This is a genomic window from unidentified bacterial endosymbiont, from assembly GCF_918797525.1.
Lineage (GTDB): Bacteria > Pseudomonadota > Gammaproteobacteria > Enterobacterales > Enterobacteriaceae > Enterobacter.
Window position 1 is genome coordinate 1,722,495 of sequence record NZ_OU963893.1, and the last position, 57,671, is coordinate 1,780,165.

The window sequence follows — 57,671 nt, forward strand, 5'->3', positions numbered from 1 at the left end:
AGAGCATGCTGAAGTAACGCTCGTGCAGCGGTTTATCAAAGCCGTAGCGATGGGTGATCTCGGCGATCACCTCCGGATCCAGCCCGCGTCCGCCGCGATAATGGCTTTCGCTGATGTTCCCCACGCCGGTTCTGGCATGGCTCGCGCCCATCCCTTCACCGCCGCCGCCCGGCATGCCGCCGGCGTGGCCAAATTCTATTGCCGCAATTGCCTGGTCGACCGGGCCGCCAGGCGCAATTTGTACGATAAAAAAGTTAATGGTGATGATCGCCCACAGGGTCGGGATCACCAGCAGCAGACGGCGGATCAGATAAGTGCCCATGACATCCCCTAGCGCCGCTCGGCGGGCAGCCTGGCGGCTTTGTTGACGTCATACCACCAGGTATCGAAGCCCAGCGTGTAGATGGGGCGCACAGAAGGTTGCGAGAATTTATCCCAACGCGCAACGCGGTCTTCCCCCATGTACCACATCGGCAGCATGTAATAGTTCCAGGTCAATACCCTGTCGAGGGCGCGGCCCAACGGCAGAAGTTTTTCTTTATCGCCTTGCGCCGCCACAATGTGGGCAATCAGCGCGTCAACCGCCGGGCTTTTTACCCCCGGCGCATTGTAGGAGGAGTCGATATAACGGGACGCCCAGGAGATTTGCAGGTCGGAACTGGGCCAGGGCTGCGCAGGCCACAGGCTTTGCATCATATCGTAATCACGGCTGCGTTTGCGGTTGGTGAGCTGGGCAATATCCACCTGACGAATGTTCAGGGTGACTCCCAGCCGGGCGAGATTCTGCTTAAAGGGCAATACCCACTGATCGTTCGCCCCGGAGGCGATCAGTAATTCGAAGCTCAGGGGTTTTCCTGTTTGCGTATTAATCCGTTTTTGGTTTTTAAGGTGCCAGCCTGCTTCATCCAGCAGCGTGCTGGCTTTCAACAGATTATCCCGATCAAAGCCGTTACCGTCGGAGGTGGGCGGCTCAAAAATGGTGGTGAACACTTCCGCGGGTAGTTCGGCTTTCAGCGGCGCCAGCAGCACCAGCTCGTCGGCGTTGGGATAATGGCGCGCCGCGTATTCGGTATTCTGGAAATAGCTATTGGCACGGCTGTAGGCACCGTAAAACAGTGCTTTGTTCATCCATTCGAAATCAAATGCCAGGGTAATGGCCTCGCGGACACGACGGTCGCTAAACACCGGGCGTGGAATATTAAACGCCAGCCAGCGCGTATCCTGCGCGGATGCATTTTTATGTTCGTCTTTGACGATGTAGCCACTGGCGAAGTTTTTTCCGATGTAGCGGGTTGCCCAGTTTTTGGCGCTGTTTTCTATTCGTAAATCAAAGGCGCCGGCTTTGAACGCTTCAAAGGCGACGTTATCGTCAAGGTAATAGTCGTAGCGAAGCGTGTCGAAGTTCCAGCGACCGCGGTTTACCGGCAGGTTTGCCGCCCAGTAATCTTTGACGCGGGAATAGATAACGTACTGCCCCATACGCCAGTCGGTGATGCGGTAGGGACCTCCCGCCAGCGGGGGAGTGGAAAGCGGATCGCTGAGCTTGTGATCTTTCCAGAATGATTCCGGCATGACCGGAAGTGAGAACAGGCTGAGCATATTCTCTTTATTTGGCTCGCTCAGTTCGATGCGCACGGTGAGCGGCGCAATGGCTTTAACCGTTGACCCTTTGTACACCAGGCGGAACTGCGGAACGCCTTCGGTCATAAATTTTTGGAACGTAAAGGCAACGTCGCGGGCGCGCACCGGCGTACCGTCGTGAAAACGTGCCTGGGGGTTAATGGAGATATCAGCCCAGGCAAAGTTGTCGGCATAGCGCACATTTTCGGCCACCAGCGGGTAGTAGCTGCCCGGCTCGTCATCAGCGGTGACGAACAGCGTATCGTACAGAGACTCCGTGCGCACGGCCGCCACGCCACGCAGGGCAAAGCGATTGAAGTTATCGAATGTCCCCGTGGCTGAAAGCGTCACGTACCCGCCCTTAGGGGCGGCCGGGTTAACGTAATCGAAGTGCGTGAAATTGACGGCATACTTCGGCTCGCCAATGACGGCAAAGGCGGCGTGCTCTTTGATCGTCTGCGCCTGGCTGGACAGGCTGGTTAATGCCAACAGCAACAACATGCAGCGTATAAACATCCGCGGCGGCTCCCTCGTGCTCGGTTACGCTGAATAATAAGTGACGGCGCAGGCATTGTGAAATTATTCGCTAAGGGACAGCCGATCGGGCTGCCATTTTCTGAATGCTTCCAGCCGCATCGGGCGGCTAATCCAGTAGCCCTGCAGGTAATTAACCCCATGTTCACGCAGCCATGCCGCCTGTTCCTGCGTTTCCACCCCTTCCGCGACGGTCAACATATTCAGCCGCCTTGCCAGCGTCAGTACGGCATCCAGTACCGGAGAGGTGACGGTTTCGGTACCGATGGCTTTAACAAAGCCCCGATCGATTTTGAGATAGTCCATCGTGAAGCGTTCTAAGTAGATGAGTGCGCTGTGCCCGGTACCAAAATCATCAATAGCCACTTCAAACCCTTCATGGTGAAGCCATGCAAACAGGCTATTCGCCTCATGCTGATGGATCATGTCGCGTTCGGTAATTTCCAGCACAATCTGGAAGTGGTGAGGCGGCAGTGAGGCGGCCAGCGCGCGCATGTCCTGTTTAAAACTGTTCGCATGCAGATGGCCTGGCGCGATATTAATGCCAAGTTTTGCGCCGGGGGGTAAGCACGTTTGCAGGACCGGCGCGTCGCGAACGATCAGCTCAAAGAGATGGTGCGTCAGCGGGACAATGAGCGTCTGCGCCTCGGCAAAGTTGATAAAGGCATCTGGCGGGATCTCACCCATTGTTGGGTGCTTCCAGCGCAGCAGCACTTCCGCCCCGGTCATGTTGAGTGATTTTGCATCCACCACGGGCTGATAGACCACATAGAACTGCCCGCGCTTGATGGCGTTTAACATTTCCTTTCCGGGATCCACACGAATAGTCAGGACGTAGTAATTAAGCGATCCGGCCGCAATCCCGCAGACCAGCCCAAAGAACAGCGCAAAAAGTATTTCATCGCTGGTCCAGGCGTCGGCATACAACTTAATAGTAAGAGGAACCTCTTTAAGCGCAGCGGCGCGGACGGGGGTTTTCTCTAATTCCTCAGCCTTGACGAGGGTACTGGACATCGTGGATAACGCATAGTCGCCAATAACAACGGCAATGCCCGCAAACTGGTCCTGACGGGCTGTAAACAGCAGGTAGGGCGTCAAGTTAATATTCACAGAGGTAAACACGCCGCCATCCTTCACCAATGGATTGCGGTACCAGATGGCGATTGCCGGTTTATCCGGCAGCATTGGCGTGCCGGGAAGCAGCGCCATATCAATCTCTTTATTGATATGAAGCGCGGGAATGAGCATCTCCATCGCGACATTCATAGGACCGGTGGCGGAAGAGCAATAGGCGTTTTTATCCCTGACCAGCAGAAACGCACGCACGTTAAGGCTAAAGGCGGCGCGTGAGGTCAGCTCGGCGCCAACGTCGTGGCAGTTGTTCAGGGTAAGCGGCTGAAGGATATCGACAGCGGTTTTTAACTCAGCGAAGTCGCGCTCCATATAAACCTGCAGATCGGTAATCAAGATATCGAATCTGACCTGTCGTTTGTGGTAACTCCAGAAAAATTGCATTGAGCCCAGAAGCAGGGCCATAAACAGACCAGTGAGCATACTGAGCATCAGTATCTTGCGATGGCTGGAGAAGTAGCGGGTAAGCATGGGCGTCGGGATTCCTGAATTGCCGCTGAGTGTATTCAGTGTAACGGGCAAAAAAAAACACTGCCGAAGCAGTGCTTTTTATTATATCGCCAGCCAAGGGATAACCCGCGATACAATCAACATATTAACTGCGGGTCAGTACGCGGCGCGCTTCGTTATAGCGCTTCTTCCAGTACGGCTCGTTCATGCTTGAGATGGTCACACCGCTGCTGGTGGAGGCATGTACAAACTGGTCATTACCAATGTAAATACCAACATGACGACCGGTCGAACCCGCTTTGAACAGGACTAAATCCCCTGTGCGCAGTTTAGTACGAGAAATCGACTTGCCCATCTCCTGCTGTTCGTAGGTTGAACGCGGAAGATCTAACCCAAATTGCTCACGGAAGGTACGCTGTACGAAAGCGGAACAATCAATGCCTCTTTTGGTGATACCGCCCAGGCGATAACGCACGCCTTTCCAGTCAGCATACTGGTCCATAATACGGGACTTCACGTCCAGATTACGTACCATATTTTCAAATTCATCCTGAGAGGCTTGCAGTGACGAGGAATCTTCAATTCCCACAACACGCGTCTCAGGATGCATATTCCTGGCGGTATTCGATGTGCTACATGCCGAAAGCAGAACCGCAACTGCAATCGCCGGGATCCCCCGCATGATATATCTCAAAATCGGTTGAGATGTGACCATTGTGTTTATTATCCCTTGAAGTCCTTAACGATAAATATCGTTATAAAAATGCCAACCGTGACGAGACTAGTTATCTGTTCACAATGAGACAATTTTCTATGGTCAATTTTGTGGCACAACGCACAAATTTATTCACCATGATAATAATTATCTCAATGGGGCAAAACGAGTTCGAGATTAACCGATTGCGTGGGCCATTGCGAGCGAAAAAATCCGATTTTTTATAAGAAAATGTGATACGCAAAGTCACAACGTAGAATTGGGTAAATTAGCGTCAGATCGGGTTAAAACCTTGCAACTCGTTCATTTCAAACATGAACAAAATGACAAAACGAAGACAATCAGGGGATGGCGTGTCGAAACATCATCAGGGAAACAAATGATCCCTGATGACTGGCGTTAAATTGAGTTAATTATTTGTGTTAGGAATGTTGCTTTTGCTGGGCAGATAACGGTCGAACAGCGCGATTATCTTGTCGCTCATCGGGGTCATCAGCACCCACGGCAATCCAATAAGCACCGCCGAGAGCGAACCTACGACAATATCTGTCAACCAGTGGGCGCCAATCATAACGCGCGGAAAAGCAAATATCACCACGATGAGCAGGGCAATACCGAAGGCTTTTTTGCCAAAATAGCGCAGCATGAATCCGGAAAAAATAAGCAACATCATGCCGTGATCTCCCGGGAAACTATCCTTCGACGCATCTTTGGTCGAAATATGCAGCAATTCACTCACACGATAAATATTCGGGAAAGATAACGACGGGCTGGCGCGTTTTACCGGCATCAGATGCTGCGCCAGCTGGTTAATCACCACCGCGGCCAGCAGCATCGTCAGGCCGATGATGATAATGCGCCGACGTCCTGTTTTGTCTTCTTTCAGCCAGAAAGAGAGCATCAGGCAGCCCATCGCCAGAAGCGAGCAGGCGTCAAAAGCGCGGTTATTGGTTAGCGCAACCAGCCACAGAAAGGCATCACTCTTTACCAACTGCTGGTTGAAGAAGTGAAAAATCGTGGCGTCCAGCGGAAACCAGAAACCATGATTCACCGGAAGATACCAGCAAAGAAAGAGCGCCAGTCCGGCTGCATTAAGCAGCAATATAAGGGGGAGTCGAGTCGTCATAACATTCAGCATAGAGTGAAATCAGGGGCAACGTTAGTCGCCCGAACTTAAACGAATCTTAAACAAGCTTGTCTGAAGCGTGTTCCAGTCGGCGTTAACCGCACTAATTAACTCTATTCGGCTATCCGGGGGCGCGACGTTCTGCGTCTCGATGAAGAAATCGCTGCCCTGACGGTTGATCCGCACCAGCCCGTCCGGCGTACGCATGATCCCCTTAACGCGATCGACCGGGGCAAGCCTGGCCCACTCCAGCACGCCGATAGTGTCGAAAACCGTATCCGCATCAAAAATCCATCCGCAGGCCTGATATCCCTGACCGCCAGTGAGATTACGACGCCAGCGCAGATGTTCCGGCAGGCTCAATGCCGCCAGACCTTGCTTTGACGATTGACTGTGTGAATGCGCCTGGCTTACCGGCAGTTCTGTCAGGTTAAGGCGGGGAAGATCCAGCAGGGCAGAGTCCATTTTGCCCTGAGTGGTTTTCACGCGTTGACGGTTGCCGCCAAAATGTTGCCACCAGGCCTCCAGCGCCGCCTGGCTTTCAGGCGTGGCGCGATCCTCTTTATTGGCGATGATGATATCTGCCGACGCAAGCTGATCGCGAAAGTTTTCATTGGCTACGGCTTTTTCATCCAGTAGCTGGCGCGGGTCGAGCAAGCACAGGGTGGCCCGCAGATCGATCCACGGTTCATAAACCGGCGCGGTCAGCAAATCGAGAATGTGCTTTGGATGTCCCAGCCCGGTGGGTTCAATCAGCAGTCGGTCGGGCTTGCCCTGGCGCAGCAGCGTATTTAGCCCAACCTGCATCGGCAGGCCATTCACGCAGCACATGCATCCACCCGGGATCTCTTTAATCATCGCCCCGCTGTCGGACAGCAATGCGCCATCGATACCGACCTCGCCAAATTCATTGACCAGTACGGCCCATTTTTCAGCCGGATCTTTCTTCGCCAGCAGGTGCAGAATTGACGTGGTTTTACCGCTGCCCAGAAAACCGGTGATGAGGTTGGTTTTGGTCACATGCGCTCCTGATGTGAAAACAAATACTCCCCATCCTGACGAAAAACAGGCGCAATGAGAAGGGGGAGGGCGAAGGGAGAGCTTTCCCGTTCGCCTTAAACGCAATAATCGCTAAATTTTTAACGTCTCGATAACAGCCTGACGCGCGCCGTGACGTGCGATGCGCTGCCAGGCCTGATGGACGGCTGCCACAAAGTCCGGGTTATGCGGCAGGTCATGACCAAAGACCTCGCTCAGCCCCAGCAGGGCGTCAACCCGGTTTGCGTCGCGACTGGACTCAACAAGCGCGCGTATTTTTTCGCTAAGCGGATCGCGGACGTCAATCGGGTTGCCCGTTTCATCCGTACCGCTGACATAGCGTATCCATCCCGCGATGCCGAGCGCCAGCAGCGGCCATGCGCTTTTACGCTCGAGATGAATGCGGATTCCCTCCAGCATCCGCTGCGGAAGCTTCTGGCTGCCGTCCATTGCAATTTGCCAGGTACGGTGCTGTAACGCCGGGTTGGCAAAGCGGTCGATCAGGCTGTCGGCATAGGCGGTAAGATCAACGCCGGTAACGCGCAGCGTAGGAGCCTGCTCATCCAGCATCAGCCGACGGGCGGCTTCGCGGTAGTACGCATCCTCCATGCATTCATTGATATACGCGTATCCGGCGAGATAACCGAGATACGCCAGGAAAGAGTGGCTACCGTTGAGCATCCGCAGCTTCATCTGTTCCCAGGGTAAAACGTCCTGCACCATCTGTACCCCGGCCACTTCCCACTCCGGGCGCCCGGCAACAAAGTTATCTTCGACAACCCACTGAATAAACGGCTCGCAGCTGATAGCGCAGGGATCTGCAACGCCGAGTTCCTCAGTGATTTGCGCCAGCGAAGCCTCGGTTGCGGCAGGAACAATTCTGTCGACCATCGTTCCCGGAAAACTCACGTGGGCGTCAATCCACCCGGCCAGCTCAGGAGAGCGCTTTTGGGCCATGCCGAGTACCGCGTTTTTCACCACGTGCCCGTTGTCAGGAATATTGTCACAGGAGAGGACGGTAAAGGCGGGTAAACCTCGCGCATGGCGGCGATGGAGCGCTTCAACCAGGATCCCTGGGGCAGAGTGTGGCTCAGACGGATTTTCCAGGTCGTGAAGAATGCGGGCGTTGTGTAGATCGAGCTTGCCGGTAGCGGGATCGATGCAATAGCCTTTTTCGGTGATGGTAAGCGAAACAATTGCCACCTGCGGCTCGCAAAATTTCTCGATGATGGCGGCCAGTGAATCAAGCCGGGCATTCAGGCATTCATGTACCGAGCCGACGATAACCGGCAGGTTGCCCTCAGCGCCTTTTTCCAGCACGGTGAAGAGATGATCCTGCTCGCGCAACTGGCTCATCAGCACATCGCCGCTGAAGAGGCTGATTTCACATATCCCCCAGTCGCCGCCTTTGGCATTCAGTACGCGGTGAGTTAACAACGCCTGATGTGCGCGGTGGAACGCGCCAAAGCCCAGATGGACAATGCGCGAGCGGAGTTGCTGGCGATCGTAGCGAGGCTGCTGGACACGGGCAGGAAGCGAGGTGGAGGCAATAGTCTTCATTAAATACACACCTGATTAACCATTAATTAACAACGGCAGTGTAAAGTTATATGACAACAAATAAAATTGGTAAGCCGTAAATATCGCTGTTCTGTGAGTTTGATCAATCAATTCGCGGCCGTATCTTGACCCTTATCAGTAAGCATGTATGGTAGTCGTCATTGGGCTTTTCTACATTGGTATAACAACTTGTGAGGGTGGGGCAATGGAACAAACCTGGCGTTGGTACGGGCCGAACGATCCGGTTTCTCTTGATGATGTGCGTCAGGCTGGCGCGACGGGTGTCGTGACGGCACTGCATCACATTCCTAACGGCCAGGTCTGGCCGGTAGATGAAATTCAAAAGCGTCAGGCGCTGCTGGCGGAAAAAGGGTTAACCTGGTCGGTAGTGGAAAGTATTCCGGTTCACGAAGAGATCAAAACCCACACCGGCGAGTATCAGACCTGGATTGCCAACTATCAGCAGAGCATCCGCAACCTGGCGACCTGCGGTATTGATACCGTCTGCTATAACTTTATGCCGATTCTTGACTGGACGCGTACCGACCTTGAGTATCAAATGGCGGACGGTTCAAAGGCGCTGCGTTTTGACCAGATAGCCTTTGCCGCTTTTGAGCTGCATATTCTTAAGCGCCCGGGTGCTGAAGTCGATTACACCGCAGAAGAGCAACAGCAGGCGCTTGTGTGGTTCAACGACGCCAGTGACGCTGACATCGAAAAGCTGACCCGCAACATCATTGCGGGCCTGCCGGGTGCGGAAGAGGGCTACACGCTGGATCAGTTCCGCGCGCGTCTGGCGGAATACGGTGATATCGATAAAAACCAGCTGCGCGAAAATATGGCCCACTTCCTGCGCGCCATCGTACCGGTGGCAGAAGAGTCAGGGGTACGCCTGGCGGTACATCCGGACGATCCTCCGCGTCCAATCCTCGGTCTGCCGCGAATTGTGTCTACCATTGAAGACATGCAGTGGCTTAAAGAGACCGTAGACAGTATCTACAACGGCTTTACCATGTGTACCGGCTCTTACGGCGTACGGGCCGATAACGACCTGGTGCGGATGATTGAAACCTTCGGCGATCGCATTCACTTCACGCACCTGCGTGCAACCTGCCGTGAAGATAACCCGAAATCTTTCCACGAAGCCGCGCACCTGGGCGGAGACGTGAATATGGTGGCGGTGGTGGACGCGATTCTGACAGAAGAGGTACGGCGTAAGCAGGCGGGCGATGTACGTCCTATTCCGTTCCGTCCCGATCACGGACACCAGATGCTGGATGATTTACGCAAGAAAACGAACCCAGGCTATTCGGCGATTGGTCGCCTGAAAGGGATGGCGGAAGTGCGCGGCATTGAGCTGGCGCTGAAGATGACGAAATATCCCGAATTACTGTAAAAGAAAACCCGGCGAAAGCCGGGTTGGATTTTAGTCAGCACGACCCATATAACGTTTTTCTTCAATATGGATGCGAATTTTCTCGCCAGCAGACAGGTATTCAGGAACCTGCACAACCAGACCGGTAGTCAGGGTCGCCGGTTTGTTACGCGCACTTGCCGACGCGCCTTTGATGCCCGGTGCGGTTTCAACAATTTCCAGATCCACAGTCTGCGGCAGTTCCAGCGCCAGCAGCACGCCATCCCAGGTCAGCACCTGCATATCTGGCATACCACCTTCAGGAATAAACAGCAGTTCTTCTTCTATCTGATCTTTAGTGAAGATATACGGGGTATAATCTTCTTTATCCATGAACACATACTCGTTGCCGTCAATGTAAGAGAAATCAACATAGCGACGGGTCAGGGTCACGGTATCAACGATATCGTCCCCTTTGAAACGTTCTTCAACCTTCAGGCCGGTACGCACATCGGCGAAACGCATTTTGTACAGCGTTGCTGCCCCACGGGCGCTAGGGGCCTGAATATCGATATCTTTCACAATCAGCAGTTTGCCGTTGTAATTCAGTACCATACCTTTCTTAATTTCGTTCGCTCTTGGCATTGCAGTAATCCTGTTTACGGGAGGTAAAAAATATCGCGTCAAATTACGCGTGCGCGGCCTTTCAGGCAAGAGGAATTCGTGGCTTTTGCTATCAATACGCAAAAGGTGCTACTGTGCGCGCGATGCCCGACTGCGCGGGTATTTGCCAGCTAAAGAGAACCTGTATGGATTGTCGTCCAGATTGCGGCGCGTGCTGTACTGCACCGTCCATTTCAAGCCCCATCCCGGGAATGCCACAAGGCAAGCCAGCAAATGTAAGATGTGTGCAGTTATCGGAAGATAATTTATGCAACATCTTTGGGTCAATCCACCGCCCCAAAGTGTGTAGTAGCCTGCGCCCTTCACTCGATATGTGCCATACAAATCGCGAAGAGGCTATAGCTTACTTGATTCATCTTGAAAAACTGACCTCATTATAAAGTTGTTGCCATATATAATTTAGTGGTGTGTGGTATTAAAAATTTGTTGCGGAAACTTTTCGGAGTTTCTATTTGTCGACTAACACCGCAATTATGCCAGTGGCTTTAGGGCTTGATCCTCCTTGTGAGCCTTTCTCTGTCGTTCAAAAAATAACCAATCATCGTGATAATGGCCGTTACTCTCTTATCCATAGTTCTGAATATGTGCTTGATGGGCTTGTCTACCGTGTGAACTATGATTCGATGAAGAAAGGTTATCATCCGATCAGTAAAGTAATCATTGATGCGTTGATTAAGCAGATCCATGCAATGCAATCGCATTACAGCAATGTCTTGGTAAGTGATCTTTTTGAGCGTCTTAGAGGGCGCTTTAAAATGAAGGCCTGGAATGGGCAACCAGCGGCGAACGGTCCCTGCATGTAGCTGGCATCCGGTTATCTCATTGATTTTTATTGCCAGAAGTTCTGTACTCCACCGTGAACATGTTTTACCAGCTCACGTAACCGCGTGCAGATAGGCTCAAAAGGCCAGCGACGGGCACGCCCGGCAGGTGACCTTCAACACCCGATTATTTCAGTCGGCTTTTTTCTTTATCCATTCTCTTTGCGTAGGGAGCAAGCGTTTACGTGTTTCAGGGCTAAGGTTTTTCCAGGCTCAATTAAGTTTCTCATCGCTTGCTTTATAACTTTGGCAGTCAGTATTTTCCTGAGCTCTGTCGTGTTGAAACTGTAATTGCGGATCTCGCCATTGAAATCCAGTTTCACGTTGACGAGTGCTGACTTCGAAATGCCAGTCAAGAAATCCCCAGCTTCTGAACCAAATGAACAATCTAATTCCTTCGTATCGTCGTTAGCTCGCCATTACGCCCCAGAGTGTGCTCCGGGCTTACGCCTTCAGCCGAAATGTGCGGGCAAACTCGCACGCAGGCAATGAGGTATCTTATTGAATGAGAAATTCTTACTGCGCCTTAAACGTCTTTAATCCGCGTCAGACAGCTCAGTGTCAGAACGCACATCACCAGCGCTATCCAGAACACGGTGTGATAGTTCCAGATCTCCGCCACCACGCCGGCCAATGAGCCTGCGATTATCCAGCCCACGCGGCTGGTATTCGTATAAAGGGTGGTGGCTGAACCCGCCTGGCCCGGCATCAAATCCTGAAAATAGAGCATGCCAATGCCCGCCAGAATGCCAATATAGATGGCGTTCAGGAACTGTAACGCGAGCAGCAACCCCGGCGTGTGCACCGTCAGCATACCCACATAGAACAGTAGCCCGGCGACGGCCGCGATGCGCATCAAAAAACGCTTGCCGAAGCGCTTTGCGTAATAACCCGCTATCAGCATGGTTGGGATTTCAAGCCCTGCCGCGGTACCCATCATTATGCCTGCCAGTTTCTCAGGCAGATGCAGCTCATTGATAATAAATAGCGGCATGTTAATGATGTAAAGGCTGTTGGTTCCCCACATCAGCGTACAGATAGTAAAGAGCAGCAGCGCATCACGGCGGTTACGGCGCGGCGCTTCAAGTACGCCAGTGGCTACTTTCGGTTCTTTGCGCATCGACGGCAAAAAGAGCCATACCATCGCGCCACACACCACAAACGCGACGGCAGCACTCAGATACATCACCGTAAAGCCAAAACCCATCGCCAGCGCGTAGGCCAGCGGCGGGCCAATGACCCACGCCAGCGAGACCTGCGCGCGAAGAATAGAGCTGAACATCACCGCTTCACGCCCGGTCCGGTCTGCATGCTCGCGGGCAAGGGCAAACATCTGCGGGTTAGCGGTAGAGCCAAAACTGCTCAGAAACACCCCGACAAACAGCAGAACGAAATAGTTGCGGTTCCAGGCAAAGAGGGCACAGGCGAAAACGCCCAGCAAACAGCAAAAGACAATCAAACTTTTACGATCGCCTTTGCGATCGGAACGGCCTGCCAGGAACTGGCTGACCAAAATGCCGATAATGGCGCTACCGGTAAAGAAGAAGCCGACCATTGCTGGACGGGCGTGGACTTCATTGGTCAGAAACAGGCTTAGCGTTGGGGTTTGTAACGCACCGGCGATCCCGGTGAGGAAAGCAACAATCAAAAACGCCGATGATGTCAGATCAAAGGGCTTTGGCGAGGCGGCAGCGGGGGTGTTATGCATGTTTCAGAATCGGCGAATGTCAGAGAGAGGCGGAGTTTACGCCGCCAGTCATTAAATAAACAGGGGGTGCGGTCAATTTCGCCACAAAAAATCAAAATGGCATTTCAACTTACACGCTCAGGCTGACCCTGGCTGAAACCGCCCTGGCTTAACGTCAGCACATTTCAGCTAAGAGCAGAAAAATGTGCTGCATCTCTAAATTCTGCAATGCGAAATGTAACTTTCCTTGCAACAACGTGTATTAACGGCAAGACTTCTTGAAACGTTTCAGCGCTATCTTGTTTGAACTGACGGAGCAGGTTAGCGTATTTTTCTCATTAAGGCTGAAACGATTCACTTTCAGCAGGAGAGGAGAACCATGTTCCAGTTATCTGTTCAGGATATCCACCCGGGCGCACAGGCCGGGAATAAAGAAGAGGCTATTCGTCTGGTTGCCGCCGCGCTGGTACAGGCGGGTAACGTGGCGGACGGCTACGTCAACGGCATGCTGGCGCGCGAGCAGCAAACCTCTACCTTCCTCGGTAACGGTATCGCCATTCCACACGGCACCACAGACACCCGCGACCAGGTGCTGAAAACCGGCGTTCAGGTTTACCAGTTCCCACAGGGCGTACTCTGGGGTGAGGGCCAGATGGCTTACGTGGCTATCGGCATAGCTGCCAGTAGCGATGAACACTTAGGCTTGCTGCGCCAACTGACCCACGTACTGAGTGATGACTCCGTTGCTGAACAGCTCAAATCCGCCCCTTCAGCTGAAGCGCTACGCGCCTTGCTGATGGGCGAAAAACAGAGTGAAGCGCTGAAACTGGATAATGAAACGCTGACGCTGGACGTTGCCGCAGCTGACCTGGTGACGCTGCAGGCGCTGAACGCCGGTCGTCTGAAAGAAGCCGGTGCAGTCGACGCTGCATTTGTGACCAGCGTTATTAACGATAAACCGTTGAATCTGGGTCAGGGGATCTGGCTGAACGACAGTGCGCAAGGCAATCTGCGCAGTGCGATTGCGGTGAGCCGTGCGGCAAACGCGTTTGACGTAGACGGCCATCCTGCCGCGATGCTGGTGACCGTGGCGATGACCGATGACCAACCGGTTGCCGTGCTAAAGCGTCTGGGCGATCTCCTGCTTATCAATAAAGCTGAAAAACTGCTGAACGCCGATGCCGCAACCGTGCTGGCATTGCTGACCCGTGATGATGCCCTGACCGACGATGTGCTGAGCGCTGAGTTCGTTATCCGTAACGAACACGGTTTGCACGCCCGTCCCGGCACCATGCTGGTGAACACCATCAAACAATTTGAAAGTGAGATAACCGTGACCAACCTGGAGGGTTCAGGCAAACCGGCCAACGGCCGTAGCCTGATGAAAGTGGTCGCGCTGGGGGTGAAAAAAGGCCACCGACTGCGTTTCACCGCGCAGGGCGCAGATGCTGAACAGGCGCTGAAAGCAATTGGCGAGGCCATTACTGCGGGACTGGGGGAGGGCGCATAATGAGCAGACGTGTTGCTACTATTACCCTCAACCCGGCCTATGACCTGGTAGGGTTCTGCCCGGAAATTGAGCGCGGCGAAGTTAACCTCGTGCGTACCACTGGCCTGCATGCTGCGGGCAAAGGGATCAACGTCGCAAAAGTGCTCAAAGATCTCGGTATCGACGTCACCGTCGGCGGATTCCTTGGCAAAGATAACCAGGACGGTTTCCAGCAGTTGTTCAGCGAACTGGGCATTGCTAACCGTTTCCAGGTTGTGCAGGGGCGTACCCGTATTAACGTGAAACTGACGGAGAAAGACGGTGAAGTTACCGATCTGAACTTCTCCGGTTTTGACGTCACGCCTTCAGACTGGGAGCGTTTTGTTAATGATTCCCTGAGCTGGCTTGGCCAGTTCGATATGGTATGCGTCAGCGGCAGCCTGCCCTCTGGCGTCAGCCCGGAAGCGTTCACCGACTGGATGACCCGTCTGCGCAGCCAGTGTCCGTGCATAATCTTTGACAGTAGCCGCGATGCGCTGGTTGCCGGTCTGAAGGCGTCACCCTGGCTGGTTAAACCGAATCGCCGGGAACTTGAGATCTGGGCTGCCCGAAAGCTGCCAGAATTAACCGATGTGATTGAAGCTGCGCATGCGCTGCGCGAGCAAGGTATCGCTCACGTGGTGATTTCTCTTGGTGCAGAGGGAGCGTTGTGGGTTAACGCGTCTGGCGAATGGATCGCCAAACCGCCGTCGGTTGACGTGGTCAGTACTGTGGGCGCCGGGGATTCAATGGTTGGCGGCCTGATTTACGGCCTGCTGATGCGTGAGTCCAGTGAACATACTTTACGTCTTGCCACCGCCGTTGCTGCCCTGGCCGTAAGCCAGAGCAATGTCGGGATTACCGATCGTACCCAGTTAGCCGCAATGATGGCGCGCGTTGACTTAAAACCTTTTAACTAACAGCAGGAGAGGAATAATGAAAACGCTGCTGATTATTGATTCCGGTCTCGGACAGGCTCGCGCCTATATGGCGAAGACCTTGCTGGGAGCGGCGGCGAACAAAGCGCATCTGGAGATTATCGATAATCCAGGTGACGCCGAACTGGCGATTGTTCTGGGCGATAAAATCCCGGCTGACGGCGCGCTGAACGGTAAAAAAGTGTGGCTGGGCGATATCAATCGCGCGGTGGCACATCCTGAACTGTTCCTGAGCGAAGCGAAAAGCCACGCCTCTGTGTTCACGGTTGCCGCGTCTGGTCCAAAGCGCGTTGTGGCGATAACGGCGTGCCCGACCGGCGTCGCGCATACCTTCATGGCGGCTGAAGCGATTGAAACTGAAGCCAAAAAGCGCGGCTGGTGGGTAAAAGTTGAAACGCGCGGCTCTGTCGGGGCGGGCAATGCCATCACGCCAGAAGAGGTGGCCGAAGCCGATCTGGTGATCGTGGCGGCCGACATTGAAGTGGACCTGGCAAAATTTGCCGGCAAACCGATGTACCGTACCTCTACCGGCCTGGCGCTGAAAAAGACCGCTCAGGAGTTTGATAAAGCGCTGGCGGAAGCTAAGCCCTATCAGGCGACGGGGGCAGCCAAAAGCGCTAATGAAGGGAAGAAAGAGTCTGCGGGAGCCTATCGCCATCTGCTGACCGGTGTTTCTTATATGCTGCCGATGGTGGTGGCGGGCGGTTTATGTATCGCGCTCTCCTTCGCATTTGGCATTGAAGCGTTTAAAGAAGAGGGCACGCTGGCGGCTGCGTTAATGCAGATTGGCGGTGGCTCAGCGTTCGCGCTGATGGTGCCTGTACTGGCTGGGTTTATCGCCTTCTCCATTGCTGACCGTCCGGGCCTGACGCCTGGGCTTATCGGCGGTATGCTGGCTGTGAGCACCGGTTCAGGCTTTATCGGCGGTATCATTGCCGGCTTCCTGGCCGGTTACGTTGCGAAGCTTATCAGCTCGAAGCTGAAGCTGCCGCAAAGTATGGAAGCGCTGAAGCCGATTCTGATCATCCCGCTGCTTTCCAGCCTGGTGGTTGGTCTGGCGATGATTTACCTGATTGGTAAGCCGGTTGCCGGTATCCTGGAAGGGCTTACCCACTGGCTGCAAACCATGGGAACGGCGAACGCGGTTCTGCTGGGTGCTATCCTCGGCGGCATGATGTGTACCGACATGGGCGGCCCGGTGAACAAAGCGGCGTACGCTTTCGGGGTCGGTCTGCTCAGTACACAAACCTATGCGCCGATGGCGGCGATTATGGCGGCAGGCATGGTGCCACCGCTGGCGCTGGGAATGGCGACCCTTATTGCGCGTCGTAAATTCGATAAAGCGCAGCAGGAAGGCGGTAAAGCGGCACTGGTGCTGGGCTTGTGCTTCATCACCGAAGGCGCAATTCCCTTCGCCGCGCGTGACCCAATGCGTGTACTGCCTTGCTGTATCGTCGGCGGCGCGGTAACCGGCGCTATCTCCATGGCTGTGGGGGCGAAACTGATGGCACCGCACGGTGGCCTGTTCGTCCTGCTGATCCCAGGCGCCATTACGCCAGTGCTGGGATACCTGCTGGCGATTATCGCCGGTACGCTGGTTGCGGGTCTGTCTTACGCAGTGCTCAAGCGCCCTGAGGCAGAAGTGATGGCGAAAACAGCCTAAGCGCTAAAACAACAAAAAGCCGGGTGCGTGAGCGACCCGGCTTTTTTTTATGCCACCGCGTCTGCGGTTTGCTGTGCTTTCAGCCAGGCAATTTCTTGCGCCCAGATATCCGGATTGATGGTTTCAAGCACCATCGGAATGCCGTCGAAACGCGCGTCCTGCATAATAAAGCGGAAAGCATCGTGACCAATGTTGCCTTCACCCAGGCTGTGGTGACGGTCAACGCGGCTGGCATACGCGCTTTTCGCATCGTTTAAGTGCATCCCGCGCAGATAGTTAAAGCCGACAATACGCTCGAATTCATCAAAGGTGTTTTTCGTGGCCTCGGTTGTGCGCAGGTCATACCCGGCAGCAAAGGCATGGCAGGTATCAATACATACGCCCACGCGGGTTTTGTCTTCCACGCCGTCGATAATCGCCGCCAGATGTTCGAACGTAAAGCCAAGGTTGCTGCCCTGCCCGGCGGTATTCTCAATAACCGCCGTAACGCCCCGGGTTTTATCCAGCGTGATGTTGATAGACTCAGCAATACGCGCCAGACAAGCGTCTTCGTCAATTTGCATCAGGTGGCTACCCGGGTGGAAGTTAAGCAGCGTCAGCCCGAGCTGCTCGCAGCGCTGCACTTCATCGAGAAACGCCTCACGAGATTTTTCCAGCGCGTCCTGAACCGGATGGCCGAGGTTAATCAGGTAGCTGTCGTGGGGAAGGATTTGCCCTGGCCCGTAGCGGTATTTCTCGCAGGCGGCGTTAAAATCATCAATCACTTTCGGGGTGAGCGGTGCAGCATGCCACTGGCGTTGGTTCTTGGTGAACAGGGCGAAGGCGGTCGCCTCGATTTCGGCGGCGCGAATGGCGGCATTAGCAAGGCCGCCTGCAGCGCTGACGTGCGCTCCAATGTATTTCATAAAGGGACTCCTGTTAACCCGAAAGGCTTATGATAACGGGTTAACAGGTGAAGGATGTAGTGGTTTATGCCATCAGGCTGTGAACCGCGAGGTTAATCGCGCCACCGCCGATAATCAGCCATATGAATAACATCAATGCCATTAGCAGCGGTTTAGCACCGGCTTTTTTCAGCGCGCTGACGTGAGTGGTCACGCCCAGAGCCGCCATCGCCATTGCGAGCAGGACGGTATCCAGCGTCACCAGCATGTCCACGACGGCTTTCGGCAGCAGGTGGAAGGAGTTGAAAATCGCCACCACGATAAACAGGATCGCAAACCACGGAATGGTGATTTTGCTCTTCTCATTGCCGCCAGCAGGAGCCAGCTGTTTGACACGCGCGGCCAGGATAATCAGGAACGGGGCCAGCATCATGACGCGCAGCATTTTGGCAATCACCGCCGCATTTTCCGCTTCCGGGTTAATGGCGTGGCCCGCCGCCACCACCTGCGCCACTTCATGCATAGTCGAGCCGATGTAAATACCGTAATTCTCCGGACTAAACCAGTGGGCCACCAGTGGATACATCGCCGGGTAGAGGAATATCGCCAGCGTGCCGAAAATCACCACGGTCGCCACCGCCACCGTCACTTTACTGGCTTCGGCTTTGATCACGGGTTCCGTTGCCAGCACCGCGGCGGCACCGCAGATACTGCTCCCGGCCCCGATTAGCCAACTGGTCTGTTTGTCCAGGCCAAACACGTTTTGACCAATAAAACAGGCCAGTAGAAAGGTGCTGGTCAGGGTCAGGATGTCGATAGCTATCCCGCTTACGCCGATATCGGCAATCTGCGAGAAGGTGAGGCGAAAGCCGTAAAGAATAATCCCCAGGCGCAGCAGATGTTGTTTAGCAAAGATCACGCCGCCGTCGCAGGCTTTCCAGATATGCGGGTAAAGGGTATTCCCGACGACCATGCCGAGCAAAATAGCCAGCGTTAAGGCGCTAAAACCGGCGCCCGCGACCGCCGGAACGCTGCCCCCCCATAATGCTATGCCGGTCACTGCGGCGCTAAGTGCAAGCCCCGGCACAAAATGCCTGACTGTACGATGATTTTGTAAGGTGAGTTCTGTCATAACCTTCTCCTGTGTCTGGCGCAAAGGTTACGGCGTGCTGGCTTAAAAATAAAATTGATTATATATTTATAATTAATCTTTATAAGTGGTAAGCGATTATGCACATTACATTGCGTCAGCTGGAGGTTTTTGCCGAAGTGCTGAAAAGCGGGTCAACGACTCAGGCATCACAGATGCTGGCTCTCTCCCAGTCGGCGGTGAGCGCCGCGTTGACCGATCTCGAAGGACAATTGGGCGTGCAGCTTTTCGACAGGGTAGGGAAGCGGCTGGTGGTCAACGAACATGGTCGGCTGCTTTACCCCCGTGCGCTGGCATTGCTGGAGCAGGCCATTGAAATTCAACATCTTTTTCGCGAAGGCAACGGCGCTCTCCGCGTGTATGCCAGCAGTACCATCGGCAACTATATTCTGCCGGAAGTGATTGCCCGCTATCGCCGGGATTTCCCGACATTGCCGCTGGAGATGAGCGTCGGCAATAGCCAGGACGTGATCAATGCGGTGATCGATTTCCGCGTGGATATCGGTCTTATAGAAGGGCCATGCCATAACGTGGATATCATTGCTGAACCCTGGCTGGAAGATGAACTGGTGGTATTTGCCTCGCCGGCTTCGTCTTTATTGCACGGCGAGGTGACGCTGGAGCGTCTGGCGCAGGCCCAGTGGATCCTGCGTGAACAAGGTTCCGGCACGCGCGAAATCGTCGATTATCTCCTGCTTTCACACCTGCCGCAGTTCCGGTTGGGTATGGAACTGGGCAATTCTGAAGCCATCAAACATGCGGTGCGCCATGGGCTTGGGATCAGCTGTCTCTCCCGACGGGTGATTGCGGAACAGCTCGAGGCCGGCTCGCTGGTTGAAATTCCCATTCCGCTGCCAAAACTGGTGCGAACCCTGTGGTGCATTCATCATCGGCAGAAACACCTTTCCAGCTCCCTGCAGCGTTTTTTGCGTTATTGCGAAATGTAGTAACTCCTCTCCCCGGAGGGGATCGCGCACAGCCGTCTTTTCTGGGGAGAGGGAAACAAATTATGCTTTACTTATAATTCTGGCCGAGTCATGAACCTCTCTTATAACTGGGCATTTCTGCCAGAAGGAACGCGTATCGTCTGCTACAATCGCGCCTCATTTAATAAATGGACAGCATTTTCACATGGTTTCAGAAACTAAAACCACAGAAGCGCCCGCGCTACGTCGCGAACTCAAGGCGCGTCACCTGACGATGATCGCCATTGGCGGTTCAATCGGTACAGGTCTTTTCGTTGCCTCCGGCGCAACGATTTCGGCGGCAGGCCCGGGCGGGGCACTCTTCTCTTATATTCTGATTGGCATGATGGTCTACTTCCTGATGACCAGTCTGGGCGAACTGGCTGCCTACATGCCAGTATCTGGCTCGTTTTCAACTTACGGTCAAAAATACGTAGAAGAGGGCTTTGGCTTCGCGCTGGGCTGGAACTACTGGTACAACTGGGCGGTCACCATCGCCGTTGACCTGGTTGCCGCACAGTTGGTGATGAACTGGTGGTTCCCGGATACCCCAGGCTGGATCTGGAGCGCACTGTTCCTCGCCGTCATTTTCCTGCTGAACTACATCTCCGTGCGTGGGTTTGGTGAAGCAGAATATTGGTTCTCTTTGATCAAAGTGGCTACCGTCATCATCTTTATCGTGGTCGGTGTGGCGATGATCGTGGGTATTTTCAAAGGCGCTCAACCGGCGGGATGGAGCAACTGGTCAATAGGCGACGCGCCCTTTGCCGGTGGTTTTTCCGCCATGATCGGCGTGGCGATGATCGTGGGTTTCTCCTTCCAGGGCACCGAGCTTATCGGTATTGCCGCCGGTGAGTCTGAAAACCCGGAGAAGAACATTCCGCGCGCGGTGCGCCAGGTGTTCTGGCGTATCCTGCTGTTTTATGTCTTCGCCATCCTGATAATCAGCCTGATCATTCCTTACACCGATCCAAGCCTGCTGCGTAACGACGTCAAAGACATCAGCGTTAGCCCGTTCACGCTGGTCTTCCAGCATGCCGGTCTGCTCTCTGCGGCGGCGGTGATGAATGCCGTTATTCTGACAGCCGTGCTCTCTGCGGGTAACTCCGGGATGTACGCTTCGACCCGTATGCTTTACACCCTGGCCTGCGACGGTAAAGCGCCGCGTATCTTCGCGAAGCTTTCTCGTGGCGGTGTACCGCGTAACGCACTCTATGCCACCACCGTTATTGCAGGCCTGTGCTTCCTGACCTCCATGTTCGGTAATCAAACGGTTTACCTGTGGTTGCTTAACACCTCGGGGATGACGGGCTTTATCGCCTGGCTGGGAATTGCGATTAGCCATTACCGTTTCCGTCGCGGATACGTGAAGCAGGGCCATGACCTGAATAACCTGCCGTATCGTTCCGGATTCTTCCCGCTGGGGCCAATTTTCGCCTTTATTCTGTGCCTGATCATTACGCTGGGTCAGAACTATGAAGCTTTCCTGGCGGACACCATTGACTGGGGCGCAGTCACGGCCACCTACATTGGTATTCCGCTGTTCCTGATAATCTGGTTTGGCTACAAACTGACGAAAGGAACGCAATTCGTTCGCTACAGTGAAATGGATTTCCCGGAACGATTTAAACAATAACCGCGCTTTCTCTCTTTAGCCCGCTCATTCGAGCGGGCTTGTTTCATTCAGGATCAGAAGCTATAGGTCATACCGACGGTGTAACGACGTCCGTCAAGGACGGTGTCATAGGTATCGTAGTCAATCTGCTTATCAAGCACGTTGTAAACCCCGGCGGTAACCAGCAGGTTTTTGTTCGCGTTATAGCGCAGACCCACATCAACCTGCGTATAAGATGGCGTGCCCTGGGACATTGACGTCCGGCTCAGATACTCAGACGTTTTGCCGCGCAGGTTGAGACGGCTCCAGAAGCCGACATCCGGCGTGGCTTGCCAGTCCAGCGTGGTGTTGAACATATGTTTCGGCATTTTGTTCAGCGGTTTTCCGGAGAACTGACCACTCTTCTGTTCAGATTCGGTATAGGTATAGTTAGCCGTCCAGTTTACATCCTGGGTGATTTTCCAGCCAAAGGTCGATTCCACACCGCGCATGTTGGCTTTGTCCACGTTGACGCGGTCGCTCACAAAATCATAGGTATGATTGCCAATGGTACAGGCGGGATCCGAACTGCTGTTGCAGCGGCGTACTTCTGTGATTTTATCCTTAAAGTCGGTGTTAAAAAGCGTAACCCCGGCGTTGAGGTTATCGCTGTTATCCCAGAGCAGGGCGATCTCTTCGCTCAGGCTCTTCTCTGGCTTCAGGTCCGGGTTACCGACGATGATGCCGTCAAGACGACCGCCGCCGGTCACCTGCCCCCAGCTTGCAGAAGACTGGCGCAGGTCCGGCGCACGATAACCTGCAGAAACGCCGCCTTTCAGCGTCCACTGGTCAGCAAGGTGCCACACGCCATAGCCACGCGGCGTCCAGTTGGTGCCGTAGTTTTGGTCTTTATCCATCCGCAGGCCGCCGGTCAGAGTAAAGCTGTCGGTCATCGACCATTCATCTTCAGCAAACAGCGCCCAACTCCAGCGCGTCAGCTTGTTCAGGCCATCCGCTGCTTCAAGCTGATTACCGTTATCGCGCAGTTTTTCGTAGCGATACTGCCCGCCGAGGGTCAGAGTGTGATCCCCGAGGAAGACCTGGTTCTGGTTGTTGAAGGTGGTGTTATACGCGCGCATTTCGCGACCCGGGTTGTTGGTCTCTTCCTGCTGGATATAGCTGGTGGTATTAAAATCGTTGTAATAGCCGCTGTGGGTTAACGAGTAGGTGGTATGCTCGTAGCGCGTTTCGCTTTTGGTGTTTGGCGTACAGATTGTACCGCGGCAGGTTTCGGCGGCTTTCGACATGCCCGGCGTGCTGTTTCTGTCCTGCAGCTCACGGGCGAAATCGAGGTCGAAATCGTTCATCTCGTCCGGGGTGAAGTTCAGCGTAATACTCCCGTTACGCATTTTCTGCTCGTTAAAACCGTTTTCAATTTTATCTTCCGCGCGCCGTGACAGCAGTCCCGTCACTTTTGCCCCCAGCAGGCCCTCAATCAACGGGCCAGAAGCCCAGGCGTTGGTCTGAAAGATATCCCCGGAATCATTATTTTCCTGGAACGTGGCATCGCCATGCAAAGAACCGGTCCAGGCTTTGGTGTTCGACACTTTTTTGGTAATGACGTTGATAACGCCACCCATGGCGTCTGAACCATACAGTGACGACATTGGCCCGCGGATCACTTCAATTCGCTCGATGGACTCCAGCGGCGGCAGCCAGCCTTGTTCAATCCCCGAGTTATCGCTGTTCGGGCGTGTACTGCGCGTTCTGACGCGTTTGCCGTTGACCAGGAACAGCGTGTATTGAGAAGCCATGCCACGAATGCTGATATCGCTGCTGCTTCCGCCGCCGGTAACGACGACCCCCGGCACGTCCCTAAGCGCATCGGTGACGTCGCGATACGCTTTGTCTTCAAGCTGCTGTTTAGAGATGACGGAGATGGAGGCGGGCGCGTTCTGGATTTTTTGTTCAAAACCCGTCGCGGTAACCACAACGGTATCCCGATCGGCTGCGTGAACGCATGGCGGCAGTGTGGCGACGCCAATGGCGGCGGCCAGCACCTTAACGTGAGGTATAGTCATTTGTACATTCCGTATAAAAATAAAAAAAAACTCCATCGGGATAACCCTGAGAACTGTATGTATTTGTCTTTTAAGAACTCTTTATGATGGAGATGAGCCTGGAATTGTACAAAATAATGCAAATTTGTAAACACAAATGATAATTGAAATCATTTGTGTTTGATTTGAGAGGGCGTCATTGAGTCTGGATGCAATCATCCTTAAATAAGTCATGGAGAGGGGAGTCTGTAGACCCGGTACGCAAAGCGTTACCGGGCGAGAGAGACGGGCTTAACTGAACAAATATTGGGCGTGGAAGCGGAGATGATCCTCAATAAACGAGGCCATAAAGTAATAGCTGTGATCATACCCCGGCTTAATACGCAGGGTCAGCGGCCAGCCTTTCTGGCGAGCGGCTTCTGCAAATACCGCAGGCTGTAACTGCCCGGCCAGAAACTGATCCGCATCGCCCTGATCGATAAGCGTTGGGATTGCATCTTCCACCCGGCTTGCCTGCATCAGCGCACAGCTGTCCCACTCCTGCCATGTGTGCGTATCATCCCCCAGATAATTCGCAAACGCTTTTTGCCCCCACGGAACCTCCGTTGGGTTCACAATCGGCGCAAACGCGGACACGCTGGTGTATTTTCCGGGGTTTTTCAGTGCCATGATCAACGCCCCGTGTCCACCCATTGAGTGCCCGCTAATGGCACAGCGATCGTTCACCGCTAATCTGGCCTGAATCAGGGCGGGAAGCTCGTCCCGAATGTAATCATACATACGATAATGGCTGGCCCAGGGCTCCTCGGTGGCGTTGAGATAGAACCCTGCGCCTTTCCCTAAATCGTACCCGGCATCGTCCGCGACACTCTCACCACGCGGGCTGGTATCAGGCATTACCAGCGCTACCCCCAGCTCCGCAGCCACGCGCTGCGCGCCCGCTTTGGTGGTGAAGTTCTCGTCGTTGCAGGTTAATCCTGACAGCCAGAACAGCACCGGGGGCTTTACACCCTCTTTAGTCGGAGGCAGAAAAATGCTGAACGTCATGGCACAGTTCAGCACAGTGGAGTCATGCCGCCAGCGCTGCTGTCGACCTTCAAAACAGTGATGCTCTTCGAGCAGTTCCATGCAGGGCCCCTTATGCAAATTACGTTTCATTGTGGATCATAATACAGCGTTTTCATTTACCTGTGATTACCTGGGAGCAACTTTCACTTTCGCTTAGCGATTAGATGTTGCATCATAAATTTACTTTTCTTTAACAACTGGAGCGGTCATGGCGCTGCGTATTGCGCTCAGCGGATTTGTCGTGCTGGTGGTGGCGATGGGAATAGGGCGCTTTGCCTTTACGCCGCAGGTTCCGCTGATGATTACAGCCGGTCAACTCACGCTGACCAGCGCGGGCCTGGTGGCGGCGATGAACTATCTGGGCTATCTGGCCGGGGCGTGGGATGCGATGCGTGCTCACCGTTTTGTGGAAACCCGTCTCTGGCTGGGAATTTCGGGCGCCGTGGCGCTGACGCTCCTCTCAGCCTTCGCCGAGAACGCTATCTTACACGCTTTGCTGCGCTTTACGATCGGCGCCATGAGCGGCTGGTCAATGGTATTAATTGCCGCGTGGACCAACGAACGGCTGGGGCAACTGGGCAAGCCGGGTCTGAGCGCCGCCGTGTTTGCCGGGCCTGGCGCCGGTATCGCGCTGAGCGGGCTGCTCGCCGTTTACATTCAGTCGAGATCGCTTTCTGCCACTGCGGCATGGCAAATTTATGGCGTCCTGGCGATGGTGCTTATTGCGCTGGTGGCGCGTTACCTGCCGCGTGCTGGTCAACTCCACCGGCCGGGCAGCGCGCCGGAACCGCTTATCCTGACGGCAGACTTAAAACGTCTGGTCTGGAGCTACAGCCTGGCGGGCTTTGGCTACATCCTCCCGGCGACCTTTTTATCGCAAATGGCGGCGGCGCGTTTTCCCGGCAGCGTATTCGCCCAGTTTGTCTGGCCGCTGTTTGGTGCGGCATCGGTGGTGGGTATTGCGTTAAGCATTGCGCTGCGCCACACCTCTACGTCTCACCGGAGGCTGGCAATGGTGCTCTGGCTCCAGGCCGTGGGCGTAGTGGCGGCCTGGCTGTTATCGGGCATTAGCGGCCTTGTCATCGGCGGGCTGCTGGTGGGCGGCGGGTTCCTGTGTGCCGTACAGCTCTCTCTTTTATACGGCCGCGAGCTGGCACCCAACCATACGCGCTATATGGCCGGATTGCTTACCACCGGTTACGCCGTTGGGCAGTTGATTGGTCCTGTAACCTCTGCGGTCTCGACCTGGCTCACGCATCGGCTGGAACCCGCGCTGGGACTGGCGGGTATCGCGCTGCTTATTGGCGGGGCGTTAGTCTGGAACCGCCATGCTGAAAGGTAACGGCAATCACAATAATAATCGTCGTGAATACTGGATTATGTGCGCCACCTCACGCACAATGAGCGCACACTTTTGCCACAACGAGGGCAAAAGATGCCACACCTGCAGGAGATAAAGAATGTCATCACTCAGTAAAGAAGCTGCCCTGGTTCATGAAGCCCTGGTTGCGCGTGGTCTTGAAACGCCACTGCGTCCACAGGTTCCAGAGCTGGATAATGAAACCCGTAAGCGTCTGATTTCAGGCCATATGACTGAAATCATGCAACTGCTGAACCTCGATCTGAGCGATGACAGTCTGATGGAGACGCCGCATCGCATCGCGAAAATGTACGTTGATGAGATTTTCTCCGGCCTCGATTACGCGAACTTCCCGAAAATTACCGTCATCGAAAATAAGATGAAGGTGGATGAAATGGTTACGGTGCGTGATATCACATTGACCAGCACCTGCGAGCACCATTTTGTAACCATCGATGGCAAAGCCACTGTGGCCTATATTCCGAAAGATACGGTGATTGGCCTGTCCAAGATTAACCGCATCGTGCAGTTCTTCTCGCAGCGTCCGCAGGTGCAGGAGCGTCTGACGCAACAGATCCTCACGGCGCTGCAAACCCTGCTGGGCACCAATAACGTGGCGGTCTCTATCGATGCTGTTCATTACTGCGTGAAAGCGCGCGGCGTGCGTGACGCCACCAGTGCGACGACGACCACATCGCTGGGGGGGGCTGTTCAAATCCAGCCAGAATACCCGCCAGGAGTTCCTGCGCGCCGTGCGTCACCACAATTAATCAGGCAGGGCAGGCCCATGGAGCGAAACGTCACGCTCGATTTTGTTCGCGGCGTCGCCATTCTTGGTATCCTGCTGCTGAACATTAGCGCCTTCGGTTTGCCGAAGGCCGCCTACCTTAATCCGGCCTGGTATGGCGACATCACCCGCCGCGATGCCTGGAGCTGGGCTATTCTCGATCTCTTCGCCCAGGTTAAATTTCTGACCCTGTTCGCACTGCTGTTTGGCGCGGGCCTGCAGCTTTTGCTCAGGCGCGGCACGCGCTGGATCCAGTCTCGATTAACGCTGCTGGCGATCCTCGGCTTACTCCACGGCCTGTTTTTCTGGGACGGCGACATTTTGCTCGCTTATGGGCTGGTGGGGCTGATCTGCTGGCGACTGATCCGTGATGCTCCCAGCGTGAAAAGCCTGTTTAATACCGGCGTAATGCTTTATGCCATGGGGCTTGGCGTGCTCCTGCTGCTGGGGCTTATTGCCGGTGATTCAACCAGTCGATCGTGGATCCCAGACGCGGCTAACCTGCAGTATGAGCACTTCTGGAAGCTGAAAGGCGGCACAGAAGCAATTAGCAACCGCGCGGATATGCTGGGCGATAGCCTGCTGGCGCTGGGGGCGCAGTATGGCTGGCAGCTGGCAGGGATGATGCTGATTGGCGCATCGCTAATGCGTACCGGCTGGCTGAAAGGAGAATTCAGTCTTCAGCACTACCGCAGGGTGGGGGTGGGGCTGGTGCTGCTGGGTGTCATTATCAATCTCCCGGCGGTGGTGATGCAGTGGCATCTGAACTGGAACTATCGATGGTGCGCTTTCCTGCTGCAGGTGCCCCGCGAACTCAGCGCACCCTTCCAGACTCTGGCCTACGCGGCGCTGATTTACGGCTTCTGGCCGCAGATATGCCGCCTGTGGATCGTCAGCGCTGTTGCCTGTGTGGGGCGTATGGCATTAAGCAATTACCTTTTGCAGACCTTAATCTGCACCACGATCTTCTATCGATTCGGCCTGTTTATGAAATTCGACCGGCTTACGCTGCTGGCGTTTGTTATTCCGGTGTGGGTTGTTAACCTGGCGTTTTCCGTTATCTGGCTACGCTATTTCCGTCAAGGCCCGCTGGAGTGGGTTTGGCGACACTTAACCGCACGTGCGTCGGGTGTATCATTGAATAATACATCTGGATAACGATCTGGATCACAATCATTAACAAAACGGATGTAAACGTTTTCATTGGTGTGAGCTTCTTCACGTAGTCCCCTCTCGCTCGCTGCCAGAATAGCCTCCTTGCTAAACACAGGGGGTGTCTGTGCGTTGCTGCAATCCTATTAAGGATGGTGAATATGATCACCATTCGTGACGTTGCCCGTCAGGCGGGCGTTTCTGTTGCTACCGTCTCCCGTGTGCTGAACAACAGCGCACTGGTCAGCTCTGAAACCCGTGAAACCGTAATGAAAGCCGTTACCCGGCTGGGGTACCGGCCAAATGCCAACGCCCAGGCGCTCGCGACTCAGGTCAGCGACACCATCGGTGTGGTGGTGATGGATGTCTCAGATGCGTTCTTTGGCGCGCTGGTCAAAGCGGTGGATGTTGTTGCCCAACAGCATCAGAAATATGTGCTAATTGGTAACAGCTACCATGAGGCTGAAAAAGAACGTCATGCCATTGAAGTGCTGATACGTCAGCGCTGTAATGCCTTGATTGTCCACTCAAAAGCGCTGAGCGATGAAGAACTGACCGGCTTTATGGCGCAGATCCCCGGCATGGTGCTGATCAACCGCATTGTGCCAGGCTACGCCCATCGCTGCGTGGGGCTGGATAACGTAAGCGGCGCGATGATGGCCACCAGAATGCTTATCAATCATGGTCATCAACGCATTGGTTTCCTGGCCTCCAACCACCCGATTGAAGATGACGTGCTGCGCCGGGAAGGGTGGCAAAATGCGCTGAAAGAACACGGCGTTGTGCCCCTTGATAGCTGGGTAGGAACCGGCACGCCGGACATGCAGGGCGGTGAAGCGGCTATGGTCGAACTGCTGGGGCGAAACCTCCAGCTTTCAGCGGTTTTTTCTTATAACGATAATATGGCCGCGGGGGCGCTGACTGCGCTAAAAGACAACGGTATTGCGGTGCCACAGCATTTATCCCTGATTGGCTTCGATGATATTCCGATAGCCCGTTACACTGATCCGCAGTTGACGACGGTGCGTTATCCCATTGCCTCGATGGCGAAACTGGCCACTGAACTGGCGTTACAGGGGGCCGCCGGGCGGTTAGATCCGCACGCAACGCACTGTTTCATGCCGACTTTAGTCCGTCGCCATTCTGTATCTATTCGACAAACTGTGGTTCCGATCACTAACTGATTATGTAGCGTGATGTAACCGTTTTCAATCTGTGAGTAAATTCACAGTATATTAACAAACCGCTGACTATGATGTCAGCGTTTTACGGGCTGAAACACTCTGTAACGGTGAGAACGCAGTTTCACTGCAGCCATCATGCCTTGAACGGCCAATAAAACGCATTTCTGGAGCGTTACCGAACACGGAAGAGTGGAATTTTATCAGTGAACTTCGGCGTTCAGTAACATTCTATTAACACCTGCCCGCCGACCGTTATTCACAATCACTACCCTGCATAATAAAAAAACCGGAGATACCATGAATAAGAAGGTGTTGACTCTGTCTGCTGTAATGGCAAGCATGCTTTTTGGTGCAGCAGCGCACGCGGCGGATACCCGCATTGGTGTGACTATCTATAAATACGACGATAACTTCATGTCCGTTGTACGTAAAGCTATCGAGAAAGAGGGTAAATCAGCGCCAGACGTTCAACTGCTGATGAATGACTCCCAGAACGACCAGTCCAAACAAAACGACCAGATTGACGTTCTGCTGGCAAAAGGCGTGAAATCACTGGCCATCAACCTGGTTGACCCGGCTGCCGCAGGTACGGTGATTGAGAAAGCGCGTGGGCAAAATGTGCCTATCGTCTTCTTCAACAAAGAGCCTTCTCGCAAAGCGCTGGATAGCTACGACAAAGCGTATTACGTCGGCACTGACTCCAAAGAGTCCGGTATTATTCAGGGCGATTTGATCGCGAAACACTGGGCGGCTAACCCGAACTGGGACCTGAACAAAGATGGTCAGATCCAGTTCGTTCTGCTCAAAGGCGAGCCAGGCCACCCGGATGCTGAAGCCCGTACCACTTACGTTATTAAAGAGCTGAACGACAAAGGGCTGAAAACCCAGCAGTTGGCGCTAGACACCGCCATGTGGGACACCGCTCAGGCGAAAGATAAGATGGACGCATGGCTCTCTGGCCCGAATGCGAACAAAATCGAAGTGGTTATCGCCAACAACGATGCGATGGCAATGGGGGCGGTAGAAGCGCTGAAAGCACACAACAAATCGTCCATTCCTGTCTTCGGTGTCGATGCCCTGCCGGAAGCGCTGGCGCTGGTTAAATCTGGCGCGATGGCCGGTACCGTTCTGAACGATGCTAACAACCAGGCGAAAGCCACCTTCGACCTGGCCAAAAACCTGGCCGACGGTAAAGGTGCGGCTGATGGGACCAACTGGAAAATTGAAAATAAAATCGTGCGCGTCCCTTACGTGGGCGTAGACCAGTCTAATCTGGCTGAGTTTATCGGTAAATAAGCCTGTTTTAATGTCTCCACTGGGCGCAATTCATTGCGCCCTTTTATAACGCGATATGCGAGGCCAACAAGGTATAATTATGGTCAGCACAACTACTCAGTCGTCCGGTGAATACTTGTTGGAAATGACCGGTGTCAACAAGTCTTTTCCCGGCGTTAAGGCACTCGATAATGTTAATTTAAAGGTGCGTCCTCACTCTATTCATGCGCTGATGGGGGAGAACGGTGCGGGTAAATCAACATTATTAAAATGTCTTTTCGGGATCTATCAAAAAGATTCTGGCAGTATCCTTTTTCAGGGAAAAGAGATCGATTTCCATTCCGCTAAAGAAGCGCTGGAAAATGGTATTTCGATGGTTCACCAGGAGTTGAACCTGGTACTGCAACGGTCGGTAATGGATAATATGTGGTTGGGACGTTATCCAACCAAAGGTGTCTTTGTCGATCAGGATAAAATGTATCGCGACACCAAAGCGATTTTCGATGAGCTGGATATTGATATTGACCCACGCGCCCGCGTCGGGACTTTATCCGTTTCCCAGATGCAGATGATCGAAATTGCGAAAGCGTTCTCCTACGATGCCAAAATTGTCATTATGGATGAACCCACTTCGTCATTAACGGAAAAAGAGGTCAACCACCTTTTTACAATTATTCGCAAACTGAAAGCGCGCGGCTGCGGCATAGTTTATATCTCGCATAAAATGGAAGAGATCTTCCAGCTGTGCGATGAAATTACCATCCTGCGCGACGGCCAGTGGATTGCCACTCAGCCGCTGGAAGGGCTGGACATGGACAAGATCATCGCCATGATGGTCGGCCGTTCGCTGAACCAGCGCTTCCCGGACCGTGAAAATAAGCCGGGTGAAGTGATACTCGAAGTGCGCAACCTGACGTCACTGCGTCAGCCGTCTATTCGCGACGTCTCGTTCGACCTGCACAAAGGCGAAATTCTGGGCATTGCGGGGCTGGTAGGGGCTAAGCGTACCGATATCGTGGAAACCCTGTTTGGTATTCGTGAAAAATCGGGCGGCACTATCACGCTGCACGGCAAGAAAATTAATAACCATAGCGCCAATGAAGCCATTAATAATGGGTTTGCGCTGGTAACGGAAGAACGCCGCTCAACGGGTATTTACGCCTATCTGGATATTAACTTTAACGCGTTAATTTCGAATATTCGTAACTATAAAAGCAAAATTGGCCTGCTGGATAACTCGCGCATGAAGAGTGATACCCAGTGGGTTATTGACTCCATGCGCGTTAAAACGCCGGGTCACCGGACGCAAATTGGTTCGCTCTCCGGGGGGAATCAGCAAAAGGTCATTATCGGCCGCTGGCTATTAACTCAGCCTGAAATTCTGATGCTCGATGAACCTACCCGCGGTATCGATGTGGGTGCCAAATTTGAGATTTATCAGCTGATTGCTGAGCTGGCTAAAAAGAATAAAGGGATCATTATTATCTCTTCCGAAATGCCGGAATTGTTAGGGATCACGGATCGTATTCTGGTTATGAGCAATGGTCTCGTTGCCGGTATTGTTGACACTAAAACCACTACGCAAAACGAAATTTTGCGTCTTGCGTCTTTGCACCTTTAAGATCAGGGGCTCCACATGAGTGCGTTAAATAAAAAAAGTTTTCTCACTTATCTGAAAGAAGGCGGTATTTACGTTGTTCTTTTGGTATTACTGGCGATCATCATTTTCCAGGATCCTACGTTCTTAAGTCTGCTCAACTTGAGTAACATTCTGACCCAGTCCTCCGTGCGTATTATCATCGCCCTGGGCGTGGCGGGTCTTATCGTCACTCAGGGGACCGACCTTTCGGCCGGTCGTCAGGTGGGGCTGGCGGCGGTTATCGCAGCCACCCTGCTGCAGTCGATGGAAAACGCCAACAAGGTGTTCCCGGAAATGGCGACCATGCCTATTTTCGTGGTGATCCTGATTGTGTGTGCCATTGGCGCGGTGATTGGTTTGATTAACGGCATTATCATTGCTTACCTGAACGTGACGCCTTTTATCACCACCTTAGGCACGATGATCATCGTGTATGGTATCAACTCCCTGTACTACGACTTTGTGGGAGCCTCCCCCATCTCCGGCTTTGACAGCGGCTTCTCGACCTTCACGCAAGGGTTTATCGCGCTGGGCAGTTTCCGCCTGTCGTATATCACCTTCTATGCGCTGATTGCCGTGGGCTTCGTCTGGGTGCTGTGGAACAAAACACGCTTCGGTAAAAACATCTTTGCCATCGGCGGTAACCCGGAAGCGGCGAAAGTCTCTGGCGTAAACGTCGGCCTGAACCTGCTGATGATTTATGCCTTGTCAGGCGTGTTTTACGCCTTCGGTGGGATGCTGGAAGCCGGTCGTATCGGTTCGGCAACCAACAATCTTGGCTTTATGTACGAACTGGATGCGATTGCGGCCTGCGTGGTCGGCGGCGTCTCCTTCAGCGGCGGTGTCGGTACTGTGGTCGGCGTGGTGACCGGTGTGATCATCTTTACCGTGATCAACTACGGCCTGACCTACATCGGCGTCAACCCGTACTGGCAGTACATCATCAAAGGCGCCATCATCATCTTCGCGGTGGCGCTGGATTCACTGAAATACGCGCGTAAGAAATAAGCCTCTCAATGCTGAACCCGCAGAAATGCGGGTTTTTTATGCCAGCAACGACACGAGCAGCGTTTTTGATAGGGGGACCAGACCGGTCTGAAGCCCGAAGGGTTTGAAGATTTTATTAATAACATCAGTCGAATAATTACCTTTGTCGTTTTCCACATCCGACAATGTTTTGCGCGACACATTCACTAACTTTGCATATTCGTCCTGCTTCAGTCCCAGCACGCCGACTCTGAGCTTTTTTAGCGCCGCTCCCTGAGTGATGTTGCCCAATAAAATGTCGCGGATTGCAGCATGCAGTACAGACTGGCGTTCCAGCGTGCCGACCCGGTTCAGACCGGGTGAAACACGCTGTCGCTTGATCTGGGGAAACGCATTGTCCCTCTTAACCGCAAGATGATTCGTGGCATGATTTTGCCGATCGCCCATACGACGTAGCCGTTCCACAGTACGCTGAAGTTCTGTCGTTTTTTTCTCGGGTGTTTTCATAATAGCCCCCAGCGAGCAAGTTTATCCGGAACATACTTAAACCCAATGGCGGGCATCTCCAGTATTTGAGCGGGAACGCCGCGCGCAGAGAGTCTTTCCGGAACATCAACAAGCCCGGCTGCGGTCTTTCGAAGAGCATCGAGCAAGCGGGCAGGGGGAACCCACTCCGCCAGCGCCTGAGCAATATTAATGAAGTTGTAATCCCCGCCAGATTCACAATCTACTGACCACTTTGTGGTCCGGGGTATACCTTCCGGATCGGCTTTCATCGGCGCAAAGTCATAAATAGGGGAGAGCATTATCTGATTATCGCCTTTGATAAAGGCGGTGTTTCGCCCATGGTTATCGCTGTTGCCGAAGATAATATTCAACAAATCCCGGCGCACCCACTCTGTTACAAAAGCAGGGATATCAAAGTGATAACCCTTCTGCTGGACCATATCACTGGCCGTGATTTTTTCGATCAATGCTCGCAGAGTTGTTTCCTGGTCAAGAAGGGTACCGGGTGCCTTTTGTAACAGTGAATACACTGATTCCATACCCAGTCTTATAAGCTGACCCTGCGCATTTCTTCTGATATCGAACCGCGGCAGCCACAGAGAAGGGTAGCTATTCCCCTCCTCAAGACGCATCGTGTCCGTTGAGATGGTAGAAAATCCCATCGCCGTCAGCTCATGGTAATAGTGGTATTCTGCTCTGAGAATATTACAGTCAACTTCTGTCCTGCTACCGCGCGGATACTTCACCAGATAATAATGATCCTGGCAGGCCGGATCGTCTTGCCAGGTATCGATCCAGATAGCCTCTTCATTACTGCAGCGCAGCAACAGCTTAGGCGCTTCTCCACCCGCGCCAGTCGCGCCACCGGCAGCGGCTCCTCTTTCCTGAGCATAATCCAGGAAGTCAGCAGCACGATTGATGACATCCTTTACGGTGAACTTTTTGGCGCTGGCGGATTCGTTCCATTCAGGCACCGACTCTTTGATGCGCAAATTACCCACCGGCGACATTGTGCCGAATTTCAGCAAAACATAATTTTGAGGTCCTGGCGGCAATTCACTGATATCAAGCGCGTTTATCCAGTAGCGGCGGCTCGCTCCGCTCGGCATTATGTCATCAATAAATCTCAGCCAGCCGGGCTGACCGAAGTCGTCAAAATAGAGGGAGACGGGATGGTTAACAGATACGGCGTGATAATCATCGCAGTCGAGAAATTCGAGAGCATACTCAATGAGGTAATCAACTTTCGTGATGTGCCAGTTGCCGTTTACGCTCTCGGGGAAGGTGATAAGCGCTATGTCTGTCCACGCGTCGTCCAGCCAGGCCTGTACGGTCAAGGATTCCATCTTACCTCCTTAATAGCGAATGAGTGAAATATTACGCATTAAACGCTATACAAGCAAGTAATGTTACTTATACCACGCATTAATCGGCATTAGTCGAGTTAATGCGTGATATACCATGCATTAGTTTGTAGCAAGCTTGGATTTCTTCTGTATTTCCAGCAGTTGTTCTGGCGTTACCGCCGGGTAGCCCTGCGCATCTTGCGGTACTTCATGCAACGTTGGGATGGGAACCAGCGGGCCTAAGAAACGCGGTTCACGTTTGAAGAGATACAGGTCTGCCAGCGCGCCGAAGCGGGCACCGAACTCACGTATGCGCACGCTCAGCATATCTTTTGGCGACGGCACGGCGTAGCACTGTGCCTGAATGCCCATGTGCAGGGCGATAAACAGCGCGCGCTCGCAGTGGAAACGCTGGGTGATGATAATAAAATCGTTGGTATCGAACACCTTGCGGGTACGCACGATGGAATCGAGGGTGCGGAAGCCTGCATAGTCGAGCACGATATCGGCCGGATCGACGCCCGCAGCGATCAAATCCTTACGCATGGTTACCGGTTCATTATAACTTTGCAGGGCGTTGTCGCCGCTGAGCAGCAGGTAATTGACCTTACCGCTGTTGTAAGCGTTCAATGCGCCCTGAATGCGGTAACGATAATACTGGTTGATAACTCCGGTGCGGTAGTACTTTGCCGTGCCGAGTACGACGCCAACCTGACGGTAGGGCAGATCCTGCAGATCGTCAAAGATATAAGGGGCTGTTTTCCAGCTCATCCAGCGATCGAGACCCAGCACGATCAACAGCAGTATGCCGATCAGGACAGACAGGCTGTAAAACACGCGCTTTAACATGCAGGTGGCTCGCTGGTATAGGAATTTTCACTCAGGCTACTTTACCCGCCTGGTTAGCGCAAGAAACAGCGATTCAACTGAGGGGTTTTTTCAGCAAACGGGCGGGCATTTCTGCCCGCCGCACGCATTACGCCAGCAGAACGCGCTCGATGTTCGTGCAACCCAACGCTTTCAGCGTGGCGGCAGTGGCATCCCACTGAATCAACGGTGCGTCGGCACGCTCTGCCAGCATCGCGCGTTGAATGTCAGGGTAGTCATACCCCTTCAGGCTCAGCAAGTTCAGTGCGCCCTGTAGCGGCGGCAGCGTTGGGTTGAAGGCTGCGTTTTCAGCATAGCTGCCGGTGAAGAGACGGCCATCGCGGCACTGCAGCGCCACGCCGCTCGGCGATTTGCTGTAAGGCGTATGGCTTTTATTCGCGGCAGCGATCGCGGCCTGGCACAGGTCATCGCCCGTCAGGGCGAAACCGTGGTTCTGGTCGTCCATCAACAGGGTTTTGATCTCGAGGTCTTTAGGGCCGAAGGCGTCCGGCAGGTAATCGCCCAGCGTGTGCGGCGCACGGCCCGGCAGGTTGATACGCAACTGCAGGCCGCTGTTCAGCTCATTCATAAACTGACGACAGTGACCACAGGGGGTGTAGTTGACGGTGATTGCGCTTAGCGCTTTTTCTCCGCACAGCCAGGCGTGGCTGATGGCGCTCTGCTCTGCGTGTACGGTTTGCTGCATGGTGGTGCCAGGGAACTCCATATTGCCGCCGAAGTACCAGCTTCCGCTGACGCCGCGTGCGATAGCGCCGACGTTGAAATGGGAGAGGTCGGCGCGTGCGCAGGCGGCAGCCAGCGGCAACAGTGCGAAAGCCAGCGCGTCTTCGTCCAGCCCCGTTGCCTGTTGAAGCAGGATGACCTGCTCCGCCGTCAGCAGGGCGGGGAAATGCGCATCCGCCAGAACCGGAGCCAGGGCTGATTGCAAATTCTCTGCAAGCTCAGCGAAAGCGGCGTGAAAACGTGGGTGCATGGCATAGGCCTCATAAAGGTTAATGGATCGGTAGTGTACGGATCCGACAGGGCTTTATATGTGATACACTTCTCATTATGTATGCAACTTATGAAAGCAAAATGAAATTTGCGCGACGCATCGCAAATTTTAGCCCACCACCGCGAGGATAACCGGAAACAGGAACGGTGCAATCAGCGAGGTCATGATCCCGCAAATCACCAGCGCCAGTGAGCTAAATGCCCCTTCCTGATAATCCATTTCGGCACAGCGCGCTGTGCCGAGGGCATGTGAGGCTGTCCCCATTGCCAGACCCCGTGCGGCTTTAGTCCTGATACGCATAAGATTGAGCAAGGTATGGCCGAACACCGCGCCAAGGATCCCGACGAAGATCACGCACATGGCGCTGATCGCCGGAATACCGCCAATGCTCCCGCCCACGGCCATCGCGATGGGGGGTGGTGACCGATTTAGGCAGAATAGACGCGGCAATCTGCGGGGAGGCCCCCATCAACAGCGCCACCGATGTGCCGGTGATCATCGCCACCAGGCTACCGACAAAGCAGATGGTAATGATGGATTTCCAGCGTGCGCGGATTTGGTGTAACTGCTCATATAAAGGAAAAGCGAGTGCCACCACCGCGGGCTGCAGCAGGTCGTTTAATATTTTGCTCCCGGCAAAGTAGCGTTCATAGGGGATGCCGGTAAGCAGCAGAAAAGGAATAATCACCACCATTGCCACCAGCAGGGGGTTGAGTAACGGCATGTTGACGCGTGCGGCAAGCTTGCGTGCGGCGAAGAACACCACCAGCGTTAACGGCAGCGACCACCAAATATTGGCCATCATTTTTTGGTTTTCTCCCCGATCACTTTTCGTTCGCCATGCACCAGATGTGAACTCCAGCTCACCACCAGGAACACCACCAGGGTGCTAACCGCGCAGGAGACGACAATCGGCCCGAACTGTGCTTTGAGCAAATCGTAATATTGCATAACCCCAACGCCTATCGGCACAAACAGCAGCGCCATATAACGAATCAGCACGAAGCAACCCGGGTCCACCCACTTTGCGGGTAAAACCTGCAGCGCCAGCAGCACAAAGAGGATCAGCATCCCGATAATGCTGCCGGGAATAGTAATAGGCAGCAGGGAAGCGATGAAAATCCCGGCGTACAGGCAGGCGTAAATGAGGACGAAAGCGCGAAGATAGCGCCAGACAGTATTTAATGATTTGCTCATGGTGAAAGTCCTTGATGAAACGCATTCATCATACAATTAAACGCAGGAATGTGCTACGGATCACATCATGAATTTTGAGCATACCAGACATTCCACAATGGAACGTCGGGCATTTCCACAAATGGACAGGCTTACATTTAAATGCCAGTATTTATTTTATTAATAAATCAAGCGATTACTCATCACGATGCAGAAGACCCTGAATGCCGTCAATCATAATCAAAGCCGCTGATGAACTGGCCAGACAGCGCCATGCCGGGGAGCGGCTGGTCTCCGTCTTTACCATGTTAGACGGATTGATCGCCCCTGGCGCGTCGGCGGGTGAAAAAGACCTGTGAAGCCATGTGGAAAGGTATTTAACCGCCGGGCTTTCCACATACCTGGAGAGCGGCTACTATAGCGCGTCTTTTTTACAGGTACTCTGCATGCGTGTTTTACTGGCCCCAATGGAAGGCGTGCTCGACTCCCTCGTGCGTGAACTTTTGACCGAGGTAAACGATTACGATCTCTGCGTAACGGAATTTCTGCGCGTGGTCGATATGTTGCTGCCAGTGAAATCCTTTTACCGGCTCTGTCCTGAGCTGCATCGCCAGAGCCGGACCTCCTCCGGCACGCTGGTGCGTATCCAGCTGTTAGGCCAGTACCCTGAGTGGCTGGCGGAAAATGCTGCCCGCGCGGTGGAGCTTGGCTCTTACGGGGTCGATCTCAACTGCGGCTGTCCGTCCAAAATGGTGAACGGCAGCGGTGGCGGCGCCACGCTGTTGAAAGATCCTGATTTGATTTACCGCGGTGCAAAAGCCATGCGTGAAGCGGTACCCTCTGATCTGCCGGTAACGGTTAAAGTGCGTCTGGGCTGGGACAGCGACGCGCGCCAGTTTGAAATTGCCGATGCGGTGCAGCAGGCGGGGGCAAGCGAGCTGGTGGTGCATGGGCGGACGAAAGAGGATGGTTATAAGGCCGAACGCATTAACTGGCAGGCCATCGGTGAGATCCGCAAACGACTCGACATTCCGGTTATCGCCAACGGTGAAATCCGGGATTATGCAAGTGCGCAGGCCTGTCTGAAAGAGACCGGCTGTGATGCGGTGATGATTGGCCGCGGTGCGCTGAACGTGCCGAACCTCAGCCGGGTTATAAAATATAACGAGCCGCGAATGCCGTGGGATGATGTGATAACCCTGCTGCAAAAATACAGCCGTCTCGAAAAACAGGGGGACACCGGTTTGTATCACGTTGCGCGTATTAAGCAGTGGCTAAGTTATTTACGCAAAGAATACAGCGAAGCGTTAGGATTATTCCAGGAGATCCGAACTTTGCAGACCTCGACCGATATTGCACGCGTGATCCAGTCAAAATAATAAGCGTTAATTTGCTCACACTTTTTTAAAATAGAAAACAATGCTGGTTTTCAACGTGGCGCCAGGGTGTTAAGGTGCCCCTGTTTTTAACGCAGGATTGTTACTGGTTATCAGGCAAAACCTAAGCGTTCCACGGCATAAGCCACTGTGGAGTGCTTAGGTTTTTTTTTACCTTTTATTTACGCGGGAGAGATCTCTGGCCTGACGATTTTCAGTGAATGTTAATAATCAAAATACGACAGGAAATATAAACATTTCCTGCGACCGGTTACGCACTAAATACTCCATCACAGGTTGTTATCATGGCAGATAAAAATATTCTTTATGCGCTGGCTTTATTGACGTTTTCCCCGCTTGCAATCGCGCAGGACTGGAATGGAACGGTATTAGGATTTGAAGCCCCGCCGGATCCGGTTCTGGGGGAGATGCTGGGCATGCGTAAAATCCTTAATGATAATGGATTTACCTACACTCTCGGCTACCTGAATGAAATTGCCTGGAACGGCGGCGGTGGCTACAACTCTGACCCACACGTGGCCTATATCGATCAGTTTGCGCTGACCTTCAATCAGGACCTTGAACGCTGGACGGGCATTTCCGATGCGCGCATCGAAGGGAATATTGTTAACCGCAACCACGACGACAATCTCACCACCAAACGCGTCCAGGATCCGCGGGTCAACTTCAACGATCTTACCCAGGAGAGCTGGGGTGGGCAGTCTATTACCCGCCTGGGATGGCTGACGTTTGCGCGCAGCTTTGACGACAGGCGCCTGACGTGGCGTATCGGGATGATGAATAAAGTGCAGACCTTCGATCAGATAATCCCCTGTGACTTCCAACTGCTCTCTCAGTGCGGCGGAAAATCGGCTAACTCGCTTACCTGGAACAACTGGAACGTCCATACATGGGGGACAACGCTGGAGTACAAGGTAACGCCGACGGTCACCGTAAAAGGTGGCGTGATGGAACAAAACCCGAATGCCGCCAGCCGCAGCCATGCGTGGAGTGGGTCGACGAAGGGCAGTAAAGGGGTACTGCTGCCGGTCGAGATCGAAGCGCGTCCACAGATTAACGGGCTTCCAGGGGCCTATAACCTGGGCGTGCTGTTTACCAACGCGCCGCAAACCGACCTCTGGCGCGGGAAATCGGGCGGGGCGGGGGCGAGCGATCTGCACGGTTACGAGAAGCATAACCGTACCTGGTTTATGTACGCCGGTTTGAATCAGCAGCTTACGCGGCATCAGGACGACCCGAACCGCGGACTGAGCACCTCTGTCAGTATGAGCCTTGCCGATCAAAGCACAAACTACATGCACCAGGTTTATGCCGCCTCGCTTCGCTATCGCGGGCTGTTTGACGCCCGACCGCAGGACTGGATTGGCTTCGGTCTGACCTGGATCGATATGAGCAACCAGTACGCGCGCAATCAGCGTTATATGAACAGCCTGAGCGGCGTGACAGACTATACCCGTCCGGCGTATCACCCGGTTCCGGGACATTCCCTCAACGGCGAGTTTTACTATCGTTTTCGGCCGGTTGCATGGTTAGAGCTGCAGCCGGGTATCCAGTACTGGCACCGTCCTGGCGGGATTGCACGTACCCAGGATGCATGGGTCACAGAGCTAAAAACCGTGGTGACCTTCTGATAAAACCGTAGCAATCCCGATCTGCATCACGTTTTTACTCGTGACAGATTGAGGTTATGAATGAAACTGTTACAGTGCCAGGACTGGATTGTTACTGCTCAGGCAGGCAAAACCTGATTTTCTGGCGTCTGCCGGAGGTCAGGTTTTTTTGTTTCAGGAGTTCGGATGAAAATCGCCAAGATCCTCAATAATAATGTGGTGGTTGTTCAGGATGAACGTGGATGCGAACAGGTTGTGATGGGCCGTGGGCTGGCCTTTCAAAAACGCGTCGGCGATGCTCTTGATACTGCGCGGGTTGAAAAGGTGTTTGCACTACAGAGTGACGAACTGGTGCGTCGTCTTGGGGAATTACTGAGCCAGATTCCGCTGGACGTAATGACCACCTGTGATTGCATCATTGGGCTGGCGGCGCAGCGGCTGGGAAAACTGCAGGACAGTTTGTATATCACCTTAACCGACCACTGTTATTTTGCGATTGAACGCCAGAAGAAAGGGCTGGCAATTAAAAACGTGCTGCTGTGGGATATTAAACGGCTGTATCCGAAGGAGTTCGAATTAGGGCAGGAGGCTCGCGCCATAATCGCCAAACGCCTGAACGTCGAACTGGCGGAGGATGAGGCCGGTTTTATCGCTCTGCATCTGGTCACGGCACAGCTCAACAGTGAGATGCCGGAAGTGATGCACGTGACCCGGGTAATGCAAGAGATCCTGCAGCTGGTGAAGTACCAGCTGCAGCTTGAATATGACGAAGAGTCGCTCAGCTACCAGCGTTTTGTCACGCATCTGAAGTTTTTCGCCCAGCGGATGCTAACCCGCACCGTGGTGGAGGATGATGACGTTTCGCTGCATACGGCAGTAAAAGATAACTACGCGAAAGCGTGGAAATGTGCTGAAAAAATTGCACAACACCTGAACAAAAGCTATCAGCGTGAGCTGACAACCGAAGAAATTATGTTCCTCGCGATCCATATCGAGCGAGTGAGAAAAGAGGGGCGTTAAGCCTCTCAAACTGGATTGTTACTGCGTTACGCAGGCAAAACCTGAGCGCGGCTTCTGAAAAGAGGACGTTCTCGGGTTTTTTATTTTTATACTCAGTCAACAGTTGCCTGCGGGCAACGGATGTAAGGAAATCGAGATGGAATACCAGGCGTTAGCGAAGGATATTCTCGGCCACGTTGGCGGAAAAGAGAACATTGTCAGTCTTGTACACTGCGCCACCCGGCTTCGCTTCAAACTGAAAGACAATCAAAAAGCCGATGCACAAGGGCTAAAGAACAACCCGGGCGTGATTATGGTGGTGGAAAGCGGCGGCCAGTTTCAGGTGGTCATCGGTAACCACGTCAACAGCGTCTGGAAAGCGGTACGCAGCGAGGCCGGGCTGACGGATGACGTGCCTGCCGCGCAGGAGACCGGTGAAAAAGGCAACCTTCTGGGCCGCCTGATTGACATCGTCTCCGGGATTTTTACGCCGTTTATCGGCATTCTGGCCGCTTCCGGTATTCTTAAAGGGCTGCTGGCGCTGGCGGTGGTTTGTGGCTGGCTCGCTCCCGAAAGCGGCACTTATAAAATCTGGTTCGCGGCGAGCGATGCCCTGTTCTTCTTCTTCCCGATGGTGCTGGGCTACACCGCCGGTAAAAAATTCGGCGGGAACCCGTTCATCACCATGGTGATTGGAGGGGCGCTCACCCACCCGATGATGATCGCCGCGTTTGAGGCCAGCCAACAGCCGGGTGCGGTGGGTGAGGCGTTTCTCGGCATTCCGGTGACCTGGTTTAACTACAGCTCATCGGTGATCCCTATCATTCTTGCCGCCTGGGTGAGCTGCTGGCTGGAAAAGCAGAGCACGAAGCTGCTGCCCTCCGCAATGAAAAACTTCTTTGCACCGCTGATCTGTTTAGGTGTTACCGTGCCGCTGACGTTTCTGGTGATTGGCCCGCTGGCGACCTGGCTGAGCCAACTGCTGGCGAACGGCTATCAGTGGATTTACGTCCTGGCGCCGTGGCTGGCGGGCGCGGCCATGGGCGCGCTGTGGCAGGTCTGTGTGATCTTCGGTCTGCACTGGGGGCTGGTGCCGCTGATGATTAACAATATTGCGGTGCTGGGCCATGATTCCATGTTGCCCATGCTGCTGCCCGCCGTGTTTGGCCAGGTGGGCGCGGCGCTGGGCGTCTTCCTGCGTACCCGCGATGCGCGTCAGAAAATGCTGGCCGGTTCATCCGTTACGGCAGGGATCTTCGGTATCACCGAACCGGCCGTGTACGGCGTGAACCTGCCGCTACGTCGCCCGTTCATCATTGGCTGTGTGGCGGGCGCGATTGGCGGAGCTATTGTCGGCTTCAGCGAAACCCACGTTTACTCCTTCGGCTTCGCCAATATCTTTACCATCGCGCAGATGATCCCGCCGGGCGGGGTAGATGCCACGCTGTGGGGCGGCATTATCGGTACGCTGGTGGCGCTGGTTCTGAGCTGCGTGCTGACGCTGGCGGCAGGCATGCCCGGGCGCACGATGCCGGATGCCGTGGTGCCCGCCGCCGTCGGCGATGACGATGTGCTCTCACCAATGACGGGTACGGTTCTGGCGCTTGACCAGGTACCGGATACCACCTTTGCCAGCGGCCTGCTGGGTAACGGTGCCGCCATCATTCCCTCCGATAACAAGGTTATCTCGCCGTTTGCCGGTGAAGTAGCCTCTCTGTTCCAGACTAAACATGCCATCGGTTTGCTCAGCAACAGCGGCATCGAAGTGTTAATTCATGTAGGCATCGACACCGTCAAGCTCGACGGCAAGCCATTTACCGCCCACGTGAAGGTGGGCGACAAAGTGCAGCCGGGTGATCTGCTGCTGGAGTTTGACCGTCAGGCGATTATCGATGCCGGATATGACCTGGCAACCCCGATTATTATCAGTAATAGCGACGAGTATCGCGAGGTGGTGACCGTGGCGGCATCGTCCGTCAACGCCGGTGCGCCGTTACTCAGCGTAAGCCATCAATAACAGGAGAACGTGATGAAAACTTTCCCGGATGATTTTTTATGGGGCGGCGCGGTTGCTGCCAATCAGGTAGAAGGGGCCTACAGGGAGGATGGCAAAGGGCTGTCCACCTCAGACGTCCAGCCGCAGGGGGTTTTCGGCCCGGTGCTGGAGCGCGTCGCGGGCGACAGCGGCATTAAAGATGTCGCCATCGACTTCTATCACCGCTACCCGGAGGACATCAAACTGTTTGCCGAAATGGGCTTTAGCTGCCTGCGCGTCTCCATTGCCTGGACGCGCATTTTCCCGAACGGTGACGAACAGCAGCCCAATGAAGCGGGTCTGGCCTTTTACGACAAGTTGTTTGACGCGCTGGCCGCGCATAACATTACCCCGCTCGTCACGCTGTCGCATTATGAAATGCCGTGGGGGCTGGTGAAGCAGTACGGCGGTTGGGGCAACCGTCAGACTATCGGCTTCTTTGACCGCTATGCCCGTACCGTCTTTGCGCGCTACAAAGAGAAGGTGAAGCTGTGGCTCACCTTCAACGAGATCAACATGTCCCTGCACGCGCCGATGACCGGCGTGGGTCTGCCGGAAACCAGCAGCAAAAGCGAGGTGTATCAGGCTATCCACCATCAGCTGGTGGCCAGCGCGCTGGCCGTAAAAGCCTGCCACGACATCATCCCGGATGCGAAAATCGGCAACATGCTGTTGGGCGGCCTGATGTATCCGCTGACCTGCAAGCCGGAGGATGTGCTGGAAGCGCTACAGGAAAACCGCGCCTGGCAATTCTTTGGCGATGTGCAGTGCCGTGGCGCGTATCCGGGCTATATGTTGCGCTTCTTCCGCGATAACGGTATCGAGGTTGAGATAACCGATACTGACCGTGAGGCGTTAAAATCGACCATCGATTTTATCTCGTTCAGCTACTACATGACCGGGTGCGTCACCACCGATGAAGCGCTCAACCAGCAGGCGCGCGGCAATATCCTCAGCATGGTGCCGAACCCGCACCTTGCAAGCTCCGAATGGGGCTGGCAGATTGACCCGATCGGCCTGCGTACGCTGCTTAACGTGCTGTGGGATCGCTATCAGAAACCGCTGTTTATCGTGGAAAATGGCCTGGGTGCGAAGGACAAACCGGACGCTAACGGCGTGGTGCAGGATGACTATCGTATCAGCTACCTTAACGATCACCTGGTGCAGGTGTGTGAAGCTATTGATGATGGCGTTGAGGTGATGGGCTACACCAGTTGGGGGCCGATAGACCTGGTGAGCGCCTCTAAAGCCGAACTGTCCAAGCGCTACGGCTTTATTTATGTCGATCGTGATGACAGCGGAAACGGCACCTTAGCGCGTAGCCGCAAGAAGAGTTTTCACTGGTATAAAGAGGTGATTACCACGAAAGGCGCTTCGCTGAAAGCGTAATTGAACTGTGTTTGCCCGGTGAGTTACCGGGCAAACGGGTCAGAAAATCATTTTGAATACACCCGTCACCACCAACAGACCAATCAAAAATATAATCAAAATTACCCACAATAATATTTTCATTCGCTTCTCCTGCGTCTGTATGTCGTGAGTAAGTGTAGCAGTCAATTTATATCTTTCATGAATTCACTCAAATGATTCATTCATAACAAGAATAATTTTCCGTATGTGTAAATGTATGACAAATTGCAGATTGCCACGCGTTACTAAAAACAAGATGGGTTTCCAGCGTAATTTGCGCTTTTATTTTTCGAGTTTATGGCGTAATGAAACGTTTTCGTATTTTATCTCTGAGTGCTCCTCTGGTTTTATTGCTGGCAGCCTGCGCACCGGAACATGCCACGGTTTTCCCCATAAAAACGCAAGTGGCTGCGGCATCGGTTAAAACGGGGTTCAGTCATACCGAGTGGCCGAAAAATGAGTGGTGGAAAGACTATAACGATCCCGAGCTTAATGCGCTGATTGCAAAAGCCTTACAGGATGCGCCGGACATGCAAATTGCCCGCCAGCGTATTACGCTCGCCGAAGCTCAGGCAAAAGCCACCATGGCGGCTGACGGGCCGCAAATGGATTTTTCAGCGGATGTTGAACGCCAAAAAATGTCGGCGGAAGGGCTGATGGGGCCATTTGCTATTACCGATCCCGCCGCAGGGACCACCGGGCCATGGTACACCAACGGAACTTTTGGCCTGACCGCCGGCTGGGATCTCGATCTGTGGGGTAAAAATCGCGCGCTGGTGGAGGCCCGTATCGGCAAGGTCAACGCGCAAAAAGCGGAAATGGCGCAAACGCGTCAGTTGCTTGCCAGCAGCGTGGCGCGCCTCTACTGGCAGTGGCAAACGCAGGCTGCGGTGGGGGATATTCTTACGGAAATTAAACACCAGCAGGAAAGCATTATTGCTGTCGATCGCGAGCTGTATCAGCACGGGATCACCTCCTCTGTAGAAGGTGTCGAAACCGACATCAACGCCAGTAAAACGGAACAGCAGCTGGCAGAGGTGCGGGGCAAAATGAAAACCATAGAGGCGCGGCTGGACGCGCTGACTCATGCCTCCGCAATAACGCTCACGCGCCATGCGTTACCCAACGTCGACGCGGCGTTACCGACCACGCTGGGCTATGAGCTGCTCGCCCGTCGAGCGGATCTGCAGGAAGCGCACTGGTATATCGAATCCTCAATGAGCGAGGTGGATGCCGCCAGAGCCGCCTTCTACCCGGACATAAACCTGATGGCGTTTCTGCAGCAGGATGCGCTGCATCTGAGCGACCTGTTCCGCTCTTCCGCGCAGCAAATGGGCGTGACGGGCGGACTGACGCTCCCGATATTTGACAGCGGCAGGCTGAACGCCAGCCTGGATGTGGCCCAGGCGCAAAATAACCTTTCGGTTGCCAACTACAACAAAGCGGTGGTTGATGCGGTTAACCAGGTGGCGCGCACCGCCAGTGAAGTTGAAACCCTGGCGAGCAAAAACCAGCACCAGCAGCAGGTGGAGCATGATGCCGCACGCGTCGTGGCGCTGGCGCAGGCGCGTTTTCGTGCCGGAATTATTGCAGGCTCACGGGTCAGCGAAGCCAAAATACCGGCTCTTAAAGAACATCTTGCCGCCCTGACGCTGCAGGGGCAATATGTGGATGCCACGCTGCAACTCACCTCCGCGTTGGGTGGTGGCTACCACCATGGCTAAAATGGGTGGTTAACTATACTTACCTCTTTGTGGATTTACAGGAGGTGAGTATGACCCGAGTAGCGATTGTTACCGCATCGGATTCCGGAATCGGCAAAACCACGGCGCTTATGCTGGCTGAGCGCGGGTTTGATATTGGCGTGACCTGGCATTCAGATGAAAAAGGCGCGCTGGAAACCTGTCGTGAAATTGAAGCACAGGGGCAGCGTGCAGAGGCTATCCAGCTGGATTTAAGTACCCTGCCGGAAGGGGCAAAGGCGATTAAAACCCTGATCGACCGTTTTGGTCAGCTAGACGTGCTGATTAATAATGCTGGCGCAATGACCAAAGCGCCTTTTCTGGATATGGCGTTTGACGACTGGCGGAACATTTTCACCGTTGACGTAGACGGCGCGTTTCTTTGCTCACAAATTGCCGCTCGCCAGATGGTGAGGCAGGGGAAAGGGGGGCGTATCGTGAATATCACCTCTGTCCATGAACACACGCCGCTGCCGGATGCCAGCGCTTACACCGCGGCTAAACATGCCTTGGGCGGGTTGACCAAATCCATGGCGCTGGAGCTGGTGAAGTACAATATCCTGGTTAACGCCGTTGCGCCCGGCGCTATTGCAACCCCGATGAACGATATGAATGACAGCGCAGTGAAGGCGGGCTCAATGCCGAACATCCCGCTGGCGAGGCCCGGGCACACCAGGGAGATTGCCAGCCTGGTGGCGTGGCTGTGTGACAGCGATGCCAGCTATACCACCGGACAATCGTTTATTATTGATGGCGGATTTATGCTGGCGAATCCGCAGTTTAAACCAGCCCAGTAGCGCAATTCCGCCTCCTCACCCCGGACCGTACACCTCTTTGGGGTGAGGGGGAGACGCTCAAACTCACTCCTCTCCACGCATCTTCTCCCGATACTTCAGCCACAGCCGCGCCGCAATCACCGCCGCTACCACCAGAATCAGCCACGCCCAGTGTTTAATATGCTGGTCAAGATGGTGCAGCCACGGGCCAATAACTTCTCCGCCCACATAGCCGAGCGTGGTGAAAATCAGCGCCCAGGCGATCGCGCCAAGGATATTCAGCGGCAGGAAAATTTTCGGTGATAACCGGCTCGCACCAATCAGTATCGGGCCGATAATGCGAAAACCGTACATAAAGCGGGTGCCAATGACAAACAGATAAGGATGACGCTGGATCAGCCTCTGGGCACGACGTATTTTCTTTTGATGCTTCGCGAACCGCTTAAGCAGCGCAGGGCCGAAGCGCAGCCCGAGAAAATAGAGCAACTGGTCGCCAATCATGCCGCCCAGCGCCACGGCAGCCACCACCAGCGGAAATGTGAGCAGCCCCTGATGCGCGGCGACACCGCCCAAAAGCGTGATAGTTTCGCCTTCTGCAACGCTGCCGATCACCAGCGCGGCGTATCCATATTGTTCAATAAGTCCATTAATATCCATTACGTCTTCATTTCCTCCCTTCGGATGCCTGGGTTAATCATATACCCCATAAATCAACCATGCGGTAATCAACGGAAATTTCCCACTGTACATAAAATAATCGAAAGTCTGGATTATACTTAGGCTATCGCTGACGGGCCGACAACAAGGGGGCGCTATGAACCATGTCTGGGGACTCTTATCCCATCCCGATCGTGAAATGCATGTCATTAAAAGCGAGAACGAAACGGTCGCGCATCACTACACGCATCACGTGCTGCTGATGGCAGCGGTGCCGGTGATTTGCGCGTTTATAGGCACCACCCAAATCGGCTGGAACTTTGGTGATGGCACCGTAATCCAGCTTTCGTGGCTAACGGGTTTATCCCTGGCTATTCTGTTTTATGGCGTCATGCTTGCCGGGGTGGCCGTGATGGGGCGCGTTATCTACTGGATGGCGCGTCACTACCCGCAACGCCCGTCACTTAATCGCTGCATGATCTTCGCCGGATATGTCGCCACCCCGCTGTTCTTAAGCGGTATTGTTGCGCTCTATCCCCTTGTCTGGTTATGTGCGCTAGTCGGCACCCTGGCGCTCTTTTACACCGGTTATCTGCTGTATCTGGGCGTACCAACCTTCCTCAATATTAACAAAGATGAGGGCCTCAGCTTCTCCGGTTCGACGCTCGCCATCGGCGTGCTGGTGCTGGAGGTGTTACTGGCGCTGACTGTTATTCTGTGGGGTTATGGTTACCGTCTCTTCTAAGCTCACTGCATTGTTGGCGTAAATGCCAGCAATGCAGCATCTGTTCACGATTATCCGCTGGCGACGCGGTACAGTGACCGCTATGATGCCTAAGCCAGCCTGTGTTTATCCACTGACGCAGGCGGTGTGCGTATAACGTGCGTGAATAATTATCAGAAGTCTCACCATGCTGAAATTCAGAGTCTCATTACTTAGCCTTGCGCTGATCCTTGGGAGCAGCGTTACCGCGCCCGCGTTGGCTAAAACGCCTGCGGCAACCCCCGCAGCTGCGCAGCCGCAAATTGCCTCCGGCAGCGCGATGATCGTTGATCTCAATACGAACAAAGTTGTCTACGCCAGCCATCCGGATCTGGTGCGCCCGATCGCCTCAATTACCAAATTAATGACCGCGATGGTCGTGCTTGATGCACGTCTGCCGCTGGACGAAAAACTTAACGTCGATATCAGCCACACGCCGGAGATGAAAGGGATCTATTCCCGCGTGCGTCTGAACAGTGAAATCAGCCGCAAAAATATGCTGCTGCTGGCGCTTATGTCTTCCGAAAACCGCGCGGCAGCGAGCCTGGCGCATCATTATCCGGGCGGCTACAACGCATTTATTCGTGCGATGAATGCAAAAGCCAAATCGCTGGGAATGAACCATACCCGCTTCGTGGAGCCGACGGGTCTGTCGATTGACAACGTTTCAACGGCGCGGGATTTGACGAAGATGCTGATTGCCAGCAAACAGTATCCGCTGATTGGCCAGCTCAGCACCACGCGTGAGGAGATGGCAACCTTTGCGAAGCCGGTTTATACGCTGCCGTTCCGTAATACCAACCATCTGGTGTACCGCGAGAACTGGAATATCCAGTTAACCAAAACCGGATTTACCAATGCGGCGGGTCACTGCCTGGTGATGCGCACCGTTTTCAACGGTAAGCCGGTGGCGCTGGTGGTAATGGATGCGTTTGGAAAATATACCCATTTCGCGGATGCAAGCCGCCTGCGCACCTGGATTGAAACCGGGAAAGTGCAGCCTGTTCCGGCTGCCGCGCTGAGTTATAAAAAGCAAAAAGCACAACAGATGGCAACCGCGCAAAACGATTGATCTGTTATGCTTATTCCGGCAGCGTCCAGTCACCATCGTTGAGTGGGCGCTGCATAATTAACGTATCCCGCCAGTCACCTTTTTTATAACCCACGCTGCGTAACTGACCTACCACCTCAAATCCGTGCTTTTTATGCAGCCGTAAAGATCCGGCGTTATTGTTTCCATCTCCCACCACGGCAATTATCTGTCGCTATGGGCCTTGCTCGCAGCGCTTAACAATCTCTTAGATTTGGCTGTATGATTTAATCAGGCGCTTGCGTATTGTGCTGCTCCGTTTCCACGCTCTCTTTCCAGTATTTATTCCGCGTTGTCTTGCCAATACCGGGGTTCATGCAGTTTGTGGGGTCATTTTCGCGATAAAACTGCTTAAGTGTCTCCGGTGCTTTATACAGATGACCAACGTTATGTTCCGCAGGGTATTGCGCGCCACGCGCGTGCAGCAGGGCCAGCATCTGCTCTTTGAGCGCATGCGGGTCGACCCCTTTTTTGACAATATAATCCTGATGGAAGACATAACACATAAAGTGGCCGTAATAGAGCTTGTGTACCAGCTTGCTGTCAATCTCCGGCGGCAGATGCTCAAACCATTCGCTGTCGTTACGACGCAGGGCAATGTCCAGCGCCAGAATATCTTCCACCTCCCCGGCATGAACGGCCTGGTAACGAATCGCGGCGCCCGCAGCGGCGAAACGGTGCAGGAACGCCTTGCTCCCCTCTTCAGGCGTACAGGCAAAGAAATCCCCGTCGGCGGTTTTGAAAAATTGGTCAAGCCAGGTCTGTGCTTCCGCTATGCCATCCCCGGCCATTTTCAACAGCAGATGGTGTTCATACTTATCGCGCCAGGTTTTCATACGCTCCGGTAAATGCGCCGGGAAGACGTTGCTCAGTTTCTGCATAAAGCGATCGGTGAAGTGCGGCCTGAACAGCGACACTTTTTCGAGCATCGCGTCGGTGCGGCCTTTCATGGCGAAGAAGACCGGCATTTTATCGGTGCCGAGCTTGTCGATCATCAGAAAGGTGTCTTTGCCGTAGCGTTCTGCAATATCGTAGATATCACGGTGCATATATTCACCCGCCACCGGCAGATGCGTGAATTCGCCCAGAATATGGCGACGAAGTTCAGTCAGCACCTCGGGCTGGTTAGTGCCAATATAAAAGACCTGCTGTTTTTTTTGTGCCGGGAAGGTATCAAGGCGCACCGCAAAGACGGCGAGTTTACCCGCACAGCCGGACGATTCAAACAGACGGTCCGGGTCGGCGTTATAGCGGGCTGGCGTGTCTGCCTCAATGTCACGCACGCGGGTAATGTAGTCGTGATCGTGTGCGTGACGGCCATCGTGTTGGACGTCGGCGTCTTTGACACGATCGTCGTCAAGCTTACTCAGGATCTGCTCAGGCGTCACGCCCAGATCAATACCCAGATGGTTAACCAGCATCAGCTTGCCGTTTTCATCGATCCGGGCGTAAAGCGACATTTCGGTATACGCAGGTCCACGCTGAACCAGCGAGCCGCCGGAGTTATTACAAATACCGCCAATCACCGAGGCGCCAATACAGGAGGAGCCAATCACCGAATGCGGTTCGCGTCCCAGCGGCCTGAGCGCTTTTTCCAGCGAGTAGAGCGTGGTGCCGGGGAAGGCGAGCACCTGTTCCCCTTTGCCCAGCAGATGAAGCTTATCGAGGCGCAGGGTGCTGATTATCACGATGTCACGATCGTAATCGTTGCCGTTTGGCGTTGAGCCTTCGGTCAGCCCGGTATTCGCCGCCTGCATAAGAATAATTTTGTCGGCGGCAACGCAGGCGCTTAACACACGCCACAGTTCGAGCAGCGTGCCGGGGAAAACCACCGCCAGCGCATCGCCCTGACCGGAGCGAAACCCCTTACGGTAGCGAGCGGTTTTGGCCGGGTCGGTAAGCAGGTGAGAGTGACCAACCAGGCGCGACAGTTCGTTAATAAAGGTATTGTTATCGTCAGTTCGAACAGAAGACATCTTCCACTCCTTGTGGTGGGGCTAATTTCTCGCTGTAAAGCATAGCGCGATTAACCATTAAGCGGTCGGGTATTCACCAGAAAAATCAGAGAATAACCCTGCAACGTTCAGAGGGTTTGTGGCACACTGCGCTTTTCGCACGGTCTGGCCGCGTGCTTCCGGCGGTTATTGATGAGAGAGTAAAACAACATGAAATGGCTATGTTCTGTAGGTGTTGCCGTCAGCCTGGCGCTGCAACCTGCGCTGGCAAATGATCTGTTTGGTAATCACCCGCTCACGCCTGAAGCCCGCGACGCGTTTGTCACGGATTTGCTGAAGAAAATGACGGTCGATGAGAAAATTGGCCAGTTACGTCTTATCAGCGTCGGCCCGGATAACCCGAAAGAGGCCATCCGCGAGATGATTAAAGGTAGCCAGGTTGGGGCGATTTTTAACACCGTCACCCGCCAGGATATCCGCACAATGCAGGATCAGGCGATGGAACTCAGCCGCCTGAAAATTCCGCTGTTCTTCGCCTATGACGTGCTGCACGGTCAGCGTACCGTTTTCCCGATAAGCCTCGGATTAGCCTCTTCCTTTAACCTTGATGCGGTCAACACGGTCGGGCGCATCTCTGCCTATGAAGCGGCGGACGATGGTCTGAACATGACCTGGGCGCCGATGGTGGATGTGTCGCGCGATCCGCGCTGGGGCCGTGCCTCGGAAGGTTTTGGCGAGGACACGTATTTAACCGCCACAATGGGGAAAACCATGGTGGAAGCGATGCAGGGTAAAAGCCCGGCGGATCGCTACTCGGTGATGACCAGCGTCAAACACTTCGCGGCCTACGGTGCTGTCGAAGGAGGTAAAGAGTACAACACCGTCGACATGAGCCCGCAGCGTCTGTTCAACGACTACATGCCGCCGTATAAAGCGGGCCTGGATGCGGGTAGCGGCGCGGTAATGGTGGCGCTGAACTCGTTGAATGGCACCCCGGCCACCTCAGACGCCTGGCTGCTGAAAGAGGTCCTGCGCAACCAGTGGGGCTTCAAAGGCATTACCGTTTCTGACCACGGCGCGATTAAAGAGCTCATCAAACACGGTACGGCTTCCGACCCGGAAGACGCGGTGCGCGTGGCGCTCAAGTCCGGCATCAACATGAGCATGAGCGACGAATACTACAGTAAATACCTGCCGGGGCTGGTGAAGAGCGGCAAGGTCACAATGGCGGAACTGGACGATGCAGCGCGCCACGTGCTGAACGTGAAATATGACATGGGGCTGTTCAACGATCCATACAGCCACCTCGGCGCGAAGGAGACCGACCCGGTAGACACCAACGCGGAAAGCCGTCTGCACCGCAAAGAAGCCCGTGACGTCGCGCGTGAAAGCCTGGTGCTGTTGAAAAACCGCCTTGAAACACTGCCGCTGAAAAAAACCGGCACTATTGCGGTGGTCGGCCCGCTGGCCGACAGCAAGCGTGACGTGATGGGAAGCTGGTCCGCCGCGGGCGTAGCCGATCAGTCCGTGACGGTTCTTACCGGCATTAAAGACGCCGTGGGTGAAAACGCCAACGTGGTGTACGCCAAAGGGGCGAACGTGACTGACGACAACGATATCGTCACCTTCCTCAATCAGTATGAAGAGGCGGTAAAGGTCGATTCGCGCTCGCCGAAAGAGATGATCGATGAAGCCGTGAAGGCGGCAAAACGGTCCGACGTGGTGGTGGCGGTGGTGGGGGAAGCGCAGGGCATGGCGCATGAAGCTTCCAGCCGTACCGATATCACCATTCCGCAAAGCCAGCGCGACCTGATTGCCGCCCTGAAAGCAACCGGTAAGCCGCTGGTGCTGGTGCTCATGAACGGCCGTCCGCTGGCGCTAGTGAAAGAAGACCAGCAGGCTGATGCCCTCCTTGAAACCTGGTTTGCGGGTACCGAAGGGGGCAATGCTATTGCCGACGTGCTGTTTGGTGATTACAACCCGTCCGGCAAGCTGCCTATGTCCTTCCCGCGCTCTGTCGGGCAGATCCCGGTGTATTACAGCCACCTGAACACTGGTCGTCCGTATAATGCCGACAAGCCGAACAAATATACCTCACGCTATTTCGATGAAGCCAACGGCCCGCTGTATCCCTTCGGTTATGGCCTGAGCTACACCACCTTTACGGTCTCTGAGGTGAAACTGTCCTCGCCGACAATGAAACGTGATGGCAAAGTGACCGCCAGCGTTGAGGTAACCAACACCGGTAAACGCGAAGGGGCAACGGTCATTCAACTGTACGTTCAGGACGTGACGGCCTCAATGAGCCGCCCGGTGAAACAACTGCGAGGCTTTGATAAGGTCAACCTCAAGCCGGGCGAAAGCAAAACCGTCAGTTTCCCGATTGACGTGGACGCGCTCAAATTCTGGAACCAGCAGATGAAATACGACGCCGAGCCAGGCACGTTTAACGTCTTTATCGGCGTGGACTCAGCCCGCGTCAACAAGGGCGTGTTCGAGCTGCTTTAACGTTTTTCTCCTGCATCCCCCGGTTAGGGGGGGGCATCCTGCCTTCGACTAAAAACGCATTTTGGCGGTTGATGCCGCCGTTTTAAGCTACGCTTTTCTCTCAAGCCTCTGAAAAAGGCGACAAAAAGAATGAGGAAGACGGAATGACCAGGGCAAAGGGGATAGTGGGATCGGCGATGTTACTGGCAGCGCTGAGCCTGCCGCTTCAGGCGGCTGAGCCAGTTAAAGTGGGCTCCAAAATTGATACCGAAGGGGCGTTACTCGGCAATATTATTTTGCAGGTGCTGGAAAGCCACGGCGTTAAAACAGTCAATAAAGTTCAGCTTGGCACCACCCCCGTGGTGCGCGGGGCCATGACCTCCGGCGAGCTGGATATCTACCCGGAATATACCGGCAACGGGGCATTCTTCTTTAAACAAGAAAACGATCCGGCATGGAAAAACGCCAAAGCCGGATACGAAAAAGTCAAAAAACTGGACGCAGAACAGAACAAGCTTGTCTGGTTAACCCCTGCACCGGCCAATAACACCTGGACCATCGCGGTGCGTAAAGATGTGGCAGAAAAAGGCAAGCTGACCTCGCTTGAGGATCTTAGCCGTTATCTGAAAGAGAAGGGGGATTTTAAGCTCGCGGCATCCGCTGAGTTTATTGAACGTCCGGACGCGTTGCCCGCTTTCGAGAAAGCCTACAATTTCAAACTCGACCAGGCACAGCTTCTCTCTCTGGCGGGCGGTGATACGGCGGTAACCATCAAAGCGGCGGCGCAGCAAACGTCTGGCGTTAACGCAGCGATGGCCTACGGCACCGACGGCCCGGTGGCGGCGCTGGGGCTGCAGACCTTAACCGACCCGAAAGGCGTTCAGCCGATCTATGCGCCTGCGCCAGTGGTGCGTGAAGCGGTGCTGCAAGCCTACCCGGATCTCGCCGAGTGGCTCAAACCGGTCTTTGAAAAACTGGACGAAAAAACGCTGCAACAGCTGAATGCCAGCATCGCCGTTGAGGGACTGGATGCCAAAAAAGTGGCGGCTGATTTCCTGAAACAACAAGGGCTAGTGAAGTAACGGGACAGGGCTGTGCCAATAAAATGTCATAACCGCGTACTGCTGCTGTTAGCCTGTGTGGCTATCGCGGCGGTCGCGTTACCTTATGTGAATGTCGCCCCAAACCGGCTGATGTCGGGTGAAGCGCGCACGCTCTGGCAGGTCTGGCCGTTTACGCCGCTGGTGCTGGCCGGGGCGCTGGGTGCGCTCGTCATACTCTCATTCTGGCAAAACCGCGTGGCGCACTGGTCAACGCTTATCCTTTGTGAAGGGCTTTTCATTGTGCTGTTCTGGAGTGCCGGGCAGGCTGCAACGCAAATAGCTGCTGCAGAAAGCCCGCTGGCGCGAACCTCCATTGGCGGCGGCCTGTGGCTCTGGCTGGCGCTGTGTTTGCTGGCCTGCAGCGACGCCATTCGCCGCCTGATACCTTCATCCTCCTGGCGCTGGCTACTCAATGCGCAGATTGGGTGTATCCCGGTCTTACTGCTGTTCGGCGGGCAACTCGACAGCCTGTCGTTGTTAAAAGAGTATGCCAATCGTCAGGAGGTGTTTAATGATGCGCTGGCGCAACATCTGACGATCCTCCTGGGCACGCTCTTTCCGGCATTACTGCTGGGCGTGCCTCTCGGGATGTGGTGTTATCGTCACCCTGCACGCCAGGGGGCGGTGTTTGCAGTGCTTAACGTCATTCAGACCATTCCTTCCGTGGCCTTATTTGGCCTGCTGATTGCCCCCCTGGCGGGGATGGTGAAAGCGTATCCTGCGCTGGCAACGCTAGGGATTGCCGGTACCGGATTAACGCCTGCCCTTATTGCGCTGGTGTTATATGCCCTCCTGCCGCTGGTGCGCGGCGTGGTGGCGGGCTTAAGCCAGGTGTCACTGGATGTGCTAGAAAGCGCCCACGCGATGGGGATGAGCGTGCGGCAATGTTTCTGGAAAATACAGCTTCCACTCGCGCTGCCGTTGCTATTGCGCAGTCTGCGGGTTGTGGCTGTACAAACCGTTGGCATGGCGGTGATTGCGGCACTGATTGGCGCGGGCGGCTTTGGTGCGCTGGTCTTTCAGGGGCTGCTCAGCAGCGCGCTGGACCTGGTGTTACTGGGCGTGATCCCAACTATTGCGCTGGCGGTGGTCATCGATGCGCTGTTTGCCTTATGGCTCGCGTTACTCAGGAGAAGAGCCAATGATTGAATTTCACGATGTCAGTAAAACCTTTGCCGGTCGACCGGCGGCCAGCCACCTCAATTTACACTTTGCCGAGGGGGCCTTCTCGGTACTGATCGGCACTTCGGGGTCGGGGAAATCCACCACCCTGAAGATGATTAACCGCCTGGTGGAACACGACAGCGGCGAGATCCGCTTTGCCGGAGAAGAGATCCGAAGCCTGCCGGTGCTGGAGTTACGTCGTCGGATGGGGTATGCCATTCAGTCTATCGGCCTGTTTCCCCACTGGACGGTAGCGCAGAATATCGCCACCGTGCTGCAGCTGGAGAAACGGTCGCGGGCAAAAATAAATGCGCGGGTAGATGAGCTCATGGCGCTGCTGGGGTTAGATCCACAGCTACGCGAGCGTTATCCGCATCAGCTTTCCGGCGGGCAACAGCAGCGGGTCGGCGTGGCGCGAGCGCTTGCAGCCAACCCGCAGGTGTTATTGATGGATGAACCCTTTGGCGCACTGGATCCGGTCACGCGCGGGGCGCTGCAAACGGAAATGACCCGTATACATCGCATTCTGGGGCGCACGATAATCCTTGTGACCCACGATATTGACGAAGCGCTGCGCCTCGCTGACCATCTGGTGTTGATGGACAGCGGCGAAGTGGT

48 protein-coding genes and 6 pseudogenes (2 of these 54 cut by a window edge) are annotated in these 57,671 nt (G+C 54.3%); 30 read left to right on the forward strand and 24 right to left on the reverse strand.

What is annotated here, in order from left to right; translation table 11 throughout:
• The 7 genes from NL510_RS08225 to NL510_RS08255 all read right to left on the reverse strand — a co-directional run.
• Window positions 1–322 carry the beginning of a microcin C ABC transporter permease YejB gene (locus tag NL510_RS08225; protein ID WP_253383512.1) on the reverse strand. It extends 773 nt beyond the left edge of the window, so 322 of the gene's 1,095 nt are visible here — the first part of the coding sequence; its start codon is at window positions 320–322; its stop codon lies beyond the left edge, outside the window.
• 8 nt (window positions 323–330) lie between these two features.
• On the reverse strand, window positions 331–2,136 hold the full coding sequence (locus NL510_RS08230; protein ID WP_253383514.1) for an extracellular solute-binding protein: 1,806 nt from the start codon (window positions 2,134–2,136) through the stop codon (window positions 331–333).
• Between the two features lie 63 nt (window positions 2,137–2,199).
• Window positions 2,200–3,756: a cyclic di-GMP phosphodiesterase gene (locus tag NL510_RS08235; protein WP_253383516.1), complete on the reverse strand. Its 1,557-nt coding sequence runs from the start codon at window positions 3,754–3,756 to the stop codon at window positions 2,200–2,202.
• Between the two features lie 124 nt (window positions 3,757–3,880).
• Window positions 3,881–4,450, reverse strand: a complete 570-nt coding sequence (gene mepS / locus NL510_RS08240; RefSeq protein WP_253383518.1) for a bifunctional murein DD-endopeptidase/murein LD-carboxypeptidase — start codon at window positions 4,448–4,450, stop codon at window positions 3,881–3,883.
• A 409-nt stretch (window positions 4,451–4,859) separates the two neighbouring features.
• Window positions 4,860–5,576: a phosphatase PAP2 family protein gene (locus NL510_RS08245; RefSeq protein WP_253383520.1), complete on the reverse strand. Its 717-nt coding sequence runs from the start codon at window positions 5,574–5,576 to the stop codon at window positions 4,860–4,862.
• Window positions 5,577–5,609: 33 nt separating this feature from the next.
• Complete coding sequence (locus tag NL510_RS08250; RefSeq protein ID WP_253383522.1) at window positions 5,610–6,596, reverse strand: CobW family GTP-binding protein; 987 nt, start codon at window positions 6,594–6,596, stop codon at window positions 5,610–5,612.
• 111 nt (window positions 6,597–6,707) lie between these two features.
• Complete coding sequence (locus NL510_RS08255; protein ID WP_253383525.1) at window positions 6,708–8,174, reverse strand: mannitol dehydrogenase family protein; 1,467 nt, start codon at window positions 8,172–8,174, stop codon at window positions 6,708–6,710.
• Window positions 8,175–8,379: 205 nt separating this feature from the next.
• On the opposite strand from NL510_RS08255, the gene uxuA reads away from it, so the two are divergent.
• Window positions 8,380–9,570 (forward strand): mannonate dehydratase, encoded by a 1,191-nt coding sequence (gene uxuA, locus NL510_RS08260; protein ID WP_253383540.1) that lies wholly within the window; start codon window positions 8,380–8,382, stop codon window positions 9,568–9,570.
• Between the two features lie 30 nt (window positions 9,571–9,600).
• On the opposite strand, the gene yeiP is transcribed toward uxuA, so the two are convergent.
• The gene (gene yeiP / locus NL510_RS08265; protein WP_008500940.1) at window positions 9,601–10,173 is read right to left on the reverse strand and encodes an elongation factor P-like protein YeiP; all 573 of its coding nucleotides are present in this window, start codon (window positions 10,171–10,173) and stop codon (window positions 9,601–9,603) included.
• 164 nt (window positions 10,174–10,337) lie between these two features.
• Between yeiP and NL510_RS08270 the strand changes: the two genes are divergently transcribed.
• Window positions 10,338–10,592 carry a YkgJ family cysteine cluster protein gene (locus NL510_RS08270; protein WP_253383547.1) on the forward strand — a complete coding sequence of 85 codons (255 nt, stop codon included), beginning with the start codon at window positions 10,338–10,340 and terminating at the stop codon, window positions 10,590–10,592.
• Window positions 10,593–10,664: 72 nt separating this feature from the next.
• Window positions 10,665–11,015 carry a hypothetical protein gene (locus tag NL510_RS08275; protein ID WP_253383549.1) on the forward strand — a complete coding sequence of 117 codons (351 nt, stop codon included), beginning with the start codon at window positions 10,665–10,667 and terminating at the stop codon, window positions 11,013–11,015.
• Here the strand turns inward: NL510_RS08275 and NL510_RS08280 are convergent.
• A pseudogene (locus tag NL510_RS08280) lies at window positions 10,941–11,143 on the reverse strand (IS630 family transposase); the annotation flags it as partial. The gene NL510_RS08275 and the pseudogene NL510_RS08280 sit on opposite strands and share 75 nt — an antisense overlap.
• 291 nt (window positions 11,144–11,434) lie before the next feature.
• Between NL510_RS08280 and NL510_RS22870 the strand changes: the two are divergent.
• The gene (locus tag NL510_RS22870; RefSeq protein ID WP_366518958.1) at window positions 11,435–11,542 is read left to right on the forward strand and encodes a Fe-S-cluster oxidoreductase; all 108 of its coding nucleotides are present in this window, start codon (window positions 11,435–11,437) and stop codon (window positions 11,540–11,542) included.
• A 17-nt stretch (window positions 11,543–11,559) separates the two neighbouring features.
• Here NL510_RS22870 and setB read toward each other — a convergent pair whose 3' ends face one another.
• On the reverse strand, window positions 11,560–12,741 hold the full coding sequence (gene setB, locus NL510_RS08285; RefSeq protein WP_253383551.1) for a sugar efflux transporter SetB: 1,182 nt from the start codon (window positions 12,739–12,741) through the stop codon (window positions 11,560–11,562).
• 358 nt (window positions 12,742–13,099) lie between these two features.
• On the opposite strand from setB, the gene fruB reads away from it, so the two are divergent.
• Genes fruB through fruA form a run of 3 tightly spaced genes read left to right on the forward strand, consistent with a single transcriptional unit; the run spans window position 13,100 to window position 16,849 of the window.
• Window positions 13,100–14,230, forward strand: coding sequence for a fused PTS fructose transporter subunit IIA/HPr protein (gene fruB / locus NL510_RS08290; RefSeq protein ID WP_253383553.1), 1,131 nt, complete (start codon window positions 13,100–13,102; stop codon window positions 14,228–14,230).
• Window positions 14,230–15,168: a 1-phosphofructokinase gene (fruK, locus tag NL510_RS08295; protein ID WP_253383561.1), complete on the forward strand. Its 939-nt coding sequence runs from the start codon at window positions 14,230–14,232 to the stop codon at window positions 15,166–15,168. The genes fruB and fruK overlap by 1 nt, the downstream gene beginning before the upstream one ends.
• A gap of 16 nt (window positions 15,169–15,184) precedes the next feature.
• On the forward strand, window positions 15,185–16,849 hold the full coding sequence (gene fruA, locus NL510_RS08300) for a PTS fructose transporter subunit IIBC (RefSeq protein WP_253383563.1): 1,665 nt from the start codon (window positions 15,185–15,187) through the stop codon (window positions 16,847–16,849).
• Window positions 16,850–16,896: 47 nt separating this feature from the next.
• On the opposite strand, the gene nfo is transcribed toward fruA, so the two are convergent.
• Window positions 16,897–17,754: a deoxyribonuclease IV gene (gene nfo / locus NL510_RS08305; RefSeq protein WP_253383565.1), complete on the reverse strand. Its 858-nt coding sequence runs from the start codon at window positions 17,752–17,754 to the stop codon at window positions 16,897–16,899.
• A gap of 64 nt (window positions 17,755–17,818) precedes the next feature.
• Window positions 17,819–18,865 carry a YeiH family protein gene (locus NL510_RS08310; RefSeq protein WP_253383573.1) on the reverse strand — a complete coding sequence of 349 codons (1,047 nt, stop codon included), beginning with the start codon at window positions 18,863–18,865 and terminating at the stop codon, window positions 17,819–17,821.
• 98 nt (window positions 18,866–18,963) lie between these two features.
• On the opposite strand from NL510_RS08310, the gene yieE reads away from it, so the two are divergent.
• Both yieE and NL510_RS08320 read left to right on the forward strand, forming a co-directional pair.
• Window positions 18,964–19,830 carry a DNA-binding transcriptional regulator YeiE gene (gene yieE, locus NL510_RS08315; protein WP_253383582.1) on the forward strand — a complete coding sequence of 289 codons (867 nt, stop codon included), beginning with the start codon at window positions 18,964–18,966 and terminating at the stop codon, window positions 19,828–19,830.
• 184 nt (window positions 19,831–20,014) lie between these two features.
• Window positions 20,015–21,484: an amino acid permease gene (locus NL510_RS08320; protein WP_253383584.1), complete on the forward strand. Its 1,470-nt coding sequence runs from the start codon at window positions 20,015–20,017 to the stop codon at window positions 21,482–21,484.
• A gap of 53 nt (window positions 21,485–21,537) precedes the next feature.
• Here the strand turns inward: NL510_RS08320 and NL510_RS08325 are convergent, their stop codons facing one another.
• Window positions 21,538–23,523: a ligand-gated channel protein gene (locus NL510_RS08325; RefSeq protein WP_253383586.1), complete on the reverse strand. Its 1,986-nt coding sequence runs from the start codon at window positions 23,521–23,523 to the stop codon at window positions 21,538–21,540.
• A 270-nt stretch (window positions 23,524–23,793) separates the two neighbouring features.
• Window positions 23,794–24,630 carry an S-formylglutathione hydrolase gene (gene fghA, locus NL510_RS08330; RefSeq protein WP_253383588.1) on the reverse strand — a complete coding sequence of 279 codons (837 nt, stop codon included), beginning with the start codon at window positions 24,628–24,630 and terminating at the stop codon, window positions 23,794–23,796.
• A 148-nt stretch (window positions 24,631–24,778) separates the two neighbouring features.
• Between fghA and NL510_RS08335 the strand changes: the two genes are divergently transcribed.
• The 7 genes and pseudogenes from NL510_RS08335 (at window position 24,779) to mglC (ending at window position 32,975) form a co-directional block, all read left to right on the forward strand.
• On the forward strand, window positions 24,779–25,912 hold the full coding sequence (locus NL510_RS08335) for a YbfB/YjiJ family MFS transporter (RefSeq protein ID WP_253383590.1): 1,134 nt from the start codon (window positions 24,779–24,781) through the stop codon (window positions 25,910–25,912).
• 118 nt (window positions 25,913–26,030) lie between these two features.
• Window positions 26,031–26,700: pseudogene (folE, locus tag NL510_RS08340) on the forward strand (GTP cyclohydrolase I FolE).
• A gap of 17 nt (window positions 26,701–26,717) precedes the next feature.
• The gene (gene yeiB / locus NL510_RS08345) at window positions 26,718–27,875 is read left to right on the forward strand and encodes a DUF418 domain-containing protein YeiB (RefSeq protein WP_253383592.1); all 1,158 of its coding nucleotides are present in this window, start codon (window positions 26,718–26,720) and stop codon (window positions 27,873–27,875) included.
• A 155-nt stretch (window positions 27,876–28,030) separates the two neighbouring features.
• The gene (galS, locus tag NL510_RS08350; protein WP_253383594.1) at window positions 28,031–29,053 is read left to right on the forward strand and encodes an HTH-type transcriptional regulator GalS; all 1,023 of its coding nucleotides are present in this window, start codon (window positions 28,031–28,033) and stop codon (window positions 29,051–29,053) included.
• Between the two features lie 297 nt (window positions 29,054–29,350).
• A complete protein-coding gene (mglB, locus tag NL510_RS08355) occupies window positions 29,351–30,349 on the forward strand; it encodes a galactose/glucose ABC transporter substrate-binding protein MglB (RefSeq protein WP_253383596.1) in 999 nt (332 codons plus the stop codon).
• 79 nt (window positions 30,350–30,428) lie between these two features.
• Entirely contained in the window at window positions 30,429–31,949 is a 1,521-nt protein-coding gene (gene mglA, locus NL510_RS08360) for a galactose/methyl galactoside ABC transporter ATP-binding protein MglA (protein WP_253383598.1), read from the forward strand.
• 15 nt (window positions 31,950–31,964) lie between these two features.
• On the forward strand, window positions 31,965–32,975 hold the full coding sequence (gene mglC / locus NL510_RS08365; protein WP_253383600.1) for a galactose/methyl galactoside ABC transporter permease MglC: 1,011 nt from the start codon (window positions 31,965–31,967) through the stop codon (window positions 32,973–32,975).
• A gap of 36 nt (window positions 32,976–33,011) precedes the next feature.
• Here the strand turns inward: mglC and NL510_RS08370 are convergent, their stop codons facing one another.
• The 6 genes and pseudogenes from NL510_RS08370 to NL510_RS08395 form a co-directional block, all read right to left on the reverse strand.
• On the reverse strand, window positions 33,012–33,461 hold the full coding sequence (locus NL510_RS08370) for a helix-turn-helix transcriptional regulator (RefSeq protein WP_253383602.1): 450 nt from the start codon (window positions 33,459–33,461) through the stop codon (window positions 33,012–33,014).
• Entirely contained in the window at window positions 33,458–34,807 is a 1,350-nt protein-coding gene (locus tag NL510_RS08375; protein ID WP_253383604.1) for a type II toxin-antitoxin system HipA family toxin, read from the reverse strand. The genes NL510_RS08370 and NL510_RS08375 overlap by 4 nt, the downstream gene beginning before the upstream one ends.
• Before the next feature lie 120 nt (window positions 34,808–34,927).
• Window positions 34,928–35,656, reverse strand: a complete 729-nt coding sequence (gene sanA, locus NL510_RS08380) for an outer membrane permeability protein SanA (RefSeq protein WP_253383606.1) — start codon at window positions 35,654–35,656, stop codon at window positions 34,928–34,930.
• 127 nt (window positions 35,657–35,783) lie between these two features.
• Entirely contained in the window at window positions 35,784–36,668 is an 885-nt protein-coding gene (gene cdd, locus NL510_RS08385; RefSeq protein ID WP_253383608.1) for a cytidine deaminase, read from the reverse strand.
• Window positions 36,669–36,797: 129 nt separating this feature from the next.
• Window positions 36,798–37,494: pseudogene (locus NL510_RS08390) on the reverse strand (CidB/LrgB family autolysis modulator).
• Entirely contained in the window at window positions 37,491–37,886 is a 396-nt protein-coding gene (locus tag NL510_RS08395) for a CidA/LrgA family protein (protein WP_253383610.1), read from the reverse strand. Before NL510_RS08395 ends, NL510_RS08390 begins: the two are co-directional and overlap by 4 nt.
• A 203-nt stretch (window positions 37,887–38,089) precedes the next feature.
• On the opposite strand from NL510_RS08395, the pseudogene NL510_RS08400 reads away from it, so the two are divergent.
• From NL510_RS08400 to NL510_RS08425, 6 genes and pseudogenes are all read left to right on the forward strand, one after another.
• Window positions 38,090–38,212, forward strand: a pseudogene (locus tag NL510_RS08400) (type I methionyl aminopeptidase); the annotation flags it as partial.
• Between the two features lie 99 nt (window positions 38,213–38,311).
• Window positions 38,312–39,244: a tRNA dihydrouridine(16) synthase DusC gene (dusC, locus tag NL510_RS08405; RefSeq protein WP_253383612.1), complete on the forward strand. Its 933-nt coding sequence runs from the start codon at window positions 38,312–38,314 to the stop codon at window positions 39,242–39,244.
• A 302-nt stretch (window positions 39,245–39,546) separates the two neighbouring features.
• A complete protein-coding gene (locus NL510_RS08410) occupies window positions 39,547–40,893 on the forward strand; it encodes a carbohydrate porin (RefSeq protein WP_253383614.1) in 1,347 nt (448 codons plus the stop codon).
• 165 nt (window positions 40,894–41,058) lie between these two features.
• A complete protein-coding gene (gene licT / locus NL510_RS08415) occupies window positions 41,059–41,892 on the forward strand; it encodes a BglG family transcription antiterminator LicT (RefSeq protein ID WP_253383616.1) in 834 nt (277 codons plus the stop codon).
• A gap of 10 nt (window positions 41,893–41,902) precedes the next feature.
• A pseudogene (bglF, locus tag NL510_RS08420) lies at window positions 41,903–43,888 on the forward strand (PTS beta-glucoside transporter subunit IIABC).
• 12 nt (window positions 43,889–43,900) lie between these two features.
• Window positions 43,901–45,295, forward strand: a complete 1,395-nt coding sequence (locus NL510_RS08425) for a glycoside hydrolase family 1 protein (RefSeq protein WP_253383620.1) — start codon at window positions 43,901–43,903, stop codon at window positions 45,293–45,295.
• Between the two features lie 39 nt (window positions 45,296–45,334).
• Here the strand turns inward: NL510_RS08425 and yohP are convergent, their stop codons facing one another.
• A complete protein-coding gene (gene yohP, locus NL510_RS23150) occupies window positions 45,335–45,418 on the reverse strand; it encodes a small membrane protein YohP (RefSeq protein WP_015572324.1) in 84 nt (27 codons plus the stop codon).
• A 203-nt stretch (window positions 45,419–45,621) separates the two neighbouring features.
• Here yohP and mdtQ point away from each other — a divergent pair, with 203 nt between their 5' ends.
• Window positions 45,622–47,040 carry a multidrug resistance outer membrane protein MdtQ gene (mdtQ, locus tag NL510_RS08430; RefSeq protein ID WP_253383622.1) on the forward strand — a complete coding sequence of 473 codons (1,419 nt, stop codon included), beginning with the start codon at window positions 45,622–45,624 and terminating at the stop codon, window positions 47,038–47,040.
• A gap of 50 nt (window positions 47,041–47,090) precedes the next feature.
• Window positions 47,091–47,855, forward strand: coding sequence for an SDR family oxidoreductase (locus NL510_RS08435; protein WP_253383624.1), 765 nt, complete (start codon window positions 47,091–47,093; stop codon window positions 47,853–47,855).
• A 63-nt stretch (window positions 47,856–47,918) separates the two neighbouring features.
• On the opposite strand, the gene NL510_RS08440 is transcribed toward NL510_RS08435, so the two are convergent.
• Window positions 47,919–48,491, reverse strand: coding sequence for a DedA family protein (locus NL510_RS08440; protein WP_253383626.1), 573 nt, complete (start codon window positions 48,489–48,491; stop codon window positions 47,919–47,921).
• 157 nt (window positions 48,492–48,648) lie between these two features.
• On the opposite strand from NL510_RS08440, the gene NL510_RS08445 reads away from it, so the two are divergent.
• Entirely contained in the window at window positions 48,649–49,236 is a 588-nt protein-coding gene (locus NL510_RS08445) for a Yip1 family protein (protein WP_253383635.1), read from the forward strand.
• A 166-nt stretch (window positions 49,237–49,402) separates the two neighbouring features.
• Window positions 49,403–50,326 carry a D-alanyl-D-alanine endopeptidase gene (pbpG, locus tag NL510_RS08450; RefSeq protein ID WP_253383637.1) on the forward strand — a complete coding sequence of 308 codons (924 nt, stop codon included), beginning with the start codon at window positions 49,403–49,405 and terminating at the stop codon, window positions 50,324–50,326.
• A 10-nt stretch (window positions 50,327–50,336) separates the two neighbouring features.
• Here pbpG and NL510_RS08455 read toward each other — a convergent pair.
• Window positions 50,337–50,537 (reverse strand): annotated as a pseudogene (locus NL510_RS08455) (GNAT family N-acetyltransferase); the annotation flags it as partial.
• A 34-nt stretch (window positions 50,538–50,571) separates the two neighbouring features.
• A complete protein-coding gene (dld, locus tag NL510_RS08460; protein ID WP_253383639.1) occupies window positions 50,572–52,320 on the reverse strand; it encodes a D-lactate dehydrogenase in 1,749 nt (582 codons plus the stop codon).
• A gap of 189 nt (window positions 52,321–52,509) precedes the next feature.
• Between dld and bglX the strand changes: the two genes are divergently transcribed.
• The 4 genes from bglX to NL510_RS08480 all read left to right on the forward strand — a co-directional run.
• Entirely contained in the window at window positions 52,510–54,807 is a 2,298-nt protein-coding gene (bglX, locus tag NL510_RS08465) for a beta-glucosidase BglX (protein ID WP_253383641.1), read from the forward strand.
• Window positions 54,808–54,950: 143 nt separating this feature from the next.
• Window positions 54,951–55,868: a glycine betaine ABC transporter substrate-binding protein OsmF gene (gene osmF, locus NL510_RS08470; RefSeq protein ID WP_253383643.1), complete on the forward strand. Its 918-nt coding sequence runs from the start codon at window positions 54,951–54,953 to the stop codon at window positions 55,866–55,868.
• Between the two features lie 12 nt (window positions 55,869–55,880).
• Window positions 55,881–57,038: an ABC transporter permease gene (locus NL510_RS08475; protein WP_253383645.1), complete on the forward strand. Its 1,158-nt coding sequence runs from the start codon at window positions 55,881–55,883 to the stop codon at window positions 57,036–57,038.
• A protein-coding gene (locus NL510_RS08480; protein WP_253383647.1) for an ABC transporter ATP-binding protein crosses the window boundary here: on the forward strand, window positions 57,031–57,671 show its 5' portion. 310 nt of this gene lie beyond the right edge of the window; 641 of the gene's 951 nt are visible here — the first part of the coding sequence; it begins with the start codon at window positions 57,031–57,033; its stop codon lies off the right edge, out of view. Before NL510_RS08475 ends, NL510_RS08480 begins: the two co-directional genes overlap by 8 nt.

Bases quoted from the DNA above. Each gene is read 5' to 3' on its own strand.
- NL510_RS08435 (WP_253383624.1), top strand. From the start codon at position 47,091: ATGACCCGAGTAGCGATTGTTACCGCATCGGATTCCGGAATCGGCAAA.
- yohP (WP_015572324.1), bottom strand. From the start codon at position 45,418: ATGAAAATATTATTGTGGGTAATTTTGATTATATTTTTGATTGGTCTG.
- yeiP (WP_008500940.1), bottom strand. From the start codon at position 10,173: ATGCCAAGAGCGAACGAAATTAAGAAAGGTATGGTACTGAATTACAAC.
- mglC (WP_253383600.1), top strand. From the start codon at position 31,965: ATGAGTGCGTTAAATAAAAAAAGTTTTCTCACTTATCTGAAAGAAGGC.
- NL510_RS08395 (WP_253383610.1), bottom strand. From the start codon at position 37,886: ATGAGCAAATCATTAAATACTGTCTGGCGCTATCTTCGCGCTTTCGTC.
- NL510_RS08310 (WP_253383573.1), bottom strand. From the start codon at position 18,865: ATGACAGAACTCACCTTACAAAATCATCGTACAGTCAGGCATTTTGTG.
- bglX (WP_253383641.1), top strand. From the start codon at position 52,510: ATGAAATGGCTATGTTCTGTAGGTGTTGCCGTCAGCCTGGCGCTGCAA.
- NL510_RS08375 (WP_253383604.1), bottom strand. From the start codon at position 34,807: ATGGAATCCTTGACCGTACAGGCCTGGCTGGACGACGCGTGGACAGAC.
- pbpG (WP_253383637.1), top strand. From the start codon at position 49,403: ATGCTGAAATTCAGAGTCTCATTACTTAGCCTTGCGCTGATCCTTGGG.
- NL510_RS08335 (WP_253383590.1), top strand. From the start codon at position 24,779: ATGGCGCTGCGTATTGCGCTCAGCGGATTTGTCGTGCTGGTGGTGGCG.
- NL510_RS08410 (WP_253383614.1), top strand. From the start codon at position 39,547: ATGGCAGATAAAAATATTCTTTATGCGCTGGCTTTATTGACGTTTTCC.
- NL510_RS08230 (WP_253383514.1), bottom strand. From the start codon at position 2,136: ATGTTTATACGCTGCATGTTGTTGCTGTTGGCATTAACCAGCCTGTCC.
- mglB (WP_253383596.1), top strand. From the start codon at position 29,351: ATGAATAAGAAGGTGTTGACTCTGTCTGCTGTAATGGCAAGCATGCTT.
- NL510_RS08370 (WP_253383602.1), bottom strand. From the start codon at position 33,461: ATGAAAACACCCGAGAAAAAAACGACAGAACTTCAGCGTACTGTGGAA.
- NL510_RS08320 (WP_253383584.1), top strand. From the start codon at position 20,015: ATGGTTTCAGAAACTAAAACCACAGAAGCGCCCGCGCTACGTCGCGAA.
- fruA (WP_253383563.1), top strand. From the start codon at position 15,185: ATGAAAACGCTGCTGATTATTGATTCCGGTCTCGGACAGGCTCGCGCC.
- mdtQ (WP_253383622.1), top strand. From the start codon at position 45,622: ATGAAACGTTTTCGTATTTTATCTCTGAGTGCTCCTCTGGTTTTATTG.
- fghA (WP_253383588.1), bottom strand. From the start codon at position 24,630: ATGGAACTGCTCGAAGAGCATCACTGTTTTGAAGGTCGACAGCAGCGC.
- dld (WP_253383639.1), bottom strand. From the start codon at position 52,320: ATGTCTTCTGTTCGAACTGACGATAACAATACCTTTATTAACGAACTG.
- osmF (WP_253383643.1), top strand. From the start codon at position 54,951: ATGACCAGGGCAAAGGGGATAGTGGGATCGGCGATGTTACTGGCAGCG.
- uxuA (WP_253383540.1), top strand. From the start codon at position 8,380: ATGGAACAAACCTGGCGTTGGTACGGGCCGAACGATCCGGTTTCTCTT.
- NL510_RS08440 (WP_253383626.1), bottom strand. From the start codon at position 48,491: ATGGATATTAATGGACTTATTGAACAATATGGATACGCCGCGCTGGTG.
- mglA (WP_253383598.1), top strand. From the start codon at position 30,429: ATGGTCAGCACAACTACTCAGTCGTCCGGTGAATACTTGTTGGAAATG.
- galS (WP_253383594.1), top strand. From the start codon at position 28,031: ATGATCACCATTCGTGACGTTGCCCGTCAGGCGGGCGTTTCTGTTGCT.
- fruB (WP_253383553.1), top strand. From the start codon at position 13,100: ATGTTCCAGTTATCTGTTCAGGATATCCACCCGGGCGCACAGGCCGGG.
- yeiB (WP_253383592.1), top strand. From the start codon at position 26,718: ATGGAGCGAAACGTCACGCTCGATTTTGTTCGCGGCGTCGCCATTCTT.
- mepS (WP_253383518.1), bottom strand. From the start codon at position 4,450: ATGGTCACATCTCAACCGATTTTGAGATATATCATGCGGGGGATCCCG.
- NL510_RS08270 (WP_253383547.1), top strand. From the start codon at position 10,338: ATGGATTGTCGTCCAGATTGCGGCGCGTGCTGTACTGCACCGTCCATT.
- NL510_RS08245 (WP_253383520.1), bottom strand. From the start codon at position 5,576: ATGACGACTCGACTCCCCCTTATATTGCTGCTTAATGCAGCCGGACTG.
- dusC (WP_253383612.1), top strand. From the start codon at position 38,312: ATGCGTGTTTTACTGGCCCCAATGGAAGGCGTGCTCGACTCCCTCGTG.
- nfo (WP_253383565.1), bottom strand. From the start codon at position 17,754: ATGAAATACATTGGAGCGCACGTCAGCGCTGCAGGCGGCCTTGCTAAT.
- NL510_RS08255 (WP_253383525.1), bottom strand. From the start codon at position 8,174: ATGAAGACTATTGCCTCCACCTCGCTTCCTGCCCGTGTCCAGCAGCCT.
- NL510_RS08235 (WP_253383516.1), bottom strand. From the start codon at position 3,756: ATGCTTACCCGCTACTTCTCCAGCCATCGCAAGATACTGATGCTCAGT.
- licT (WP_253383616.1), top strand. From the start codon at position 41,059: ATGAAAATCGCCAAGATCCTCAATAATAATGTGGTGGTTGTTCAGGAT.
- NL510_RS08325 (WP_253383586.1), bottom strand. From the start codon at position 23,523: ATGACTATACCTCACGTTAAGGTGCTGGCCGCCGCCATTGGCGTCGCC.
- fruK (WP_253383561.1), top strand. From the start codon at position 14,230: ATGAGCAGACGTGTTGCTACTATTACCCTCAACCCGGCCTATGACCTG.
- NL510_RS08445 (WP_253383635.1), top strand. From the start codon at position 48,649: ATGAACCATGTCTGGGGACTCTTATCCCATCCCGATCGTGAAATGCAT.
- yieE (WP_253383582.1), top strand. From the start codon at position 18,964: ATGCACATTACATTGCGTCAGCTGGAGGTTTTTGCCGAAGTGCTGAAA.
- sanA (WP_253383606.1), bottom strand. From the start codon at position 35,656: ATGTTAAAGCGCGTGTTTTACAGCCTGTCTGTCCTGATCGGCATACTG.
- cdd (WP_253383608.1), bottom strand. From the start codon at position 36,668: ATGCACCCACGTTTTCACGCCGCTTTCGCTGAGCTTGCAGAGAATTTG.
- setB (WP_253383551.1), bottom strand. From the start codon at position 12,741: ATGCATAACACCCCCGCTGCCGCCTCGCCAAAGCCCTTTGATCTGACA.
- NL510_RS08425 (WP_253383620.1), top strand. From the start codon at position 43,901: ATGAAAACTTTCCCGGATGATTTTTTATGGGGCGGCGCGGTTGCTGCC.